This is a genomic window from Williamsia sp. 1138 (assembly GCF_002095435.2).
Lineage (GTDB): Bacteria > Actinomycetota > Actinomycetes > Mycobacteriales > Mycobacteriaceae > Williamsia.
On sequence record NZ_MJEJ02000040.1, the window covers coordinates 1 to 55,806 of the forward strand.

The 55,806-nt window shown below is 65.1% G+C and carries 57 protein-coding genes (1 of these 57 only partly in view); 27 read left to right on the plus strand and 30 right to left on the minus strand.

Annotated features, from left to right (window positions below):
* A partial coding sequence (locus tag BH683_RS28400; protein WP_168187021.1) for an HNH endonuclease signature motif containing protein occupies positions 1-1,362 on the minus strand: 1,362 nt, incomplete at its 3' end.
* A gap of 119 nt (positions 1,363-1,481) precedes the next feature.
* Between BH683_RS28400 and BH683_RS11045 the strand changes: the two genes are divergently transcribed.
* Positions 1,482-2,396, plus strand: coding sequence for a DUF5926 family protein (locus BH683_RS11045; RefSeq protein ID WP_084836321.1), 915 nt, complete (start codon positions 1,482-1,484; stop codon positions 2,394-2,396).
* A gap of 75 nt (positions 2,397-2,471) precedes the next feature.
* Here the strand turns inward: BH683_RS11045 and BH683_RS11050 are convergent, their stop codons facing one another.
* The 3 genes from BH683_RS11050 to BH683_RS11060 form a co-directional block, all read right to left on the minus strand.
* Positions 2,472-3,011 (minus strand): ferritin, encoded by a 540-nt coding sequence (locus tag BH683_RS11050; RefSeq protein WP_084836322.1) that lies wholly within the window; start codon positions 3,009-3,011, stop codon positions 2,472-2,474.
* Between the two features lie 156 nt (positions 3,012-3,167).
* Entirely contained in the window at positions 3,168-4,262 is a 1,095-nt protein-coding gene (locus BH683_RS11055) for a Glu/Leu/Phe/Val dehydrogenase dimerization domain-containing protein (RefSeq protein ID WP_084836323.1), read from the minus strand.
* A 182-nt stretch (positions 4,263-4,444) separates the two neighbouring features.
* Positions 4,445-4,918 carry an Lrp/AsnC family transcriptional regulator gene (locus BH683_RS11060; protein ID WP_084836324.1) on the minus strand — a complete coding sequence of 158 codons (474 nt, stop codon included), beginning with the start codon at positions 4,916-4,918 and terminating at the stop codon, positions 4,445-4,447.
* 160 nt (positions 4,919-5,078) lie between these two features.
* On the opposite strand from BH683_RS11060, the gene pdhA reads away from it, so the two are divergent.
* The 4 genes from pdhA to lpdA are packed head-to-tail and all read left to right on the plus strand — an operon-like array spanning position 5,079 to position 9,861.
* Positions 5,079-6,164: a pyruvate dehydrogenase (acetyl-transferring) E1 component subunit alpha gene (gene pdhA / locus BH683_RS11065; RefSeq protein WP_246833317.1), complete on the plus strand. Its 1,086-nt coding sequence runs from the start codon at positions 5,079-5,081 to the stop codon at positions 6,162-6,164.
* Entirely contained in the window at positions 6,161-7,150 is a 990-nt protein-coding gene (locus tag BH683_RS11070) for an alpha-ketoacid dehydrogenase subunit beta (protein ID WP_084836326.1), read from the plus strand. The genes pdhA and BH683_RS11070 overlap by 4 nt, the downstream gene beginning before the upstream one ends.
* 14 nt (positions 7,151-7,164) lie before the next feature.
* The gene (locus BH683_RS11075; protein ID WP_084836327.1) at positions 7,165-8,454 is read left to right on the plus strand and encodes a dihydrolipoamide acetyltransferase family protein; all 1,290 of its coding nucleotides are present in this window, start codon (positions 7,165-7,167) and stop codon (positions 8,452-8,454) included.
* Between the two features lie 30 nt (positions 8,455-8,484).
* The gene (lpdA, locus tag BH683_RS11080; RefSeq protein ID WP_084836328.1) at positions 8,485-9,861 is read left to right on the plus strand and encodes a dihydrolipoyl dehydrogenase; all 1,377 of its coding nucleotides are present in this window, start codon (positions 8,485-8,487) and stop codon (positions 9,859-9,861) included.
* 77 nt (positions 9,862-9,938) lie between these two features.
* On the opposite strand, the gene BH683_RS11085 is transcribed toward lpdA, so the two are convergent.
* A complete protein-coding gene (locus BH683_RS11085) occupies positions 9,939-11,057 on the minus strand; it encodes an FAD-dependent monooxygenase (RefSeq protein ID WP_084836329.1) in 1,119 nt (372 codons plus the stop codon).
* A gap of 173 nt (positions 11,058-11,230) precedes the next feature.
* On the opposite strand from BH683_RS11085, the gene BH683_RS11090 reads away from it, so the two are divergent.
* On the plus strand, positions 11,231-12,010 hold the full coding sequence (locus BH683_RS11090; RefSeq protein ID WP_084836330.1) for an alpha/beta fold hydrolase: 780 nt from the start codon (positions 11,231-11,233) through the stop codon (positions 12,008-12,010).
* 68 nt (positions 12,011-12,078) lie between these two features.
* Here BH683_RS11090 and BH683_RS11095 read toward each other — a convergent pair whose 3' ends face one another.
* Positions 12,079-13,509, minus strand: a complete 1,431-nt coding sequence (locus tag BH683_RS11095; protein ID WP_084836441.1) for an APC family permease — start codon at positions 13,507-13,509, stop codon at positions 12,079-12,081.
* A 142-nt stretch (positions 13,510-13,651) separates the two neighbouring features.
* A complete protein-coding gene (locus BH683_RS11100; protein ID WP_084836331.1) occupies positions 13,652-14,065 on the minus strand; it encodes a hypothetical protein in 414 nt (137 codons plus the stop codon).
* Between the two features lie 305 nt (positions 14,066-14,370).
* Here BH683_RS11100 and BH683_RS11105 point away from each other — a divergent pair, with 305 nt between their 5' ends.
* On the plus strand, positions 14,371-16,158 hold the full coding sequence (locus BH683_RS11105; RefSeq protein WP_084836332.1) for a gamma-glutamyltransferase: 1,788 nt from the start codon (positions 14,371-14,373) through the stop codon (positions 16,156-16,158).
* A gap of 22 nt (positions 16,159-16,180) precedes the next feature.
* Here BH683_RS11105 and BH683_RS11110 read toward each other — a convergent pair whose 3' ends face one another.
* Entirely contained in the window at positions 16,181-16,924 is a 744-nt protein-coding gene (locus BH683_RS11110) for a GntR family transcriptional regulator (RefSeq protein WP_084836333.1), read from the minus strand.
* A gap of 39 nt (positions 16,925-16,963) precedes the next feature.
* On the opposite strand from BH683_RS11110, the gene BH683_RS11115 reads away from it, so the two are divergent.
* Positions 16,964-17,857 (plus strand): dihydrodipicolinate synthase family protein, encoded by an 894-nt coding sequence (locus BH683_RS11115; RefSeq protein ID WP_084836334.1) that lies wholly within the window; start codon positions 16,964-16,966, stop codon positions 17,855-17,857.
* Positions 17,850-18,560, plus strand: a complete 711-nt coding sequence (locus BH683_RS11120) for a YoaK family protein (RefSeq protein ID WP_084836335.1) — start codon at positions 17,850-17,852, stop codon at positions 18,558-18,560. The genes BH683_RS11115 and BH683_RS11120 overlap by 8 nt, the downstream gene beginning before the upstream one ends.
* 5 nt (positions 18,561-18,565) lie before the next feature.
* Here the strand turns inward: BH683_RS11120 and BH683_RS11125 are convergent, their stop codons facing one another.
* The 3 genes from BH683_RS11125 to BH683_RS11135 all read right to left on the minus strand — a co-directional run bounded on the left by BH683_RS11125 (position 18,566) and on the right by BH683_RS11135 (position 21,616).
* A complete protein-coding gene (locus BH683_RS11125; protein ID WP_246833318.1) occupies positions 18,566-19,756 on the minus strand; it encodes an LCP family protein in 1,191 nt (396 codons plus the stop codon).
* Between the two features lie 252 nt (positions 19,757-20,008).
* Positions 20,009-20,815: a type II CAAX endopeptidase family protein gene (locus BH683_RS11130; protein WP_084836337.1), complete on the minus strand. Its 807-nt coding sequence runs from the start codon at positions 20,813-20,815 to the stop codon at positions 20,009-20,011.
* Between the two features lie 36 nt (positions 20,816-20,851).
* Positions 20,852-21,616 (minus strand): DUF2470 domain-containing protein, encoded by a 765-nt coding sequence (locus BH683_RS11135; RefSeq protein ID WP_084836338.1) that lies wholly within the window; start codon positions 21,614-21,616, stop codon positions 20,852-20,854.
* A 127-nt stretch (positions 21,617-21,743) separates the two neighbouring features.
* On the opposite strand from BH683_RS11135, the gene pheA reads away from it, so the two are divergent.
* Positions 21,744-22,664, plus strand: a complete 921-nt coding sequence (pheA, locus tag BH683_RS11140; RefSeq protein WP_084836339.1) for a prephenate dehydratase — start codon at positions 21,744-21,746, stop codon at positions 22,662-22,664.
* Positions 22,661-23,323: a histidine phosphatase family protein gene (locus BH683_RS11145; RefSeq protein ID WP_084836340.1), complete on the plus strand. Its 663-nt coding sequence runs from the start codon at positions 22,661-22,663 to the stop codon at positions 23,321-23,323. Before pheA ends, BH683_RS11145 begins: the two co-directional genes overlap by 4 nt.
* Positions 23,324-23,411: 88 nt before the next feature.
* Here BH683_RS11145 and BH683_RS11150 read toward each other — a convergent pair whose 3' ends face one another.
* Together BH683_RS11150 and BH683_RS11155 are read right to left on the minus strand one after the other, a co-directional pair.
* Entirely contained in the window at positions 23,412-23,762 is a 351-nt protein-coding gene (locus BH683_RS11150; RefSeq protein WP_084836341.1) for a metallopeptidase family protein, read from the minus strand.
* A gap of 3 nt (positions 23,763-23,765) precedes the next feature.
* The gene (locus BH683_RS11155; RefSeq protein ID WP_084836442.1) at positions 23,766-24,863 is read right to left on the minus strand and encodes a septum formation family protein; all 1,098 of its coding nucleotides are present in this window, start codon (positions 24,861-24,863) and stop codon (positions 23,766-23,768) included.
* An 85-nt stretch (positions 24,864-24,948) separates the two neighbouring features.
* On the opposite strand from BH683_RS11155, the gene BH683_RS11160 reads away from it, so the two are divergent.
* Genes BH683_RS11160 through BH683_RS11175 form a run of 4 tightly spaced genes read left to right on the plus strand, consistent with a single transcriptional unit; the run spans position 24,949 to position 28,078 of the window.
* The gene (locus BH683_RS11160) at positions 24,949-25,365 is read left to right on the plus strand and encodes an ankyrin repeat domain-containing protein (RefSeq protein ID WP_084836342.1); all 417 of its coding nucleotides are present in this window, start codon (positions 24,949-24,951) and stop codon (positions 25,363-25,365) included.
* Positions 25,366-25,375: 10 nt separating this feature from the next.
* Positions 25,376-26,632 carry a serine--tRNA ligase gene (serS, locus tag BH683_RS11165; RefSeq protein ID WP_084836343.1) on the plus strand — a complete coding sequence of 419 codons (1,257 nt, stop codon included), beginning with the start codon at positions 25,376-25,378 and terminating at the stop codon, positions 26,630-26,632.
* 7 nt (positions 26,633-26,639) lie between these two features.
* Positions 26,640-27,575: a hypothetical protein gene (locus tag BH683_RS11170; RefSeq protein ID WP_084836344.1), complete on the plus strand. Its 936-nt coding sequence runs from the start codon at positions 26,640-26,642 to the stop codon at positions 27,573-27,575.
* A gap of 53 nt (positions 27,576-27,628) precedes the next feature.
* Positions 27,629-28,078 carry a hypothetical protein gene (locus BH683_RS11175; protein WP_246833319.1) on the plus strand — a complete coding sequence of 150 codons (450 nt, stop codon included), beginning with the start codon at positions 27,629-27,631 and terminating at the stop codon, positions 28,076-28,078.
* A gap of 217 nt (positions 28,079-28,295) precedes the next feature.
* Here BH683_RS11175 and BH683_RS11180 read toward each other — a convergent pair whose 3' ends face one another.
* Together BH683_RS11180 and BH683_RS11185 are read right to left on the minus strand one after the other, a co-directional pair.
* Positions 28,296-28,670, minus strand: coding sequence for a heme-binding protein (locus BH683_RS11180; protein WP_084836345.1), 375 nt, complete (start codon positions 28,668-28,670; stop codon positions 28,296-28,298).
* Between the two features lie 48 nt (positions 28,671-28,718).
* Complete coding sequence (locus tag BH683_RS11185; protein WP_084836346.1) at positions 28,719-29,495, minus strand: SDR family oxidoreductase; 777 nt, start codon at positions 29,493-29,495, stop codon at positions 28,719-28,721.
* A 106-nt stretch (positions 29,496-29,601) separates the two neighbouring features.
* Between BH683_RS11185 and BH683_RS11190 the strand changes: the two genes are divergently transcribed.
* On the plus strand, positions 29,602-30,180 hold the full coding sequence (locus tag BH683_RS11190; protein WP_084836347.1) for a TetR family transcriptional regulator: 579 nt from the start codon (positions 29,602-29,604) through the stop codon (positions 30,178-30,180).
* 52 nt (positions 30,181-30,232) lie between these two features.
* Here BH683_RS11190 and BH683_RS11195 read toward each other — a convergent pair whose 3' ends face one another.
* A complete protein-coding gene (locus tag BH683_RS11195; protein WP_084836348.1) occupies positions 30,233-30,880 on the minus strand; it encodes an endonuclease in 648 nt (215 codons plus the stop codon).
* A gap of 52 nt (positions 30,881-30,932) precedes the next feature.
* A complete protein-coding gene (locus BH683_RS11200) occupies positions 30,933-31,730 on the minus strand; it encodes an SDR family oxidoreductase (RefSeq protein WP_246833321.1) in 798 nt (265 codons plus the stop codon).
* A 176-nt stretch (positions 31,731-31,906) separates the two neighbouring features.
* On the opposite strand from BH683_RS11200, the gene BH683_RS11205 reads away from it, so the two are divergent.
* The gene (locus BH683_RS11205; protein WP_084836350.1) at positions 31,907-32,326 is read left to right on the plus strand and encodes a ChaB family protein; all 420 of its coding nucleotides are present in this window, start codon (positions 31,907-31,909) and stop codon (positions 32,324-32,326) included.
* A 29-nt stretch (positions 32,327-32,355) separates the two neighbouring features.
* Here BH683_RS11205 and BH683_RS11210 read toward each other — a convergent pair whose 3' ends face one another.
* Positions 32,356-33,534, minus strand: coding sequence for a zinc-dependent alcohol dehydrogenase (locus tag BH683_RS11210; protein ID WP_084836351.1), 1,179 nt, complete (start codon positions 33,532-33,534; stop codon positions 32,356-32,358).
* A 218-nt stretch (positions 33,535-33,752) separates the two neighbouring features.
* Between BH683_RS11210 and BH683_RS11215 the strand changes: the two genes are divergently transcribed.
* Positions 33,753-34,520: a SigB/SigF/SigG family RNA polymerase sigma factor gene (locus BH683_RS11215; protein ID WP_281492299.1), complete on the plus strand. Its 768-nt coding sequence runs from the start codon at positions 33,753-33,755 to the stop codon at positions 34,518-34,520.
* Between the two features lie 177 nt (positions 34,521-34,697).
* Complete coding sequence (locus BH683_RS11220) at positions 34,698-35,087, plus strand: ATP-binding protein (protein ID WP_143696044.1); 390 nt, start codon at positions 34,698-34,700, stop codon at positions 35,085-35,087.
* Between the two features lie 61 nt (positions 35,088-35,148).
* Here the strand turns inward: BH683_RS11220 and BH683_RS11225 are convergent, their stop codons facing one another.
* On the minus strand, positions 35,149-36,642 hold the full coding sequence (locus BH683_RS11225; protein WP_084836353.1) for an FAD-dependent oxidoreductase: 1,494 nt from the start codon (positions 36,640-36,642) through the stop codon (positions 35,149-35,151).
* A 67-nt stretch (positions 36,643-36,709) separates the two neighbouring features.
* Positions 36,710-37,582 carry an SDR family NAD(P)-dependent oxidoreductase gene (locus BH683_RS11230; RefSeq protein WP_084836354.1) on the minus strand — a complete coding sequence of 291 codons (873 nt, stop codon included), beginning with the start codon at positions 37,580-37,582 and terminating at the stop codon, positions 36,710-36,712.
* A 60-nt stretch (positions 37,583-37,642) separates the two neighbouring features.
* On the opposite strand from BH683_RS11230, the gene BH683_RS11235 reads away from it, so the two are divergent.
* Both BH683_RS11235 and BH683_RS11240 read left to right on the plus strand, forming a co-directional pair.
* A complete protein-coding gene (locus BH683_RS11235; protein WP_084836355.1) occupies positions 37,643-39,229 on the plus strand; it encodes an NAD(P)/FAD-dependent oxidoreductase in 1,587 nt (528 codons plus the stop codon).
* 14 nt (positions 39,230-39,243) lie between these two features.
* Positions 39,244-39,678, plus strand: coding sequence for an SRPBCC family protein (locus tag BH683_RS11240; protein ID WP_084836356.1), 435 nt, complete (start codon positions 39,244-39,246; stop codon positions 39,676-39,678).
* A gap of 96 nt (positions 39,679-39,774) precedes the next feature.
* Here the strand turns inward: BH683_RS11240 and BH683_RS11245 are convergent, their stop codons facing one another.
* The gene (locus BH683_RS11245) at positions 39,775-40,677 is read right to left on the minus strand and encodes an amidohydrolase family protein (protein WP_084836357.1); all 903 of its coding nucleotides are present in this window, start codon (positions 40,675-40,677) and stop codon (positions 39,775-39,777) included.
* A 101-nt stretch (positions 40,678-40,778) separates the two neighbouring features.
* On the minus strand, positions 40,779-42,341 hold the full coding sequence (locus BH683_RS11250) for a Rieske 2Fe-2S domain-containing protein (RefSeq protein ID WP_084836358.1): 1,563 nt from the start codon (positions 42,339-42,341) through the stop codon (positions 40,779-40,781).
* A 92-nt stretch (positions 42,342-42,433) separates the two neighbouring features.
* Between BH683_RS11250 and BH683_RS11255 the strand changes: the two genes are divergently transcribed.
* Complete coding sequence (locus BH683_RS11255; RefSeq protein WP_084836359.1) at positions 42,434-43,204, plus strand: lysophospholipid acyltransferase family protein; 771 nt, start codon at positions 42,434-42,436, stop codon at positions 43,202-43,204.
* A gap of 19 nt (positions 43,205-43,223) precedes the next feature.
* On the opposite strand, the gene BH683_RS11260 is transcribed toward BH683_RS11255, so the two are convergent.
* Entirely contained in the window at positions 43,224-43,658 is a 435-nt protein-coding gene (locus BH683_RS11260) for an ATP-binding protein (RefSeq protein WP_084836360.1), read from the minus strand.
* Positions 43,659-43,705: 47 nt separating this feature from the next.
* Positions 43,706-44,128, minus strand: a complete 423-nt coding sequence (locus BH683_RS11265) for an STAS domain-containing protein (RefSeq protein ID WP_084836361.1) — start codon at positions 44,126-44,128, stop codon at positions 43,706-43,708.
* A gap of 348 nt (positions 44,129-44,476) precedes the next feature.
* On the opposite strand from BH683_RS11265, the gene BH683_RS11270 reads away from it, so the two are divergent.
* The 3 genes from BH683_RS11270 (at position 44,477) to BH683_RS11280 (ending at position 46,710) form a co-directional block, all read left to right on the plus strand.
* On the plus strand, positions 44,477-44,929 hold the full coding sequence (locus tag BH683_RS11270; RefSeq protein WP_084836362.1) for an Hsp20/alpha crystallin family protein: 453 nt from the start codon (positions 44,477-44,479) through the stop codon (positions 44,927-44,929).
* Positions 44,930-45,120: 191 nt separating this feature from the next.
* Positions 45,121-45,879, plus strand: coding sequence for a lysophospholipid acyltransferase family protein (locus BH683_RS11275; RefSeq protein WP_084836363.1), 759 nt, complete (start codon positions 45,121-45,123; stop codon positions 45,877-45,879).
* Entirely contained in the window at positions 45,880-46,710 is an 831-nt protein-coding gene (locus tag BH683_RS11280; protein ID WP_084836364.1) for a Cof-type HAD-IIB family hydrolase, read from the plus strand. It begins immediately after the preceding gene.
* Between the two features lie 70 nt (positions 46,711-46,780).
* Here the strand turns inward: BH683_RS11280 and BH683_RS11285 are convergent, their stop codons facing one another.
* The gene (locus tag BH683_RS11285) at positions 46,781-48,925 is read right to left on the minus strand and encodes an N-acetylmuramoyl-L-alanine amidase (RefSeq protein ID WP_246833322.1); all 2,145 of its coding nucleotides are present in this window, start codon (positions 48,923-48,925) and stop codon (positions 46,781-46,783) included.
* Between the two features lie 309 nt (positions 48,926-49,234).
* On the opposite strand from BH683_RS11285, the gene BH683_RS11290 reads away from it, so the two are divergent.
* The gene (locus tag BH683_RS11290) at positions 49,235-50,917 is read left to right on the plus strand and encodes a SpoIID/LytB domain-containing protein (RefSeq protein ID WP_084836365.1); all 1,683 of its coding nucleotides are present in this window, start codon (positions 49,235-49,237) and stop codon (positions 50,915-50,917) included.
* An 80-nt stretch (positions 50,918-50,997) separates the two neighbouring features.
* Here BH683_RS11290 and BH683_RS11295 read toward each other — a convergent pair whose 3' ends face one another.
* The 5 genes from BH683_RS11295 to BH683_RS28665 form a co-directional block, all read right to left on the minus strand.
* Entirely contained in the window at positions 50,998-51,993 is a 996-nt protein-coding gene (locus tag BH683_RS11295; protein ID WP_084836366.1) for an FUSC family protein, read from the minus strand.
* Entirely contained in the window at positions 51,960-53,999 is a 2,040-nt protein-coding gene (locus BH683_RS11300) for an Hsp70 family protein (RefSeq protein WP_084836367.1), read from the minus strand. Before BH683_RS11300 ends, BH683_RS11295 begins: the two co-directional genes overlap by 34 nt.
* Positions 54,000-54,095: 96 nt before the next feature.
* Positions 54,096-54,476 carry a hypothetical protein gene (locus BH683_RS11305; protein ID WP_084836368.1) on the minus strand — a complete coding sequence of 127 codons (381 nt, stop codon included), beginning with the start codon at positions 54,474-54,476 and terminating at the stop codon, positions 54,096-54,098.
* A 105-nt stretch (positions 54,477-54,581) separates the two neighbouring features.
* Positions 54,582-54,974: a hypothetical protein gene (locus tag BH683_RS28660; RefSeq protein WP_084836369.1), complete on the minus strand. Its 393-nt coding sequence runs from the start codon at positions 54,972-54,974 to the stop codon at positions 54,582-54,584.
* Positions 54,975-55,170: 196 nt separating this feature from the next.
* Positions 55,171-55,572: a hypothetical protein gene (locus BH683_RS28665; RefSeq protein WP_084836370.1), complete on the minus strand. Its 402-nt coding sequence runs from the start codon at positions 55,570-55,572 to the stop codon at positions 55,171-55,173.
* Between the two features lie 161 nt (positions 55,573-55,733).
* Here BH683_RS28665 and BH683_RS11320 point away from each other — a divergent pair, with 161 nt between their 5' ends.
* Positions 55,734-55,806 carry the 5' portion of an AMP-binding protein gene (locus BH683_RS11320; RefSeq protein WP_246833323.1) on the plus strand. It continues 1,493 nt past the right edge of the window, so the window shows 73 of its 1,566 coding nt (coding positions 1-73); it begins with the start codon at positions 55,734-55,736; its stop codon lies beyond the right edge, outside the window.

Here is a 55,806-nt window from a genome sequence, read left to right on the forward strand (position 1 = left end):
GGTGTCGATCCAGTACTCCCGGTTGCCGCGCATCTCCACCCGGATGATGCCGCGGGTCTTGAGGTCGTGATGCTCCTTGCACAAGCACGCCAGATTCGATTCGATCGTCCAGCCACCGGCCATGGGGTTGGCATGGTTGAACGGCACGATGTGGTCGATCTCGCAGTCCTTCGCGGGTTTCTTGCAGCCGGTGAAGCGGCAGGTTCCATCCAGCATTCGGATGATCCGGGCAAGCTTGCGCCCGGGTTTGTACTTCAATGCACCCCGCGGCGGATGCTTCCACCCGCCATGACCATCCTTGGAAGGTGGCGCTTTCACCGGCGGAGCCGGACCGACATCCTTCTCCCCTAGAACCAGCCGGTTGCCGTTGTCGACGGCTTTCATCAATGCGGCGGCGACGTCCTCGGCCGTGACCGGTCGACCATCGGCCGAGTTGATCAACTCCACCAACGCAGCGATCGCGTCCTGCCCGATCGTCACCAACGCCTTCCACCGGGAACGGCCTGCCAGCGACCGCGACTGATCACCATCGAGCGACCCATACCCCAGCAAGTACCCGGGATCCTTCGACAACCCGAGCAGGGTCGGCAGATCAAGCACCAACTCTGTCCACGCACGCCGGGCAGCGCGCGAAGGCGCAGCAGCAGACGGGCGAGCCGCAGGCTCGGGCTCTACTTCTGGCTCGGGTTCGGGTTCGGCATCTTCAGTAGCCGCAGCGTTGGCGTTCGCGATCGCCTCGAGCACCGCATCGACCTCACCCGCCGGGTCATCGAGCGCCATCTCCTCCAGCTGAGCTTTCGCCCTGATCGCCTCCTCCGCCGTGCACCCCGTGGTCAGACTCGCCATCCCACCCGCCCGACGACGTACGGTCACCCGACGCAACGGATCCGCCGCACCATCATCATCAGGGCGGTCCGGTTCGAACGGCATCAAATGACGATCCAGCTCCTCCGCGAAGATGTTGTCACCCAACAACATCGCATCCTCCGCCAGAACGCCATCGAGATCCATCAACGCATCCCGATACCCACGACTGGCACGATGATAGAGCGCTTTGAGTTTCTCGATAGACAGGTCACCCGCTGAGAAAGCCTCCGCCAGCTCCGGCAGATGATCCAACAACCGCCGACACCGCAACAGATGATCAGCCTGACCAGTCGTGCACCGCCACGCCACCGCGATCTCACACGCCGCGGCCCGCGTCCCATGCTCATCCTCGATCGAGGAGACATACCGGTAATACGCCAGACCATCATCAAGACGCGCCGCCCACGCCTGATTCACCTCACGAGTCCCAGACTGCACGCGCGACAACAACTCCGACGCCTCAGCGTCTAACGTTGCGGTCCCCACCCAAGCCATGGATAGAACATACATTCGAGGTCTGACACTGGACGCCCGCTGCGAATCGTTCAGCCGCGGGGCAGTGATCTCTTCACCCCGGGAGTCCGAGACTTCTGAACGCTGCGTAACGTCATACCGTGGCCAAAAAGAGCAAACGCGGCAGTGGTCCGCGCCCCGGAAGTAACCGCGCCGAGCGGGTCGCCGCACGTAAAGAGCGGCAAGCGCAAGAGATCGCGCCCGTCGAGCGCCCGTTCGCCGGTGTCGCCGCGGAATGCGATCTGGTGGCGCTGCGGTCGTTCGTCGCCTCGGCGACAGCAGATCTGACGCTGGTCGGCTCATCTGCGAACACCGTTCGACTGGTCACAGTGCTCCCCGGCGCCGGCCCCGCCCTCGTCCGTGAAGAAAACGGCACGTCGGTGGCACTGGTCGCGCTGCAGACCGAACCCGAGCCCGCGGACCCCGGTGATGCGTTGTCCGTCGCGATCGAGTGGGCCGCAGGGGCCGAGGCGGGCGAGACGCTCACCGAGGTCGATGCGTCCGAGGCGAAGGCGCTCTCCGACATCCTCGACCCGAAGGCAGCACTGGACGTCACCGTGCAGAAGGACTTCAACTGGTGGATCGAAGGCCAGGCGGATCCGGCCCCGCAGATCGTCCAGATGATCGAGCAGGCCAACGCCGCCATCCGTCCGACGGCGCGACTCGTGGGAGATTTCGTCGGTGCACCCTGGTGGGTTGATGCCGGCGAGCGTGCGCATCTGCGCTGGGTCCGTCCCGAAGACGAAGACGACGTGATGGCAGCACTCGCGCGGGTCCACGCCGCCGGCGGCCTGACCCTGGGCGAGGGGTCGCGGTTCGCGGGATCATTCCGCACCCATGGCCTGCTGGTGCCCGTATTCGACCTGGACGTCGAAATGCACCATCAAGAGTGGACAGAGGGCGCAGAAAAGTTCAACGCCGCGCTCAACGAAGCACTGGCCTCGGACGCCGAACTGACGAGCGCCGAGCGCAGGTCTCGCGACGGTATCCGTGGCCGCCAGGTCACCTTGCGTTAGCAGCGAACACCGGACACAACACAACGGGCGCCCCCGAGAAGGGGGCGCCCGTCGTGGGCTGCAGAGATGGTCTCTTTAGATGGAGCCACCGGCGGCGGCCGGTGCGGTCGCGTCGCTCGTCGCGGCGACACCGATCTCACGCGAGATGAAGTTCTCCAGATCGAACAGGTTGCCGTCGCAGCGGTCTGCGACCGTCTGAAGGGTACGCATCACTGCGACCTCCTCGACCTGCTCCTTGAGGAACCACTGCATGAACTGCTCACCGAGGTAGTCACCCTCGTCGCGGGCGACCTTGGCCAGCTGGACGATCTGGTCGGTGACGCGCTGCTCCTGCTCGAGCGCAAGCTTGATCGGCGCCCGGTAGTCCGCAAACGAGTTCTCGGGTTGGTCGATACCGGGCAGCTGCACAGTGATGTCGCGATCGAGGAAGTACTGCACGATCATCATCGCGTGGTTGCGTTCTTCGACCGACTGGCCGTAGAAGTGCTTGGCCAACTGCGGTAGGTCCTCGTTGTCGTAGAAAGCGGCCACGGCGATGTACTGCTGTGAGGACGCGAACTCGTGGCGGATTTGCTCCTGCAGCAGCGAGTGGAATTTGGTCATCTTGTTGCTCATGGAAACCAACGTAGTAGCAGGTCAAACCCCTTGTCACCCAAGTTCATCCTTACTTAGGTTGGCTTATCCAAAGGGTCCTGAGGCAAGGTTAACCTTGGAATACAAGGGATTTGGCCGACCGCCGTGGCCATCGGACACAGCTCTAGTGCCCGACGTTCATGCGGGAGCGTCCAATCGGCGGCGCGCGATACGGTCCGCCGCGATGCCTGGCAGTATTGATTCCCGGTCGGCGGTGTCGAGGATGAAAGACATTGTGTCGAAGACCTTTTCGACCCGTGAACGAACCTCGCCGGCGCCGCGTCCACGTAGCTCACCCTCCACCTGGATCAGGCCTCCGGAGTTGGCCACATAGTCCGGTATCCACACGATTCCGCGATCGCCGAGGGCGCTCTCGAGGTCTGGGGTCAGCAGCTGGTTGTTGGCTGCGCCACAGATGATCGATGTGTCGAGTGTCTCAATGGACGTGGCGTTCACTGTCGCGCCGAGAGCGCAGGGGGCGTAGACGTCGAGCCGTTCAGCCCGCACATCCGCAGCGACTCGTACGCGCGGGAATGCGGCCAGCACTCGATCCAGCGACGGCCGATACGGGTCCGCCACGACGATGTCGGCTCCTGCTCCCGAGAGCAGGGAGATCAGCTCGAAGCCCACTTTGCCCGCGCCCTCGACGCCGACAGTCCGTCCTTGGAGCTCGCGATCACCCCAGGCGCGCACCGCTGCTGCCCGCATGGCCTGGAAGACGCCGAGCGCGGTGTTGGGGCCGCTGTCCCCGGAGCCGCCGGCGGCGGTGTTGCGCCCGACCACGTGTGCGGTGGTCTCGCCCATGATGTCGAGGTCGTTGCTGTTGGTGCCGACGTCGCCCGCGGTGACGTATCGTCCGCCCAGACGCTCGACGAAAGAACCATAGGCGCGTAGGAGTTCCGGCGTCTTGACGGCGTGGGGGTCGCCGATGATCACGGCTTTTCCGCCGCCCAGATCGAGGCCTGCGGCTGCGGCCTTGTAGGTCATTCCGCGGGCGAGTCGCAAAACGTCTGTCAGAGCTGCACCTTCGTCGCGATATGCACGAAAGCGGGTGCCGCCGAGTGCCGGTCCGAGCGTGGTCGAGTGCAGCGCGATGATGGCACGGAGCCCGGTGGCACTGTCCTGGCAGAACACCACCTGCTCGTGGGCAGGCTCCTCGACGGGAAAGTCCGTCCGGTCGAACACGTGGCTCGTGGCTGTGTCGACGTTTGACGGGGTGATGGTGACTGACATGGAAACCTCCGGGTGGGTGGTCGACGCCATTCGGCGAGGATGTGCAAACAGCTGAGGGAATGCTGTAACGATGCGCCGATATGTGCAACAGCGGGATCAGAAGTTGCGCATAGCGCCCAAATTAGAACGCTCCGGGAGTGCATCATTGGTCACAATGTGTCGACTGACCCGAACGCGGGAGTTCAGCGACCTCGTGCGAGCCGCTCCAGCAGTGGACGGGTCCGATAGGGGATCGCGTCACGCATCGCCACCGACATCGTCGTCCGCTCGATGCCTGGTACGGCCAAGACGAGCCCGGCGACTCGGTAGAGATCGTCCGCGTCGACGGCCGCGACGGCGACGAGAAGGTCGGCGTCTCCGGAGATTCCGATGACCTCGATCACCTCGGGGATGTCGCCGAGGAGCGCGATGATCGGTTCGAGCCGGTGTTGGTCGACGACGGCGCTGATGTATGCACGCAACGTGTATCCGAGGTCGCGAGTCGAGATCAGCCGATCCATGGGGGACAGGACCCGCCGTTCCTCCCATCGGGCGAGACGGGACTGAACGGTGTTGCGGGCCATCTGCAACGCGGCGGCCAACTGGACGCCGGTTGCGCGTGGGGTGTCGCACAGAGCGAGGAGTAGGCGGGCGTCGGATCGATCGAACTGCGTCATATCGCCAAGTGTCGCACGTCTCACGGCCGTAAATCTGCGCAGTGTGCTCAAATTCCCGAACTTCTCTTGTGCAATGTGGAGTCCACTGATTGCCTGGCGATCGCAATTGCTTCCGTTAGCGGCACGCGCCCGCCGACAGCCTACTGAGTGGAGATCTCCGGTGACCGATGACGATGGCCTGGTCCAATTGATCACTCCGACCGGCGAGCGGGTCGAGCATCCCGACTACTCCGGGCTGGTGAGCGACATCGACGTCGCAGAGTTGGGTCGCTTGTACGAGGACCTCGTGGTGGTGCGTCGGATAGATGCCGAGGCCACTGCGCTGCAGCGTCAGGGAGAACTGGGTCTGTGGGCGCCACTGCTGGGACAGGAAGCCGCGCAGGTCGGTTCGGCGCGAGCCCTCGACCCGCAGGACTTCGTCTTCGCGAGCTACCGAGAGCATGCGGTGGCATACTGCCGAGGCGTCGATCCCACGCAGATGCTCCGGTTCTGGCGCGGGTCGACCCATTCGGGCTGGAATCCATACGAGTATCGGATGACTACGCCTGCGATCATCGTCGGCGCGCAAGCGCTGCACGCCACCGGCTACGCCCTCGGTATGCAGTTCGACGGCGTCGACGGCGCCGCCATCACCTATTTCGGTGACGGCGCGACCAGTCAGGGCGACATCTCAGAGGCCTTCGGCTTCGCTGCGAGCTTCCATGCGCCGGTGGTGTTCTTCTGCCAGAACAATCAGTGGGCGATCTCCGAACCGGTGTCGTTGCAGACCCGGGTGAACATCGCCGAGCGGGGTCGTGGGTTCGGGGTGCCGAGCGTTCGGGTCGACGGCAACGATGTGCTCGCGGTCATCGCGGTGACGAGAGCAGCACTGGCCCGGGCCCGTGAGGGCAGCGGCCCGACGCTCATCGAGGCGGTCACCTACCGGATGGGACCTCACACGACGTCGGATGACCCCTCGCGCTACCGCCCGGCCGCATTGGACGACGAGTGGCGCGCCAAGGATCCACTCGACCGCATCCGGTTGCTGCTCGAGAAAGAGGGTGCCCTCGGCGACGATGTGCGCGCAGCCATCGGTGCGCAGGCCGATACCACCGCGGCTGCGCTACGTCGCGGTTGCCTGGAGACCGTAGAACCCGCGCCGCTCTCGATGTTCGACGAGGTCTACGCCGAACCCCATCCCCTGATCGACGAGGAGCGCCGCGAGTTCGCCTCGTACCTGCAAGGATTCGAAGGAGACGTCCGATGAGCACGGCAATCACCCCCGAGGTTCTCCCGATCGGCAAGGCGATCAACTCCGGTCTGCGAGCAGCCATGGAGAATGACCCGAAGGTCGTACTCCTGGGTGAGGACATCGGAAAGCTCGGTGGTGTCTTCCGCGTCACCGACGGCCTGCAGAAGGATTTCGGGCCGCAGCGCGTGATCGACACCCCGCTCGCGGAGTCCGGGATCATCGGTACCGCAGTCGGTCTGGCGATGCGCGGCTACCGACCGGTCTGCGAGATCCAGTTCGACGGGTTCATCTATCCGGCCTTTGATCAGATCGTCTCCCAGGTCGCCAAGCTCCACTATCGCACTGGCGGAAACGTCAAGATGCCCATCACGATCCGGGTGCCCTACGGTGGCGGTATCGGAGCCATCGAGCATCATTCAGAGTCTCCTGAAGGGTACTTCGCGGCCACCGCCGGATTGCGGGTCGTCACGTGCGGGACATCCGCCGACGCTCACCAGATGATCCAGCAGGCCATCGCCTCAGATGATCCGGTGATGTTCTTCGAACCCAAGCGCCGCTACTGGGAGAAGGGCCCGCTGGCCGCCGGCGACCCGTACCCGCTACACAAGGCCAGGGTCGTCTCGGCCGGCTCCGACGTCACGCTGGTCGCCTACGGACCGTTGGTCACGACGGCGGTTCAGGCAGCGAAAGTAGCAGCAGACGAGGGCCGCTCCATCGAGGTCATCGACTTGCGGTCCATCTCACCGCTCGATGTCGACACCGTAGCCGAGTCGGTGCGTCGCACAAGACGATTGGTGATCACCCATGAGGCGCCGGTCTTTCTGGGGATCGGTGCCGAGCTCGCCGCACGGATCGGGGAACGCTGCTTCTTCCATCTCGAGGCGCCGGTGGGCCGCGTCGGCGGCTTCACGTTGCCGTATCCGCCGTCCAAGCTCGAAGAGCATTTTCTTCCCGACGTCGACCGGATCCTCGACGCCGTCGACCGCACGTTCGCACTGTAGGAGCTGACCGAACCATGCCGACCATCCAGACGTTCCTCCTGCCCGATCTCGGTGAAGGTCTCACCGACGCCGAACTGCTGACCTGGCTGGTGAAGGTCGGGGACACAGTCGAACTCAACCAGAACATCGCCGATGTGGAGACCGCCAAGGCATCGGTCGAGCTGCCCTCTCCCTACGCCGGGACAGTGGTGGCCCTTCATGCCGAGGAAGGTGCGACCGTCGAGGTCGGGAGTCCCTTCATCGACATCGAGGTGGCCGGTGCGCCCGCATCTGACGCCCCCGAACCCACCACCGCGGAACCCGCGCCCGAACGCACACCGGTCCTGGTCGGGTACGGCGTGGCTGCCGAGAGCACCGGCCGCAGGCGCCGTCGCCCGGCACCGGTTGTCGCGGTGGCCCCTGTCCCACAACAGGAACGACCGCTGGCCGCACCACCGGTCCGGTACGCCGCCCGACGTGGCGGCGTCGACCTGAAGGATGTGCAGCCCTCCGGCAGCCGCGGCGAAGTGACCCGCGACGATCTCGAGCGACATCTCTCACAAGCGCCTGTCGCCGACCCGGCCGAACCCGAGCCCCGGACGGCTCGGCCGCCGGTGACCGGTCTGGACGAAGAACGCACCTCGATCAAAGGGGTGCGTAAGCACACCGCGGCGGCGATGGTCCAGAGTGCCTTCACCGCACCACATGTCACCGAGTTCATCACCGTCGACGTGACGCCCATGATGGATCTCCTCAGCAAGCTGAAGCAGTCCAAACACTTCGAGACCGTGCGGATCACGCCGCTGGCCCTGGTTGCGAAAGCACTACTCGTCGCGCTGCGCACGAACCCGTCACTGAACTCGTCGTGGGACGAGGCCAATCAAGAGATCGTCACCAAGCGGTACGTGAACCTCGGTATCGCCGCCGCAACCCCGCGAGGCCTGATGGTCCCCAACATCAAGAATGCCCACACACTTGGTCTGCGTGACCTGGCCCAGTCTCTGGTGATGCTGACGACCACCGCGAAGGAAGGACGGACCGGGCCCGAAGATCTCGCTGCCGGAACCATCACCATCACCAATGTCGGTGTGTTCGGCGTTGATTCGGGAACTCCGATCCTCAACCCCGGTGAGGCGGCCATCCTGTGTTTCGGGGCGATCCGCCGGCAGCCCTGGGAGTACGAAGGCGAGATCGCCTTACGTTCGATCACCACCCTGAGCTTGTCCTTCGACCACCGACTCGTCGACGGCGAACAGGGCTCGAGGTTCCTCGCGACGATCGCCGACATCCTGTCAGACCCGATCAGCTTGATCGCGCTGAGCTAGTCCTACACCGAACACCCACGAGGAGAACAGATGTCTGATCATCCCGATGTGCTGATCCTGGGCGGTGGTTCGGGTGGTTACGCCGCCGCGTTCCGCGCAGCTCAACTCGGCAAGAGCGTCACCCTCATCGAAGAGGACAAGGTCGGCGGAACGTGCCTGCACCGCGGGTGCATCCCCACCAAAGCGCTGCTGCACGCCGCCGAGGTGGCCGACACAGTGAGGGCAGCAGCACAGGTCGGCATCGGAGCGGATCTGACCAAGATCGACGTCGCCGGGATCCACGCCTACAAGGACTCCGTGGTCGACCGGCTGTACCGCGGTCTGCAAGGACTGGTGAAAGCGCACAAGGTCGAGGTGGTCCGCGGAACCGGCAGATATGCCGGCGATCGCTCCGTGACCGTGGGTGACCGGACCCTGACCGGCCGGTCGCTGGTTCTCGCCACGGGATCGTATGCCCGCACCCTTCCGGGCATCGAGCGTGGTGGTCGCATCCTGACCAGTGATGACGCTCTGGAACTGCCGAGCGTGCCCGGACGGGTGGTCGTTCTCGGCGGCGGCGTGATCGGCGTCGAGTTCGCCAGTGTCTGGGCCTCGCTGGGCGCTGACGTCACCATCGTCGAAGCGCTGCCGCGGCTGGTCGCAGCCGAAGACGAGTGGTCGTCGAAGCAGTTGACCAAGGCATTCAAGAAGCGCGGGATCACCGTCAGGACGGGTGTTCGTTGCCGCAGTGTCGATGAAACCCCCGATGGTGTGACGACAACACTCGAAGACGGCGAGGCGTTGGACGCAGACGTCGTCTTGGTCGCCGTGGGCCGCGGCCCACGCACCGGGGATCTCGGACTGCTCGAGGGTGGAATCGATCTCGACGAGAAAGGCTTCATCGCCGTCGATGCCACATTGCAGACGTCGCAACCGGGTGTGTACGCCGTCGGCGACGTCGTTGCGGGGCCGCAACTGGCTCACCGCGGATTCGCGCAGGGGATTCGGGTGGCCGAGATCATCGCCGGGCAGGCTCCGGTCCCCGTCGCTGACCATCAGATCCCGCGGGTCGCGTACTGCAGCCCCGAGGTGGCGTCGGTCGGACTCACCGAAGCCGCCGCGCGCGAACAGTTCGGCGACGTCTCGGTGATCGTCTACGACCTCGCCGGCAACGGTAAGAGTCAGATCCTGGGCACCGGTGGTGGTGTGAAACTGATTCGAGCGGGCAAGGACTCAGGACCCGTCGTCGGCATCCACATGGTCGGAGAACGGGTCGGGGAACTGATCGGAGAAGCTCAGCTGACCGTCGGCTGGGGCGCCTACCCCCAAGACGTGGCCGACATGATCCATGCCCATCCCACCCAGTCCGAAGCGCTGGGCGAAGCCCACCTGGCAATGGCCGGAATCCCGCTGCACGCCCACGGCTGATTCAACAGCACGCGCAAGCGCCCGACCTCCATCGATTCCTCGATGAGGTCGGGCGCTTTTGTTGTCTGCGTCGCGGTTCAGTGTGCCGTGTGGACAGCGAACCTCTGGTTGCGCGCGTGCAAATCCGACTCGGTGGCGGGTACCAAGAAGTCCCGCGCTTCTGAGACTCCTTCCTGCGCAGTGGCGACCCGTGGACGCATCTGCTGCTCGTATCGGCCGAACGCCTCGGTGTGCTCGGACGGCGTCGCGGCCAACTCAGTCGCCAGATGATGGGCACCGATCATGGCCAGTGACGTGCCGCGGCCCGAGAAGAGTGACGCGGCGTGCGCGGCGTCGCCGATGAGCGCGACGCGACCGCGTGACCACCCCGGCATGTGCACCTGGCTCACCGAGTCGAAGTAGAGGCGATCGGTCTCGGCGATCGAGTCCAGCAAGAACTCGGATCGCCAACCGACATCACCCGCCAGCAATCCCACCAACACCCGTTTCTGGTCGGCCAGGTCCCGGTTGTCGTACTCGACCTCCGGTGTTCTCGCAGCCATGAAACCTATCGTGCGATGCCCGTAATCGTTGATACAGAACATCTTCCCGGGTGCACTGAAGGTGACACTCTCGCCGGGCGTGCCCGAACCGAGGGGGAGGTCCACGAGCGCGGTGTAGGTGTCCAGGTGTTTGCGGTAGTGGTGCTCGGGTCCGAAGATCGCCTCCCGTACCGTCGAATGGATACCGTCTGCGCCGACGACATGGTCGTACCGGGCTGATCGCCCAGAGGCCAGAGTCACTTCGACGACTCTGCCGGTGTCGACCACTGTTTCGATGGAGTCGTCGTAGACGAACTCGACGCCGGAGCCGATCGCGTCGTGCAAGATGGCAATCAGGTTGTCCCGGGCGATTTCGATGTCGTCCGGTGAGTCGGTTGCGTATTCGTTGGGCAGCACGGCGATCGGCCGGCCCAGGGAGTCGACCCAGGTGGTGAAGGCGTCCCGTCCCGACGTGGCCACCCGCTGGTCATGAATCGCATCTGCGATGCCCATCTCGGCCGCAACCCCCAGTGCGTCGCCGCGGATGTCGATCGGCGACCCGGAGACGCGAAGGGCCGGCGCGCGTTCGACGACGGTGACCTCGAATCCGAAGCGGTCGAGCCAGTACGCGAGCGACAAGCCGGCGATGCTCGCTCCTGAAACCAGCACTGCCATGGTTGCCTCCTGTTGAGAGTTCGTTGAGTCGGCATTCAATCGTATTCAATCCGACTAGGATAGGATCCAATCTAGCAGCCCGTGGTGTTCGGCGCACGGTTTGTGTGAGATAAGTACGGCGACGTTCCCTCTGGACGGCGCCTGCCCGACCGGTTCGAGAAAGTAGCTGCGATATGCAGGACGAAACAATCACACTCAGCGACGGACGCACGGTGAAGTACTCATCAGTGGGCTCCGGCGAATCTCTGCTGCTGATCCACGGGATCGGCAGCGACCGTGGCCAATTCACGGATCTCGCAGGTAGGTTTGCGGCGGGGATCGAGGCTGTCGCCTACGATCAGCGCGACACCGGCGACCAGATCAGTGACCGCCCGGCGTATTCGATGGGTGACCTCGCCGACGACGCGGCGGATCTCATGACCGCCCTGGGGTGGTCGTCAGCGCATGTACTGGGCACCTCGTTCGGAGGAGCGATCGCGCAGCATCTCGCCATTCGGCATCCGGAACGGGTGCGCACGCTTGCGTTGGTCTCGACGACGGCAACCCACGCCTCGACGCGGACGTTCGCCGAGAGTTCGACCGCGATGACCGCGGAGGAGCGCGCGTTGGCGATGCTGGACGCAGCACTGAGTCCCGCTGTCAGAGAGCATGATCCCTCGATCGTCGAGACGGTACGGGCGGCGCTGGTCCGTCGGCCCGACGAACTGCATGCTCGCAGGATCGGTGCGCTCGCAGGCCACGACACCACCGAACTCCTGGCATCCATCCGTATACCCACGTTGGTGGTGCACGGAACCGACGACACGGTGATCCCTTACGAGGCCGGACGCCTGCTGGCCGAACGTATTCCGGGCGCAGCATTCTGGAGCATCGAGGGTGCCCGGCATGCCACCGCGTTCGAATGTGCCGAGGAACTGGCGGGGCGGGTATCGCTGCTGATCGCCGAGTACTGAGCATTCACACGACAACGATGGGGGCGCCCAGTCCAGGCGCCCCCATCGTCTTTTCGTGTGTGTCGTCCTCAGTCGGCGAGATGCTTCTCCAGATCATGACCCCGCCCGCGGCGATAGATGACCGCGCCGTAGATCGCACCGAGAACAGGTAGTGCGGGCATCGCGGCGACGATCCACGACGAACTCCCGGTGACATCCTGGTAATTGATCACCACGATGACGCCGATGGCGGCGAGGAGTACGCCGGACAATGCCGGGGCGATTCGCGACGACCAGGCCGATTCGCCCTCGAGGAGCCCCCGGTATGAGGCGACCACAACGCTGAGGCTGCACCCGATCATGAGGCCGAGGATCGAGAGGGAGGTGATGCCCGAGACTGCGGGGAACAGGTTGATGATCGGGTCCGACTCGGCGATCACGAAGGGGACCAACACGATGAGCGAGATGGCGATCTGGATCGCCCCGGAGACCTGGGGTGTTCCGAAACGTGGATTGACGTGCGCGAGGCGCTGGGGAAGCAACCGGGAGCGGCCGAGCGCGAACATGTATCGGGCCGCCATGTTGTGGAACGCGACGGCCGCGGCGAGAAAGCTGAATGCCACCAGCAGGCTCAACATCTGTTCGGACCAACCGCCGAGATAGAGGTCGGCGGTTGCGAAGATCAACCCACCTGGGTCTTGTGCGGCGACTGCTTGCACATCGGAGAATGCGGCGACGATCGACCAGGTCGAGCCCATGAAGATCAGGACCAGAAGGGCCAGTGCGCAATACGTCGCGACCTTGATGCTGCGCCGCGCAGCCCGTGCCTCTTCGCCGTAGATGGCGGTGGCCTCGAAGCCCGCGAACGACAGCACACAGAAGACCAGGGAGAGTGCGAGGTTGCCCTCGAACATTCGATCCGGCGCGAACACGTCCATGGAGAACCCTTCGGGCCGCTGCACGACGATGGCGATACCCAGCCAGATGATGATGACGAACTGGGCGATCGACACGATGGAGGTGACTCTCTTCGTGATCCCGACCCCGATGAAGCCGAGGGCTGCTGTCACGACCAGCGCCAAAGCTCCGTACACGTACCAGGGAAGGTCTATGTCGAACATCGAACTGACGGCGATGTCGGTGAAATAACCTGTCGCGGCGATCATTCCAGCGGCGGCGAGGTTGTAGGCGATGGTGGCGACGAATGCCGAGGCAGATCCTGATGCCTTGCCGAGGCCGTACCCGATGAAGGCGTAGTAGGCGCCGGCGTTGATGACACGACGACTCAGGACCACATAGCCGGCGGTGAACACCGCAAGGAGGATGCCCACCAGGAGCAGCAACCCGACCAGCCCTTCGCCGACCCCGAAGGCGAGTCCGATCGACAGGTTCGAGGCCATGGCGGTCAGGGGTGCGGTCGCTGCGACGACCATGAACACCATGCCGGCCACGCCGATGGTGTTTCGTTTGAGGTGATCTGTCTCGGTGGTGGTGATGAGCTCGTCGTTCGGGACGGCCATGGCGATCTCCTGGGATGTGTGATGGATCTTGTCGAGGGCGTGGGGTGACCACGCAGGTCGCGTCGCCGCGATGGTGCCGAAGTCTTCGGTGAGGTGGGGGAGCCGGGTGGCGGCTCGGTGTGCGGGGTGTGGCGCAGCGGTGTCAGCGACCGTCGGGGGTCGTGAACGAACCGCGATCGTTGTGCTGCCAGGGAAGCTCGACTGCACTGGGCGAGGTCTCGAGGAGTTCGATGATGAAGTGGGTGACCTTTTCATCGCCGAGGTTGCGAATGCGGTGTGGGTGCAGCGGTTTCGAGGATCCAACGGTCTTGTACAACACGAAGCCCGGATCGGCGTGCTGGGCGATACCCCACTCCGCGTCACCGAGTTCTTGACCCTGTACGTCGCCGGCGTCCGGCCAGATCACCACGTGATCGTGATGGTGCTGGTGGAAATCGAACATGCCGCCGGGCTCCAGAGTCATCGACCAGACACGTACACGATCGTTCTCGAAGACCAGGGTGTCTCCGGGCGTGGGAGGGCTGACCTCGCCGGAATGTGCGGGGGTGTCTGTCATGGGTCGCTCCTTGGGTGTGGGTACTGACTTTAGTGTCGTCGATAGCGGGCGGTTTCGTAGTTGGATCCCAAAAATTAGTTCAGGATGCAGAGCAGACGATGCCACCGACTTTCGTAGACGTCAACCCCTTCGTACACTAAAAACGCAGCTAGAGGATGTTTCAGCGGCGTTACGCGGCTGGTGGTCGCCCCAATTTTGTGAAGCGTGGGTGCGATCTAAACACCGATCTTCTATCGATATGACCCGCTAGGTGCGGTACGGTTGCGCAAATAGGATCCAATTGTTCCGTCGACTCTAGGAGAACCATGTCGTTCGCCGCCCCCGCCGAGTTCCAGACCAGGCCCGACCTCACCGGCACGTTCGGAATGTCTGCGTCGACCCACTGGCTGGCGTCCGGGACAGCGCAGTCGGTTCTCGAACGGGGCGGCAATGCATTCGACGCGGCGACGGCGGCCGCTTTCGTCCTGCACGTGGTGGAACCGCATCTGAACGGCCCCGGAGGCGACCTGGTGGCCATTGCCTCGCCGGTGGGAAAACCCCCGGTTGTGCTGATGGGCCAAGGTCCGGCGCCGGCTGCGGCCTCGATCACCCATATGCGGAGGCTGGGGCTGCATCTCGTCCCGGCGGCGGGCGCGCTGGCGGCGGCAGTGCCGGGAGCTGTGGATGCCTGGCTGTTGATGCTGCGCGATCACGGCACCTGGGAGCCGGCAGACGTGCTCGAGTACGCGATCGGCTATGCCGCCAATGGCCACGTTCTCTCGGATCGGGCGGCAGCAGTGATCGGCACCGTCGCAGACTTGTTCTTCGAGCACTGGCCCACCTCGGCGGCGTTGTGGATGCCCGACGGCCGTATTCCCCTGCCCGGCAGTCTTTTCCGCAATCCCTCCTATGCCGCCACACTGCGACGACTGGTGAGCGCCGGACGCGGTCACCGGTCGCGTTACGAACGCATCGATGCAGCTCGTACGGAATGGTGCTCGGGTTCTGTCGCAGGTGAGATCGACGAGTTCGTGCGCAGGCCACACCGACATTCGGACGGACGGGACCACCGCGGCGTGCTCCGCAGGTCAGACATGGCCGCGTTCAGCGCATCCTGGGAAGAGCCTGTCGAGTTCGACTTCCGGGGTGTCACCGTCCTCAAATCCGGCCCCTGGGGCCAAGGCCCGGTGCTGCTGCAGGCCCTCGCCATCCTCGACGAATTCGGTGACACCGAGATCGACCCGTCGACGGCGGTCGGCGCCCATAACGTCCTGGAGGCACTCAAACTCGCGCTGGCCGACCGAGACGCCTACTACGGCGACGGGCTGGATCGGGAGCATCTGGAGATGCTGTTGTCGCGGGAGTATGCGTCGATCCGCCGGAAGGAGATCGGAGAACGTGCATCCGCCGAGTTCCGGCCGGGGGTGTGCGACATCGAGCCCTTCCTTCCTCCCCTCGTCGAGACCGCATCGGGTGCAGCGTCGGGCGCCACCGGCGAACCGACCGTCACGGTGACCGGTGAGACGCGGGGTGACACCTGCCATATCGACGTCATCGACCGATGGGGAAACGCGGTGTCGGCCACACCTTCTGGTGGTTGGTTGCAGTCGTCGCCGACGATTCCCGGACTCGGGTTCGCGCTCGGGACCAGGTTGCAGATGACCTGGCTCGACGCGGCGAGCCCGTCTGCGCTGTGCCCCGGCATGAGGCCGCGGACCACATTGACACCGACCATGCTCATGCGCGATGGCTGGGCAATCGCGGCGCTGGGTACTCCGGGTGGCGATCAACAGGACCAGTGGCAGCTCAGCTATCTGCTGCGAACCCTCGTCGGCGGTTACACGCCTCAGCAGGCCATCGACGCACCGACACTGCACACGACGTCGATGCCGGGATCGTTCTGGCCGCGCACCTGGGAACCGGCGGGGGCCGTGGTCGAGGACCGTTTGGGAGACAGGGTGATCGACGAACTCATCGCTCGCGGCCACAAGGTGACCAGGGCGGGTGACTGGGCGCTCGGGCGGCTGAGTGCGGTCACGCGCGATCCGGTGACCGGTGTTCTGGGCGGGGCGGCCAATCCCCGCGGGGCGCAAGGTTATGCGGTGGGTCGGTGACCTGGTGGCGACGGCGTGGCCGTCACGGCGCGAACGAGTCCTGGGATCGGCTCGTGATCAGCTCCCGGGCCCGGCGAGAATGCTCGATCATCTGCGCCCGAGCGGCTTCTCCATCTCGACGGTCGATGGCCGCGACGATCGCGGCGTGTGCGTCCGCGTTCTCGGCGAGCAGCCGTGGATCGGCGTCCAGCGCCGTCCACGTGAGGTTCCGCGGGATGCGATGGTGGAGCGAAGAGACAGTGGCCCGCAGCTGAGTGTTGCCACCGGCCTCGAGGATGGTGTCGTGGAACGCGGAATTGGCTTGTACCCAGCGGCGACGCAGTTCAGCGGTATCGAGGTCACCGCTGAGCGCATCAGCGACGATTCCCCGGAAATCCTCGACCGTTGCATAGAGGACCTGCAGTTGGGCGTGGGTGATCAGGCGGGCGGCCTCGTGCGCGGCATGACCTTCGAGGAGAGCGCGAACTTCGAAGACCTCGGTCAGTTCTCGCAGCGACGGCTGCCGCGGACGGGCGCCACGATTCGGTACCATCTCGACGATTCCGAGCGCCTGAAGCTGCCCGAGCGCTTCGCGAATCGGCATCCTGCTGACCCCGAGTTCCTTGGCGAGCGACTCCTGTCGGATCCAGGTACCGAAGTTGTATTCACCGCGGCTGATCCGCTCCGCGATGGTGTCGGCGAGCTGCTGCACCAGCGGAGACGTGGTTCCCGCTGCCTGTGCGCCACCCGAACCCCCAGGTCGGTGCCCGTCCGGGCCGTCTGTCATCGAGTTCCTCCCGCGATACCTACAAAAGATTGGATCCAGATGAATGCTACTGAGTTCACCACAGCTGTGTGGGGGATGGTGCCAACACCGTTCACTCCTGACGGGAGCGGAGTGTGTCACCGATCGCTGCGGTCCCTCACCCGCGAGATGCTGAGCAGAGGATGCGCGGGCTCGATCGCGCTGGGTGTGATCGGGGAACCGGCGGCGTTGTCCGGTGCAGAGAAGATGGCGGTCGTCGAGGCGGTGCTCGAGGAGTCCGGCGATTCCCCTGTCGTCGCCTCGGTGATGTCACTCGATGAGCAGGGCGCACTCGAGGAGATCAAGGCGCTCACGGATGCGTTCGGGAGTGTCATCACCGCGGTCTTGATCCCTGTGTCGTCGCCCGATCCTCAGACGCTCCGCCGATCGATTGAGCGGGCACATGACCGCAGCGGGCTGCCTGTGCTGATCCAGGATCTGCCATCGGCCACCGGAGTTCACATCGACATCGATGATCTGGTGACAGCTCTCGAAGGTGTCGAGGACATGCTTTGGGCCGTCAAATGTGAGGCAGCGCCCACTTTTTCGCGAGTTCGACGACTTCGCAGCGAGACGCCGACGACGATCATGGCCGGTAACGGCGGCATCGGGTTGGTCGACGACCATCTGGCGGGTGCCCGGTGGGCCGCCGCCGGCATCTCCCGGCCGGAGGTGATCGTCGAGGCCATGGGGTGGTTGAGGTCCGGGAATCCCTCTCGCGCGCAGGAGGTCATCTCCGCGGCGTCGGCGCTGATCTCATTCGAGACCCAGGCCGGGACCAGTATCGGAATCCGCAAGGAGCACTGGCGCAGGCAGGGAGTGATCACCAGTGCCGCGGTCAGGCCGCCGGCCACGCCCTATGAAGCTCACCTCACGCACACAGTGCGCGCCTCGGATTCGAGGCGGCATGATTGAGCCGACCGGCAGAACTGCTCTGCGCCAGAAGGTGCAGACGCGCGGATTGGTCTTGATGCTCGCGTTGACCTTCGTCACAGGAGTGGTCGACGCAGTCGGCTTTCTCGGGCTCGACCGGGTGTTCGTGGGCAACATGACCGGCAACATCGTGATCCTCGGGATGGGTGTCGCGGGTGCTGATGAACTGCCGGTCCTCGGGCCGGCTGTGGCGTTGGGGACGTTCGTCGTCGGGGCGTTCATCGCAGGAATGGTGTTGCGCAGCAGGCCGAAAGGTTGGACGACCGCAGTGACGGGGTGTCTCGCGGTGGGGTCGGTTATTTTGTTCGGCGCAGCATTCGCCGCTGCGGTGACAGATGTCGCAGGCGATCTGGGCGCCCAGATCGCGGTTGCTGCCGCCACTGCCGCCGCGATGGGCGTGCAGGCGTGCGTCGCACGCAAGGTGGCGATCGCCGACATGACGACGGTGGTGGTCACCTCGACACTGACCTCGCTGGCCGCCGAGACCTGGACCCGTGGTGGACGAGAAGCGTTGTGGAACCGGCGACTGGGGGCGATCGTGCTGATCTTTCTCGGTGCAGTGATCGGTGCGCTGATCCTGGCGGTCACCGGAGTCGCGGTGGCGCTGACCCTCGCGGCGGTGCTGTCACTGGTTGTGACTTCTGCCGGTCACCGGTACGTCCGGACCGCAGCCGGCGACGAGTGAGGTTGTCAGCCGCCGGTTTGGATCAGCTCCGGCGGTACCTCTTTGCCGTCGGCTATCGCAGCGAAGAACGCGGTGGTGTTGTCTCCCCAGGCAAGTGAGTCACCATCGTCGGTGAAGACCGGACCTCCGTTGGGAGTGGTGACCGTGACCGGATCGCTCCGCAGGGCCCAGGCGAGCCGCGCGAGGTGCCAGATGTGGTCGCCGTTGTCGACGGTGAGCGATCCCACAGTGCCACTGACCAACGGCCAGAAGCGAAAAGGGTTCAGGATCGTCGAGAAGCTGGTGGCCTTCTGCATGAGCGCTGCCATGAACTTGCGCTGATTCACCACGCGGTCGAGGTCGGCGTTCGCGAACGCCCGGGTCCGGACGAAGCCCAGGGCCTCCTTGCCGTTCAGGGTCTGGCATCCGGCTTGCAGGTCGATGCCGGCGAGAGGGTCGTTGATGGGTGCGTCGAGGCACATCTCGATGCCGCCGACGGCGTCGACGAGCTTGTCGAAGCCGCCGAAGCCGATCTCGGCGTAATGATCGATGTGCACGCCGGTGTTCGTCTCGATCGTCTGCACCAACAGCTCCGGACCGCCGATGCTGAAGGCGGCGTTGATCTTGTGGGCGCCGTTGCCGGGGATGTCGACGAAGAGATCACGGGGGATGGAGATGATCATCGGCTTACCGCCCGACCCGAAATGAACCAGCATGATCGTGTCGGTCCGGGACCCCTCGCTGTCGCCGGTCGCCAGCGCAGCGCGCTCTTCCTCACTCAGGTCGGCCCGCGAATCGGAACCGACGAGGAGCCAGTTCGTTCCGGGCGTTCCTGCGACCCGGCCCTCGTAGTTGGACAGCGCGTCGACCCGGTTCAGTTTGGTGTCGAAGTACACGAACAGGCCGACGGTGCCGAGCACCATCACCAGCAGCAGGATCAGGACAGTGCGCAGGATCGGGATGCGACGCTTGCGTCGTGTTCGCGACGGCGGGGGCGGCGCGAAACGATCTGCCGGTCGTGGCGGCCGATCCCGGGGTGGTTCCGGCGGTCGGGGCCGGTTGTAGGCGACGATCGGTGGCGGCGGACTCTGCCGCGGCGGCTGGGGTGCAGGCTGGTGCGCGGGCCGCCCGGTTCGGGTCTCCGGTGCCTCTGACTGAGACCAGGCCCGCGGTGACTGGTAGCCGGGCTGGGCAGGAGGTGGGCCCTTGCGGGTCATGGGCGGGGGAATGGGCGGACCGCTCTGGTGGCGCGGATCGGGCCGCGGGCGCTGAGGCGGGTTCGGCGGCTGGGGCGGACGACCGTGTCGCGGCGGTCCCTGCTGAGGCGGACCCTGTTGGTGAGGCTGACCGGGCCCCATACGCCTGGTCGGATCAGGTTGATCGGCCGGCGGCGGGCCCTGGCGGGGACGGCGGATGAACGGCTCTTCCCGGTCGCTCATCGCATCTGGCCAGCTGTCATTGCACAGACTTTAGCGAAGCCAGCTGAGATGGTCCCTCAGGAGCGCGAAGCCGACGAAGGCGACGGTGTCGATCAACGCGTGCCCGACGACCAGCGGCCAGATCCGATCGGTGCGTTGGAACACCCTGCCGTAGACCAGGCCCATGACGACATTGCCCAGCGCCGCGCCGAAACCCTGATACAGGTGGTAGCTGCCGCGCAGCACCGCCGAGAACAGCACACTGCGATTCTCGCTCCACCCGAGTTGCCGTAGCCGGGTGATGAGGTAGGCGACCACCACGAACTCTTCGGCCGCAGAGTTGGCGATCGCAGAGAACACGAGCATGGGCAGGCGCCAGAACGTCTCGTCAAGGTTCGATGGCAACACCTGGACGTTGAGGTCGAGTGCCCGGGCCACGAGATAGAAGCCCAGTCCGGGGATGCCGATCAGCGCGGCGAGACCGGCGCCCAGACCGAGGTCGAACTTGGCCCTGAGCTTCGGAAAACCGATGCGGGCCAGGGGAACCCCGGCGCGCCAGATCAGGTAGATCCCCAACGCCGCGATGGCGAAGAGTTTCGTGGCGGAGAGCAGTTGCCGGAAGAAGTCGATGAGCCCGAGGTCGGACGAGCTGGAGTTCAATGCGACGCTGGCGCCGCCGAGGCCTTCGGTGGACAGCAGATCCTCGATGATCGAGAGCAGCGAGGACGCGGCCGACAATCCGAACGTCAACGTCAGGACGATCGCGATCTCGATGCCGATCGCGCGGCGCTGTACCGGGTCGGTGACGACCTCGATCTGCGCCGGGCGGGTCGGCTGTAGCCACGGGCGCAGGTTCACCCGGTAGAGATTACTGACGGAGTATGTGAGGCGTTCTCAGCTGTGACCGGGGAGGCTGTTGAGGAACGGGCAGCCGGCCAGCGTGCGCAGCGCCTTGGACAGCTCCATGACGTCGCCGACCGGGCGCGGGAACGGCAGCCGTACGTCGGAATCGCTGTCCGGACCTTCGATGCGGAACCGGATACCGAAGCGATCGATGCCCAGCGGCCGCACCCGGCCGTCCCGGAGTTCGGTGGGGAGCCGGTTGCTGAGCGCGGTGATCAGGTCGGCGTGATCGGAATCCATGTGTGCGACCCAGTCGGCCTCGAACTCCCAGAAAGGGTCGGGCACGGCCTGGGCGAGTTCGTCCGAACTGACCGATGCTGCGCCGCCACTGTTCGCGAGCACCGCCGACGTCAGGCCCAGTCTGAGCAGCGAGTAACCGTGGCCGATGTCGAGCAGGCCGGGGCAGGGATGGTCGGTGGCGATTTCGCAGGCGAGGTCGCGCTCGAGGTCCGACGGGACCGAGTGCAGGGTGCCGTTGAGCCAGATCAGGGAGCGGACCTGCTCGCGCAGGTCGATGGGCGCCACGTCGGTGACCTCGACCATCGCGGGCAAGCCGTTCGATCCGGCCTGCCACGCCAATGCGCTGGCCGCGCTGTCGGTGGGTACGAGAACAAACGCCTGCGAGTCATAAAGGTGCACCATCGTCACCGGCGAGGGTTCGCTGCCTTCGATGGCGAGCATCGCATCGGTCACCCGCATGCAGGCGGTACGAACCGACTCGGCGTCGGACGGTCGATCGATCGCGGTTTTCTGCATCTCGGTCCTCGCGGTGTGTCGGTGAGCCTGTGTAGGTAACCCTAACCTAAACCCGCTGACGGTGAGTTGGCAACCCTCGAACCGACTCTGATTTTCGAGCCGACGCCGGTCTCTGCCGTAATCTCGGATGGTGCCTGCCATCGCCTACTTCGGACCATCCGGGACGTTCACCGAGATGGCGCTCGACCAGTTGCTCGCGCAGAACGCATGGCTGACCGACCAGGGCCCCGCCGAGCGGATCAGCGCGAGCAGTCCCGCCCGAACCGTGGCCCTCGTCCGCGAGGGGCGCGCCGATTACGGCTGCGTACCGATAGAAAGCTCCATCGAGGGGTCGGTACCAGCGACGCTGGATGCCTTGATCAAGGGGTCTCGAGTACAGATCTTCGCCGAGACCGTGCTGGACATCGCGTTCACCCTCGCCGCCCGCGAACACATCGACGCAGCAGACATCCGGACCATCGCGGCCTATCCGGTGGCGTCGGCGCAGGTCCGCGAAACGCTCGAACAACGCTTTCCGGCCGCGCAGGTGATCACCAGCGCCTCCAATGCTGCAGCCGCTCAGGATGTCGCGGCCGGCCGGGCAGACGCCGCGCTCACCACGGCGCTGGCCGCGCGCCTGTACGAGCTGCACGACATCGCGAACGGACTCGCCGATGTGTCCGACGCCAACACCAGGTTCGTCCTCGTCGGCCCTCCCGGTCCCGTGCCGGCGCGAACCGGACAGGATCGGACGTCGGTCACCCTCGACCTCCCCAACATCCCGGGGTCGCTGATGGCGGCAATGTACGAATTCGCCACGCGGAGTATCGATTTGACCCGTATCGAGTCCAGGCCCCGGCGCAACGGCGGGTTCTTCTTCAACCTCGACGTCGTGGGGCACCTGGACGATCCACCCATCGCGGAGGCGCTCGGCGCGCTGCACCGCCGCGCCACTGCGATGCATTTCCTGGGATCGTGGCCGTCGGCGCGGCCGAACGGGACCCCACCTCCTCGCCACGACGACAGTGATCGCTGGCTCGAGTCGATCCGGTTGGGACGCGAGCGATGACCACCCTCCACCTGGTACGGCATGGTGAGACCACCTCGAATGTGTTGCAGCGCCTGGACACCGCATTGCCCGGAGCCGGCCTGACCGACTTCGGGGCCCGCCAGGCCGTCCGCTACGCCCTCGAGCGTCCCGACGCCGAAACGCCCATCCTGATCTCGTCCGCGGCCCGGCGCGCCCAGCAGACCGCCGAATTGATCGGATCGGTGTGGGGCGTCCCGAACGACGTCCGCGACGGACTGTTCGAGGTGCAGGTGGGCGACCTGGAGGACCAGACCTCCGAGGATGCGCACAAGGTGTTCGGGGCCACGGTCCGCAGCTGGTTCTCGGGCGACACCGCGGCGCGGATCCCGGGCGGTGAGTCGCTCGACGACGTCTACGCCCGCTATCTACCGGTGATCGACGCGATCGCGGAGGAGTATCTGTCCGGGCCGAACGCCCGCGAGGTGCATCTGGTGAGCCATGGCGCCGCGATCAGGCTGGTCGCCGCGCATCTGGTCGGCATGCCTGCCGAGTTCGCGCTGGCGCATCACCTGAAGAACACCGGTTCCATCGAACTCACCCGCACACCCGACGGCTGGACCTGCGAGCGCTGGGGCCAGGAACTGCCCCCGTTCCACACCGACGACGAACCGGAGTTCGCCCGCGACCCGATGGGTTAGCCCCGCTCCTCCCCACAAATGCTCCACAAATACAAAGACGCGCCACAAATATGTGGAGCGCCTTTGTATTTGTGGAGCGTTTGCGAGCTCAGCCCCAGCCGTTGGCGTGGAGCCAGTCGTCGGAGATGCCGAAGTGGTGCGCTATCTCGTGGACCACGGTGATCGCGACCTCTGAGACCACCTGTTCGTCGTCATCACACATCTCGAGAATCGGTTCCCGATAGATCGTGATGGTGTCGGGCAACGTGCCGCCGTAGTGGCTGTCGCGTTCGGTGAGAGCGATGCCGAAGTAGAGCCCGAGCAGATCGGGCTCCTCTTCGTTGTGCGGCTCCACCAGGATCACGACGTTGTTCATCGCCGCGGCGAGTTCTTCGGGGATGGTGTCGAGCGCGTCAGAGACCAGCTCGTCGAACGCCTTGTCCGACATGACAACCGGCATCGATCAGCCTCCGCCACCACCGGCGGGCGCCGGTGTCTCCAGAGGGTTGGCCTCGACGCCGGGAGGCAGCGGAACCGGGGTCGGATTGAGTCGGCCCGGCGGCTCGGCCGGTGGTGGGGTGGGGACTACTCCGTTGATCAGCAGGCTGCCCTTGGCATCTCCGACGAGCGTCGCGAATCCGCCCTGGTCGGGTAGACCGATGTAGCACACGACCTTTCGGCTACCGGCCAGCCAGCTGGGCTCGGTCAGGGTGGACCACTGCAGGTTGAGCGTGGTCTGGTCCAGTTTGTCGTTACCGCCGAGGAACTGATCGGTGACCCCGGGGCAGGTCGACTGCAGATAGGTGTTCTGCTCGTCGACGTTCGGCCACGGTGAACCGGCGGGCCCGAACTTCAGGCCGAGGTCGATCACCGCGGTCACCTGGAATGAATGGGGTTCGGTGCAATCGACGGGATCGGTCGGCTTGCGGGTCTCCATGTCGATCCCGATACAGGTCCCCGACGGCCACTGCTGGGACTGATCCTGATCGCGGACGTGACCGAGGAACGGCTTGAGCGTGCCGGTGGTGCCCGACAGCTGCAAGCCGCATCTCAGGGTGCGTTCGCCGTCCGCCCATTGTTCGGCGGACGGGTACATCAATCCGATCGAGAACCGCCCTGCCGGGTCGAGCTTGCCGCCGAGATAGGTGTTGACCACCGCGGGACAGTGTTCGTCGCGGATGATGGTGAACTGCTCCGGGCCCGGCCACGGGGCATCCTCGCCGAACTGGATCCCCGGATAGGCGGCGGTGTCGACGGCGCCCGCGACCTCGAACATGTGCTCCTGGGTGCAATCGACCAGCGACTGACTCGTGGGGAGTTCTTCGGGCCAGGTCAGGCAGTCGCCTGCCGTCGACTCGGTGAAAGGCGTGGATTTCTTCGACGCCTTGGCGTCGCCGATCTCGTCGCCCTTGACCTTGCCGGCGTCGTTGAACCCCCCGATCACTGCGACCACGCCAGCGCAGATCACCGCGCCTACCAGCACCGCGGCGAGCAACACGCGCACCGGATGCCGCGCTGCCGCCAGGGCCAGGCGTTGTCGCTGTCCTCCACTGTCAACCATCGGCATCCATAATGCCCTGGTGGCGCTCCCTGGCGGCGAAATGGGCCCTGGTGTCGGGCTGCCGGTCGGCGTTATCGTCTGACGCATGGCAGTCGACGGCACAGGCGAGATACCAGAGAACGGGTCCCCCGGCGACGACGTGGCAGAACTCGCGGGGCGGATGTTCGAGATGGCCCGCACGGGGGACACGGCGCTCATCGACTACGTGAAGGCCGGTGTGCCGGTGAACCTGACCAATCAGGCGGGCGACACGGTCTTGATGCTCTCGGCCTATCACGGTCACGCGCCGGTGGTGTCGGCGCTGATCGAGCTCGGTGCGGACGTCAACCGGCCCAACGACAAAGGACAGACCCCACTCGCCGGCGCGGTGTTCAAGTCACACGACGAGGTGGTGGCAGCTCTTGTCGCAGGGGGCGCGGATCCCGACGCCGGTCACCCGACGGCGCGTGATGCGGCGTCGATGTTCGGGCGCGAGGACTACCTGGGTTTGCTAGACAAGTAGGGTTTCTTCCGTGATCGACCTGAAGATTTTGCGTGATAACCCTGATCTGGTCCGCGCGTCCCAGCGGACCCGCGGCGAGGACCCCGCGTTGGTGGATGTGCTGCTCGAAGCAGACACCGCGAGGCGTGCCGCGATCGTCGAGGCAGATCAGTTGAGGTCTGCGCAGAAGGATCTCGGCAAGCTGATCGGCAAGGCGTCGGCAGACGAGAAGCAGGCGCTGCTGGCGAAGGGCAAGGAGTTCTCCGAGCAGGTCAAGGCCGCGAACGCACGCGAGTCGGCTGCCGATGAGCGGATGAACGCCGCGCACCGGGCCATCAACAACATCGTGGCGCCGCAGGCGCCTGCCGGCGGCGAGGAGGACTTCAACCTTCTCGAGACCATCGGCGAACCGACCGTCATAGAGAATCCGAAGGATCATCTCGAGCTCGGCGAGAGCCTGGGATTGCTCGACATGGAGCGCGGCGCAAAGGTGTCGGGGTCGAGGTTCTACTTCCTCACCGGAGCCGGGGCCATGCTGCAGCTGGGGCTGCTGCAGCTCGCTGCGCAGAAAGCCACCGCCAATGGATTCACGGTAATGATCCCGCCGGTGCTCGTGCGGCGAGAGGTGATGGAGGGCACCGGATTTCTGGGCGCGCATGCGGCAGAGGTGTACCACCTGCCCGACGATGACCTGTTCCTGGTGGGGACCTCGGAGGTGCCGATGGCCGGCTACCACATGAACGAGATCCTGGATTTGTCCGATGGCCCCAAGCGTTATGCGGGCTGGTCGAGCTGCTTCCGTCGAGAAGCGGGTAGCTACGGCAAGGACACCCGGGGGATCATCCGGGTCCACCAGTTCGACAAGGTCGAGGGGTTCATCTACTGCCGTCCAGAAGACGCCGAGGCGGAGCACGACAAGCTGCTCGGCTGGCAGAAAGAGATGCTGGCCGCGATTGACGTCCCCTACCGGGTGATCGATGTCGCCGGAGGCGATCTCGGCTCGTCGGCCGCCCGCAAGTTCGACTGCGAGGCCTGGGTTCCCACCCAGAACACCTACCGGGAGCTGACGTCCACCTCGAACTGCACCACGTACCAGGCTCGCCGGTTGCAGGTCCGGTACCGAGGTGAGAACGGAAAGCCACAGGTCGCGGCCACCCTCAACGGCACGCTTGCGACGACGCGGTGGATTGTCGCCATCCTGGAGAACCATCAGCAGCCCGACGGCAGCGTCCGGGTTCCGGCGGCGTTGGTGCCGTTCGTCGGCACAGATGTTCTGACACCGACATAATCCCCTCATGATCATCGGTATCCTCGCCGCGCTCTTCGCATGTGTGGCGTACGGCGTCTCGTCAGTGATGCAGGCCTACGGCGCGCGGAAGTCCCGGCAGGCCGCGGCCGACCGGGGCGAGGCCGGTTTCGAGACGGAGACCGGCGCGCCGACGATGAAGTCCACGATCGCGGCGGCGCTGACGGCCGCGTTCATCATCGGCACGATCCTCGACGTGGTGGGATTCGCCGGGAGTGCGGTCTCGGCCCGACTCATCCCGCTCTTCCTGTCCCAGACGATCGTCAGTGCGAACCTCATCATCACAGCGATCCTGGGGATTTTCGTCCTGGGCATCAACCTGCACCGCCGCGACTGGGTCGCAATCGCGGTGGTCGTGATCGCGTTGTTCGCGCTGGGGATCTCGGCAGATTCGGAAGGCACCGGTCACGACGCCGAATGGTTCCACTGGGCACTGCTACTGGTCACCCTGGCCCTGCTGGCCCTGTCGGTCGGGCTCATCCAATGGCTGGGGTCCCGGGCCGCCATCGCGGCCGGTCTGTGCGCCGGCGCCATGTTCGGCGCGGTCGCGATCTCCGTCCGGGTCATGCACGGGATCACCGATTTCGACATCGCCGACATCCTCGCCGACCCGGCCGCGTACGCGCTCGTCGTCTCCGGGATCGGCGGGTTCTACCTCCATACCGTTGCGCTGCAACTGGGTTCGGTGAACGGTGCGACCGCCGCCCTGGTGGTCGGGGAGACGGTGGTGCCCGGCTTGGTGGGCATCATCTGGCTCGGTGACAACGCGTTGCCGGGTCGCACGTGGCTGGCCGTACTCGGCTTCGTCTTCGCGGTCGCAGGTGCGATCGCGGTGGCGTGGTCCGGCGCGGTCGAGGCCAGCGCGCAGGCAGAAGCAGGCGGCTCCGACGGAGCCGCCGCAGGCGGGGAGAAACAAACAGCATGAACACGCCGATGTACGACCGCTCGACCAGGATGGTCAGATTCAAGGATCTGTCCATGCCTATGACACAGGCGCTGGCCGAGCACGCCGAGAGCAGGCAGTTGGTGCTCTCCGACGAGATGCCGGCCTGGCTGACGCACAGCGTGAACCTGCCGTCACAGTCGCTGCTGGGAAAGTTGCTCGGGCACAAGGCCAATCGCACCGACCGCGACAAGGAGCACGATGTGCTCGTGGTGCTGCACACCACGCACGTGATCATCGTGACCTCGGGAGCCAAACGCGGTACGTCGGCTCTGTCCCTGCCGATCGAACACGCGACGATCCGGGTGGGAAGCGCACTCGAGACGACCTTCTCGTCGGTCGAGGACGCCGGGTTCACGCTGGGTGGTTTTCCCGGTGATCACGGAAAGTCCGGCACGTTCTACATCGGGCTGGGCACCGAGCCTGCGGGTGCCGAGTGTGCGGAAGCGATCAGAGCTGCGATCACCGACGCGAAGAACCCCTGATCTACTGGTGCAGGCGGATCGGTCGATCCACGACAGGGATCTGATCCGCAAGCCCACTCTTTGTCCTGAGTGTTGTGGAGGGAACGGGCATTCTCGATTGAAACCGTCGGCGCCCATGCGCGCTTGTCCTGGGCAGGAACGGGATTGACACATCCCTCGGAGATCCGATGACGGAACTCCGAGGGGAGTGGTGTTCGCTGGCAACTGGCGGCCGAGGTCAGTCGGCGGCGGCACGGGCCATTTCGGTGTCTTGCTCTGGTGTGCCTCCTGATGCTCCGATCGCGCCGATCAGGCCTCCGGCGTTATCGAAAATCGGGACGCCGCCGCCCATGAGGAGCAGACCACCGTTGGTGTGGTCGAAATGGGACACTGGTTGGTCGAGCGTAAGTGGCATGTTCAGTGCCTCGCTGGGCGCTTCGAACATGACCGATGTTCGTGCTTTGGTGATGGCGAGATCATTGGATGCCAGCCAGGCGCCGTCCATGCGGTCGAAGGCGACGAGGTTCGCGCCGGCGTCGAGAACGGCGAAGACAGCCCGCAGCCCGAGTTCATCGGCTTTGGTCTGTCCTTGTGCAATGGCCTGCCGCGCCATGTCCAGGGTGATAGTGGGCTGTGACAAAGTCTTGTATTCCGTTCCGGTCTAGGCTTTTTGGGTCCACTCGGTGTTCTGCCAGTCCTTTGCGGCCTCGACGGTCGCGAGTGGCCGCATCGTCCGATAGAGGTGATCGTCGGCGGGAATGATCTCCACCATGGCGTCGATCATTTCCGCAGGGTCGTACTGGTCGACCAGCGATGGACCGAAGTCTGGCATGGGGACCTGGGCGGTCTCGGGGTCATACCACTGCACATAGCTTTCGGCGCCGGTGTCGTTGAACCCGGTCCCGAAGACGCCGGGGTTGACCGTGGCGACCTTGATGCCGAACTGTTCGAGTTCGGCTTTCATGGATCCGGCGATGGCTTCGATGGCGTGCTTGGTGGCGCAGTATGCCCCCAGGAAGGGAACGACGAGGATGCCGCCCATCGACGACGTCCACACGATCTTTCCGCGCTTGCGGGCAATCATCTTCGGCACGATGGCTTGGACAAGCTGCAGATGCCCGAAGACGTTGATGTCGAAAGATTCACGGACACGCTGGAGCGGGATGTCGACGACAGCGCCGCCTTCCATCACCCCCGCATTGAGTACCAGCACGTCGACATCGAACGATCCCGCGTGCTCGATGTCAATGCTGTCGAGCAGATTGAGTTTGATGACCTCGAGCGTGACGCCGGCGTTGCGAGCGTCCGCGCGCAGGCTCCGCACCTGAGGCCACGTCTCGCCGGTGGCGACGACGTGATGGCCTTGGCGAGCCAATTCGAGGGCGGTTCCGCGGCCGAAACCGCTGCTGGCGCCGGTGATCAAGATCGTTTGGGGCATGAGAATCCTCGTCTGTAGGTAACTATCTAGATGCTTACCTACGGGAGTGTGTCATCCGCACATCGTGCTGTCAATAACCGGATAGTTACGTTGTATTCTGGGAGGTATGCCGCCTGATGCCACCGATACCAAGCGAAGGATCATGCTCGCTGCCGGCGACGAGTTCTCGGAGTTCGGGTTGGCCGGTGCGCGTATCGATCGGATCGCCGACCGCGCGAAGGTGAACAAGCGCTCGATTTACGTCCATTTCGGGCCCAAGGAAGCACTGTTCGATCTAGTGGTGTCACGAACCCTGTCTGCGATGTCGGACGACGTCCCGTTCACCGCGGACGACCTACCTGGTTATGCCGGTGCACTGTTCGACTACCTGATGGCCGCGCCGGCCGTTCTGCGCTTGATCACCTGGGCGGGCCTCGAGCGTCCCGACGCCACCGATGCGGAGTTCGCAACTTACGAGCCGAAAGTCATGGAACTGAACGACAGATATGACCTCAATGGGGCCGACGTCTTATCTCTATTGTTAGGACTGGTCACCGCGTGGCCGGCGGCTTCGCCCGCCCTGCGTTCGCACGCGTCCCGATCGCCGTGGTCCAAGGCCCGGCTGCGAACGCATCGCACGTTGATGATGGCTGCCGTCGAAGCGCTCGTCGGGGTCTCACGACAGACTGCACCGAACCGCCGATGAAACGGCGTATCCGCCGCCAACCATCGTCGCAAGTGGTGCCGTTGCGCAGTATCTACTCGGATACGCGCACGGCGCGACTCAACTCCTCGTCCAGCGAGGCACGTAGGAGGGCGGCGGCGAACTTCGCGTTGGACGAGGGCGTGAGGTCGGCGAGTTTCTCCGGGTCCGCAGGTAGATTCAGGTCCTGCGCCGCACCCAGGGACTTGGGGTCGTAGAACGGCGCGACCCACGGCCACACGTCCTGCACCTCACGCAAGAAGATGTCGGCCCCCACCGGGCCGATGCCCTCGAACTCCTGTAGGAGTTCGCGCGCCTTCCCCACGTCGCCGTCGCATGCCGACGCGAGCTTGCGGAGATCACCGTCGTAGGTATCGATGAGCAGATGTGAGCCCTCCGTGAGCCGGGTGGCAGTGCTCTCGTCGTAACGGGCATAGTGCCCGCGTCCCAGCGCCGCGATGATCGTCGAGCGGTCAGCGTCGATGACCGCCTTCGGGTTGCGCAGACCTGCGTCGAAGAGTTCACGCGCAGCGCCGACCGCGATCTCCGCAGAGATCCGCGCACTCAGCAACATCGTCAACACAAGAAGTTCGAAGAGCGGTATCGGTGTGTCCTGCAACCGAATACCGGCTTCGTCGGCGTAAGTCCGACCTGCGCGCCTGTCGAGTTCGGCGGCAACCTCTCTCTGTTCCTTGGTGCTCACGGGACTTTCCTTTCGCCGGCGATCTCACCGTGTGGATGGGTGCCCGGGGTGCTCAACCGGGCAGGGTCTCACCGCCGATGGGGGCGAGAACTTCTCCGCTGTAGTACGACGACATCACGTCGGAGGCGAAGAACACGTAGGACGGGGCGATCTCGTCTGGTTGCGCCGCGCGACCGTAGGGCACCTGCTCGCCGAAGTCCTCGACCTTGTCCGCCGGCATGGTGGCAGGGATCAGCGGCGTCCACACCGGTCCCGGCGCGACGCAGTTGACCCGGATCCCACGATCGAGGAGATTCTGGGCCAGCGAGTAGGTCAGCGCGGTGACCGCGCCTTTGGTGGCCGAGTAGTCGATCAGGGACTTGTTTCCGCGTAGTCCGTTGATGGAGCCGGTGTTGACGATCGCCGCACCTCGTTCGAGGTACTCGAGCGCCGCATGGGTGACGTAATAGAAGCTGTCGATGTTCACGCTGAACGTGCGCCGCCACTGCGCAGGCGTGAGTTCGGCGAAGTCATCGACCGGTTGCTGGTACGCGACGTTGTTGACCAGCAACTCCAGACCGCCCAGATCAGCTGCCGCCCGGTCGACGACATCCTGACAGTGTGTCGGGTCCGCGAGATCCCCGGCGTAGGTGAAGCACTTGCGCCCCTGCTCTTCCACCAGCTTCTTGGTGTGCTCGGCGTCGTCGGATTCCGACAGGTAGGCGATTGCCACATCCGCCCCCTCTTTGGCGAACGCAACCGCCACCGCGCGGCCGATGCCCGAGTCGCCGCCGGTGATCAGGGCCCGCTTGCCGAGAAGTAGCTCACGCCCCTTGTACGTCCGCATCTCGTCGTTCGGCTTCTCGGCCATATCGCCTGTGCTGCCTGGATACTCGATGTTTGCGCGCGGTGTTCGCCCATGTGGATACCTCCGTTTCGTTGACAGGCGGGTACCCGCTGTGAGCTGCCCACGAAACATCCGATTGGCACCAGCAGATTCGGGGTAATCCGATTCGGTTGAGACGTCGCCGAGCCGGAGGGAACACCATGCCGAAGACCACGAAGTCAGGTGCACCGAAGAAGAGCGAGCTGCCGAGCACCCTGCTGAAGTCTAAGAAGAAGGCTCAACGCACCTTCACGAAAACCTATGACTCGGCGATGGAGGAGTACGACGACACCAAGCGCGCCCATCGGGTCGCCTTCGCCGCCCTGAAACACAGCTTCGAAAAGGTCGGCGACCATTGGGAGCCGAAGGGTAAGCGCGGCCCGTCCGACGATCGAGCGAAGAGCGGTGGGCCCAACCCCAAGGGCAAGAGCGCCGAGGGTGTGGACGCCAACGCGAGCAAGAAGCACCTCCTCGAGGTTGCCCGCCGCCTCGATGTCAAGGGTCGGTCGGACATGAAGAAGAAGGAACTGGTGTCCGCGATCAAGAAGGCGAACCGAAAGAAGACCGCCCGCAACCGGTGAGGTGCGGGCGGCCTGACGGGCCCCGATCCTCAGGGGTTCAGAAGGATTTTCACCGCGCCGTCCTGCTTCTTCTGGAAGATCTCGTAGGCGTGCGGGGCTTCTTCCAACGACAGTTCGTGGGTCGCGAAGCTGTCGACGCCGAGCGGATCGTCGTCGGTCAGCAGGGGCATGATGTCGTCGGCCCAGCGTTTGACGTTCGCCTGGCCCATCTTGAGGGTGACCTGCCTGTCGAACATCGAACCGAGTGGCAGCGCGTCCATGTCGCCGGCATACACCCCGATCAACGAGACGGTGCCGCCGCGACGGACCGTGTCCAGGGCCGTGTAGACGGCGCTCAGGCGGTCTACGCCCGCTGACTTGAAGACCGGTTGGGCCACGGCGTCGGGTAGCAGCCCGGCCATCGTCTGGACGATCTTCGCACCGGTGGATCCGTGCGCCTCGGTACCTACTGCGTCGATGACCGAATCCGGTCCACGGCCGTCGGTGCGATCGCGCATGATCGCACCGATGTCGTCGTTCTCTGACAAGTCGATGGTGTCGATCCCGCGGGCCCGCGCGCGTTCGAGTCGCTCCGGGACCAGGTCGACTGCCGTGACGTGGTAGCCCTTGTGTGCCGCGATCCGTGCCGCCATGTCGCCGATCGGCCCGAGACCGAGGACCGTCACCGACCCACCGTCCGGGATGTTGGCGTACTCCACGGACTGCCACGCGGTGGGAAGTACATCCGACAGGTAGACGAAGCGTGAATCCGGCGGTCCCTCCGGCACTTTGATGTGGGTGAAGTCGGCGTGCGGCACGCGCAAGAACTGGGCCTGGCCGCCCGGTACCGAACCGTAGAGCTGCGAGAAGCCGAACAGGGCGGCACCGCGTCCCTCTGAGGTGACCTGGGTGGTCTCGCACTGGGTGGGTAGCGCGTGATCGCACATATAACAACTGCCACAGGCGATCTGGAACGGGATGACGACACGGTCGCCGACTTCGAGGTTCTTGATCGCCGATCCGACCTCGACGACTCTGCCCATGGGTTCGTGGCCGAGGATGTCCCCAGGACTCATGAAGGGTCCGAAGACTTCGTACAGGTGAAGGTCCGAGCCACAGATGTTGGTGGTCGTGATCTCGATGATGGCATCGGTCGGCTCTTCGATCTTCGGGTCGGGTACGGTCTCGACCCGCACATCGCGCTTTCCCTGCCAGGTCACTGCTCGCATGTTGCGCCCCTTTCACGTGGGTGATTGCTCAGGTGTCGACGTACCCACGGGCACGGGGCGACAACCATGTGCGCATGCGTGAATGAGAACGTGACAAGGTTGTGTTTGAGGTACGCATCGGTTGGGGTACTCCGGGCAGGCCAGATTCACTACGCGCAGATAGGACCGTGTTGGAGCGAGCCAAACCCAGGTCACGGGTCTCCGACGACTATTCAGATGTGGTCGCGACGATCGGACGCCTGCGGGAGTTGCCGGACGACAGCACGCAGAGTGAGCGCTTGCGCGAAGAGGTCATCACCCGGTGTCTGCCTCTGGCGGAGAACATCGCGCGGCGTTTCAGCGGCCGCGGAGAGAATCACGATGACCTCGTCCAGGTGGCCCGACTGGGTCTCGTCAACGCCGTCGACCGATTCGACCCGGCGCACGGCTCCGAGTTCGTCTCGTTCGCGGTGCCGACCATCATGGGTGAGGTCCGGCGCCACTTCAGGGATGCAGCCTGGGCGACGCGCGTTCCGCGGCGCTTGAAAGAACTCCACAAGTCGATCAGCGACGCGTCCGAGAATCTGTCGCAGAGGCTGGGCCGCTCACCATCGGCGAGCGAGATCGCCGCGGAGCTGGATCTCGATGTCGCCGAGGTGACAGAAGGATTGCTCGCCCGCGGTGCGTACCAGGCCCTCTCGACCGACTCCGGCGCCGCCGACGACGAGATAGGCGCCCCGCTACTGGAGACGCTCGGCGCGGAGGATCCCGAGTACGACCATGTGGAGAGTTACGTGGCGATCAGGCCTGCATTGGCGAAGCTCGGTGAGCGCGAGCGCCGAATCCTGGTGCTGCGCTTCTTCGGTTCGCAGACGCAGACCGAGATCGCGAAGCAGATGGGGATCTCTCAGATGCACGTCTCCCGAATACTTTCGAGCACCCTTGCGAAGCTCCGGGATGAGTTGGGAAGCGATGCGGCGGGTGATGCCAATGTATTTCTGCAATGAGGCGACCGCGTCTCGAGCCACTCCGCGGGCGGTGCTTAGAGCCCGGGGCAGTGGGGTACACGTCCGAAGACCGCACTACGAGAGGGTCGAGTGTATGTCGATCATGACCGATGAGCGGCGGATGCGGCAAGGTATTCTGCCCGCTGAAGGGGGACCGAAGTGGTGATGGGTGGTGTGATGCATATCGACGAGGCCGCAGAGGCACCGGTGAACATTCGTGTCCCGGCCGACAGGTCCCAGGTGCCGATGATCAGGGCCATCGCCGAGACCCTTGCGGTCCTGGCGGACTTCTCGCTCGACGAGGTCGCCGACATCAAGTTGGCGGTCGACGAGGCCGCGATGACGATCATCGCAGGAGCTTCGGCGGATGCTGAGCTGACGGTTGCCCTGACCGCTGCGGATCAGAAATTCCACGCGATCATCCGGTCCTGGTTTCCGGCTGACAACGCGTTGGTGCAGCAGGGTTTTGGTTGGCACGTCCTGCAGACGCTGACCTCTCTGGTCGCGGTGCACGAGGGCGAGACACAGCGAGATGGGCGTTTGGTCGCCATCGAACTGTCGAAGTAGGTGTCGGGCACGCAACTTTCTTGAAGAGTTGCGTCTCCTTTTGTTCGACCGGTGATCCGGCTCAGTCGGGTCGGTGAAGCGACCGCGTGGTCGGTCCTTCGAGAAGTGCCCCGTCGTAGCTGAATCGGGAGCCGTGCAACGGGCAGTCCCAACTCCTCTCGGCGTCATTCCATTCCAAAATCCCGAAGAGGTGGGGGCAGACCGCCGAAACACTGTGCTGGGCACCGTCGACCGTGCAGACACCCACCGGTCGAGCGCCATGCCGACGAACCACACCCTGTCCCTCTGGTGGTGTTTCTCCGCCCGGCAACAGTGACCTGAGCGCAGTTCCCGCCCAGCCCTTGGCCATTTCGAATCCGACCTCACTGTTGATGACCGCTGCAGTCGGTAGCCCGAACAGCTGTTTCGGTCGCGAGGGGTCGAAGACCGGGGCCCACTGTGGCGCGTTGCCCAGGATGCGCCCCGACATCGACAGGGCAGCGGCCACTCCGTTGGTCATGCCCCACTTCGCAAAGCCGGTCGCCACCTGGATGTCTCCGTAGCCGGGCGCGAGCTGACCCACGAACGGAAGCTCGTCGATGGGCGTGTAATCCTGGGCGGACCAGCGAGCCCGCAATCGTGCCGTAGGGAAATGCTTTGTGGTCCAGTCGATGAGGTCGTCGACCAGCGCACGTTCGGAACGCGCCCGGCCTACGGTGTGGCCGGCTCCACCGGTGAGGAGCAGGGGACCGCTCTCGCCGGGAGTCGTCCGTAGCGATCGTGACGGCTTGTCCACCGCCAGATACATGCCCTCCGCGAGGGGTTCGGAGACGTCGAAGGCCGCTGCATAGGATCGCTGCGGATGGAGTCTGGCGAAGAATGCGCCGCGATCGAGAATCGGTGTCCCGGTGGCCAGGACAACAGATTGTGCGCGCACCTCACCCTGCGCGGTGTGCAAGACCTGATCGCCGTGCCTGCGTCGCACGGTGACCACGCGGGTGTTCTCGTAGATGTCGGCGCCGTGGGCGACGGCGTCAGCGATCAACGCGGCGAGCACGTCCATGGGATCGAACTGGGCTTGGTCGTCGAGCGCCACCGCCGAGCGCGCGGGGAACGGGACGTCGAGTCGGGCGATGTGGCGTACGGGCAGGTCCACGCGGCGAGCCGCCCGCAGTTCCTCCTCGACGGTCTTGTCGCCGTCGGCGGACTGGGCGTAGGTGTAAGCCGTCTGGACCTGGTGCGCGACACCCTTGTCGCGGAGGAAGGCGAGTAGCCAGCGCTGCCCTTCGAGGTTCGCGTCGACGTAGGCCCGGACGGTGTCGGCCGACTGTTTCCGGGAGATCATCGACAGTCGGGTCCCCTGCAGCACACTGAGCTTCGCGGTCGTGTTGCCGGTGGCGGCTGCGCCGATGTGGCGTGCTTCGAGCAGCGCGACCCGAAGTCCGGCCCGGGCCAGCAATACCGCCGTTGTCGCGCCGGTGATCCCGCCGCCGACCACGACGCACTCGTAGCGCGAATCCTCCGCCGGTCGTGACGGCGCTTCAACAGGGACCCGGGCAGACCAGAGTGCAGACACGAACGGGCAATACCCTCGCGGGTCGGCACTCAAACGCCCAGCTCACCGAGGGCCGGGGTCCTGCGATTCACTGCCCGCGGCCGATGATCCGGGACAAGAGTGGCTTCAGAACAAGTCCGCCGAGGCGTTCGTAGGCACCGCCGGTCAGCCGCCAGGTGAGGTCGATGAGCCGGCCGTCGAGACCGACCACGATCCGGCGCCGATCCTGGGCAACCCCGGAGAGAATGGCTCGCGCTGCTCCCTCGGGACTCGACGCCGGCAGGATGTCATCGAATGCCTTTATCACCCAACGTTGTACCTGTGTGTCAGGAAAGACTGCGTCCCGGGCGACGGCGGTGTTGACTGCACCCGGGTACACCAGGTGCGCATGGACCCCCGAACCGGAGATCGCGAGTTCGTGCTGCAGAGCCTCCGTGAACCCGCGTACCGCGAACTTCGACGCAGAGTAGGAACTCTGCATCGGTGACGCGACGAGTCCGAAGGCGCTCGAGGTGTTGACGATGTGGCCGCGGTCGCTGCGACGCAGATGAGGCAGGAACGCCTTGGTGCCGTTGAGTACCCCGCCGAAGTTCACATCGAAGACGCGTCGGCCGACGTCGTGGGATTCGGACGCGACATCGATCACCGCCGTCTGTCCGGCATTGTTGAAGACGGCAAGAGGAACCCCCATCGTGGCCACCACGTCGTCGGCGAAGGACGAAACCGCATGCCGATCGGCGACGTCGACAATCGTCGTGGCGACCCGACGAGCCCTGGAACGGCAGAGGGCGGCGGTTTCCTCGAGGCCGCCGGGGTCGATGTCGCAGAGAGCAAGCGCGGCACCCGACGAGGCCAACTGCTGCGCGAGGGATCGGCCCATCCCGGAGCCCGCCCCGGTGACCACGACAGTCTGGTCGTAGAACAAGGTGCGGGCGGCGTCGGGAGTGCGGTGACGGGGCATCTGGTGGGTATACCCAGTGTTCGGTGTTTAATCGCGGCGCACTCGGCTACCCAGGCAGGTATGACAACCTCTGACGCCGTGGTGATCGGTGCCGGGCACAACGGCCTGGTCGCCGCAGCCAACCTGGCCGACGCGGGATGGGACGTCACCGTCCTCGAAGCGCAGCCGCACGTCGGAGGTGCCGTGCGCAGCGCTGAGCTCTTTCCCGGCTACACCAGCGATCTGTTCAGCGCCTTCCACCCCCTCGCCGTGTCTTCGCCGGCGTTCCGGGAACTCGACCTCGAGTCGTATGGGCTGCGGTGGAGTCACGCACCCATTCCGTTCGGTCATCCGGCCGGACCGGGCGACAGGGACGCGGTGGTGGTCCACCACGATGTCGCCGACACGGCAGCGCACTTCGCGCAGTACGACAAGCGGGACGGCGAGACCTGGTTGCAGCTGGTCGAGCAGTGGCAGTCGGTCCGATCGGCCGTGATCGACACGCTGTTCGGCCCGTTCCCGCCGGTGCGCGGGCCGGCGGCCCTGCTGCGTGCCCTCGGTGTCGGAGGTTCTCTGCGCTTTGCGCGCTTTCTGCTGTTGCCCGCGAACCGGATGGTCACCGAACTGTTCCACAGCGAACAGGCGCGCCTGGCGATCCTCGGCAACGCGATGCACGCGGACATCCCACTCGATGCGCCCGGCAGCGGCGTGATGGGCTACTTGCTCACGATGCTGGCTCAGGACACCGGCTTCCCCGTGCCGGTGGGAGGAGCCGGAGCCCTGACCGACGCGCTGGTCCGCAGATGTGAAGCCGGTGGCGTCCGGATCGTCACCGACTGCCGGGCGACCGGAATCGACGTCGGGTCCGGGAAGGCCACCGGCGTCCGGACGGCAGATGGGGAACGATGGGGTGCGCGGCACGCCGTGATCGCCGACGTGGCGGCGCCCACGCTGTACCGGGACCTGCTACCCGCAGACGCGGTACCCGCCCGGGTGCTGGCCGATCTCGAGAACTTCGAGTGGGATGCCCCGGTCGTGAAGGTCAATTACGCCCTGGGCGACAAGATTCCCTGGAACTGCGCCGATCTCGGACGAACAGGTACGGTTCACCTCGGTGCAGACCGGCGCGGCATGATCCAGTGGATGGCAGACCTCAACACCGGCGTCGTCCCGCAGACGCCGTTCCTGCTCTTCGGTCAGATGACCACTTCTGATCCGAGCCGCTCTCCGGCCGGAACCGAAAGCGCCTGGGCGTACACGCATCTGCCCCGCGACGTCGCCGATAGAGAGTCCGCGGAAGTGCTCTCAGGTCGTGTCGACGACGTACTGGAAGCCCATGCGCCCGGTTTCGGTGAACTGATCGTCGGGCGTCATCTGCAAACCCCGGCGGACCTGAGCGCTGCGGACGAAAATCTCTTTGCCGGTGCGGTCAACGGCGGAACCTCGCAGCTCTACCAGCAGCTCATCTTTCGCCCATCCCCGGGGCTCGGGCGTGCGGAAACCCCGGTGGCCCAACTCTTCCTGGGTGGGGCGTCTGCGCATCCGGGTGGGGGAGTGCACGGGACCTGCGGCCGTAACGCGGCGCGGGCGGCGCTCGCCTCCCGAGGTGTGCGCGGACTACCGCGCCGCTTCATCACCGGCAAGACGATCGATCTGCTCAACAACTGACGAAAGGACACCTCATGATCGGCGTGACTCACGAGACCTCTGCGACCCCTGCCCAGGTGTGGTCGATCCTGTCCAACGGATGGCTGTACTCGTCCTGGGTGGTCGGTGCCTCCCGCATCCGCGACGTCGACAGCAACTGGCCCCAGGAGGGCTCGAAGATCCATCACTCGGTGGGGGTCTGGCCCGTCCTGCTCAACGACGAGACGGTCTCGCTCCAGTCTTCGGCCGGACACCTCGAACTGTCTGCCCACGGCTGGCCCGCCGGCACCGCGCGAGTGAAGGTGCACGTGGAGAAGTCGGCCAACGGGTCACTGCTGACGATGGACGAGTTCGCGGAAACCGCGCCCGTGAAATGGATCCCGACCAACGCGCAACGCCTGGCCACGTCCCCGCGGCTCAAGGAGTGTCTCCACCGACTGGCCCTGCTCGCAGAGAACGGCGCCGCCTGAAAACTGCTGCGCCACAAAAGCACACAGTTCAGTCATATGCACACGTTGAAAAACGTGTGCATATGACTCGTTGGGGTGTATTTGTAGGAGATGCGATCAGAACCAGAGCGCGGTGGCGTTATCGGCACCCACCTGCCGGGCCACCGAATCGGGAAGTCCGTCGAGTACCTGCGCAGCCTGCACACTGCGGTCGCGCACGATCGCGGGGTCCGCGACGGTGTCCGAACCCAGGACGAACCGTTCCGGATGACGGCAGATGAGGTCGCGCCAGTCGTCCCGCAGGGTGCCATTCGGAACGATCGAGTCGAGCAATACCCAGGACAGTTCGACGGTGAGATTCGGATTGTCATCGACCAGTTTCTCCACGAGATCCAACTGGTCATCGGGACGGACGCGGCGGGAGACCCCGGCATGGCACCACACGATCGCGGTCTGTCGATGTCTGGAGATCGCGTTCTCGAATGGTTGGACATACTCGTGCGCTGACGGACGACCGGCTGAACTGGAGTCGTGATGGATGGAGATCGGGACGTCGTGCTGCGCGCAGAAATCGAAGATCCCGTCCATCGCGGCGTGGTCGGCAACCGGTGTCTCGCCCAAGGTGAGGTTCGTCAGATCGTCGTGGCGCAGCAACACTTCACCGACACCCGCCCAGCGGTCTGATCGGGACCACACCGCGTCGAGGTGATCGACCGCGAGCCGGTCCGTCGGATCGAAGCCGCAGATCAGTGGTGCGACCGGCATGCCTGCGTCGTCGAAGCCGGCCGAGGCATCGAGCACGAGAACGTCTGTCAGAGAATGGTAGTGGCAGGGTGCGTTGTCATCGAGGTAGTAATCGGGCTTCATCGGCTCGGCGGTGGACCACTTCTTCTTCAGCGGCAACCCGAAAACAACGGCCCGATCGGCGCCGCCCTGCCTCAACGCGTCGATCAGATCGTCGATGGGAGCCGGTCGCTGTAGGAAGTCCACGAGATGGACGTGGGTGTCGGTCCAGGTCATCCGCACGCTCCTGACGATTGTTCTGTAAACCCATGCGCTCCAGGCAAACCCAGGTTCTGCAATACCTGGTTTTGCCTGAAGCCGCTGGGTTTGTGTGCGAGCTAGTCGATCTTGGCGCTACGGAGTTCGTGACCCTTCGACGTCAGGCACCGACCACTGGTCAGGTCCCACGACCAGCCATGCAGATTGCAGGTGAGCTTCTCTCCCTCGATGACCCCGAACTTGCTCAGATCGGCTTTGAGGTGTGGGCACCGGCGCTGAATTTTCCAGCCGTCCTTCTCAATCGACGATGAATCATCGTGCGCTTCGCTGAACCAGCCGTCCGCGTACGCAATTCGTTCGTCGGTCAGGCACTTGAAGAAGGTATAGAGGAACTCGTTGTACCCGCCGATACGCCAGGTGGTGAAACGGGTCGAGAGAAAGATCGTGTTGACCCAGTCGGGTTCGTTGTCGCGCAACACGGTCCGGACCAGTTCGGGTGCGATCCGGAAACCGTAGCGGTACTTGCCCTCTTTCTCCTTGGGCTCGCGCACGGTGCGGTTGGGGAAGTCGAGGACCACGGTCTCGTCGCCCATCACCAGACCGACCGGGTAGCCGATGCCGTCGCAGATCAGATCGCTCTGGGCCATGATCGGCTCGAACAGCTCCTTGAGCGGGGCCAGCAGCGGATCACCCTGTGCAGGTGCCCACGTTGCCTTCTGGGCGGCGATCACCGGCGCGAACTTCTGGGCCATCTTCTCCAGGTACGCGGCCTTGTTCTCCCCGAACACCTGCTCCGGCGGGTATGGGTGTGAGATCTCGTTCAGCTGAGATCCGGTGAGGTCGACCGTCGACCCGGAGACCATCATCAGTCCGCGATGCTTCACGCCGTCGTCGGTGCCGTGTTCCTTCATCTGATCGAGGAAGGTCTCCTGGTCAGGGAAGATGCAGGTGGGATCGTTCTCGATGTCGTTGAGGTAGCGCAGTTCGTCGTCCAGGAACATCGGCGGGCCTGCCGAGGGCACGACCCAGGTGGCGCCGACCTGCTCGATGTACGACCGCGCACGGTCCATGCCGCGCTGCCGCTTCTGCGCGGCGAAGTTGGCTTTCGATCGCTTCGGGATGTCGTAGACCATCGGGTACCAGATGGCACCCGAGTACTGCAGCAGGTGGATGTCGATGTGGCCGAACTGGTCGGCGATGACGTCGAGGTCGACCGGCCGGGCGTCGTTCATGTTGAAGACGGTGGTCTCGCCGTCGCTGACCACCAGGCCGCTGTCGCCGATGGGTCCGTCTGCCGGCGCCCGCAGCGCGACGATCATGATCTCGAGGCTGCCCTTGTCACCTGTGACCGTCGTCTTCACCGAATCCTCGGTCTCGACGAACTTGTGGAACCCGAGCTTCTCGAGCTCGCGCTTGAGGTCGGGGACCGGGTAATCGGGCAGCAGCACGGTGGTGTCCTTGTTCACGTGATCGCGCAGGTTCTGCTCGTCGAAGTGATCGCGGTGCAGGTGACTGACGTACAGGTAGTCGCAGTTGCCCAGCGAGGTCCAGTCGAGTTCGGTGTTGTCGGGGAAAGGCACCCATGAGGCGAAGTACGCAGGGTTCACCCACGGGTCGCACAGAATTGATCCTGCTGCTGTCTGGATATGGAATCCCGCGTGCCCAACGCTCGTGACCTGCACGTGTTGCCTCCAAAATTGTGGTGCCTAGAACGTCCACCAGAGTATCGACCAGTTGATGGGAGTCGGGTGTCAGCCAACGCTAAGCTCGCAGCATGGAACCGGTCTACGACACTGTCATCGCCGTCGCACGTTCGCTGTGGGCGGCTGAAGGACTGAAATTCACGGTGTCAGGGGTCGAGAACGTACCGAAGACCGGAGGCGCGGTGATCGCGGTGAATCACACCGGATACCTCGACTTCACCTATGCCGGATTACCCGCGTTTCTCCAGGGCAAACGCAAAGTCCGGTTCATGGCGAAGAAGGAGGTCTTCGACAACAAGATCAGCGGTCCGATCATGCGCAGCCTCAAACACATCCCCGTCGACCGCGCGGCCGGGGCCGACAGCTATCGCGCCGCGGTCGAATACCTGCAGCGTGGCGAGCTGGTCGGTGTTTATCCCGAGGCCACCATCAGTCGGAGCTTCGAGATCAAGGCCTTCAAGTCCGGTGCCGCCCGGATGGCGCAGGAAGCGGGGGTCCCGATCATCCCGACCGTGATCTGGGGCGCGCAGCGAGTGTGGACGAAGGGCCACCCCAAGCGGCTGGGAAGGACCAACACCCCGATCTCGATCGGCGTCGCAGAGCCGGTCGAGTCGAGCGGCGATCCGGCCGAGGTGACTTTGCGCCTACATCAGGTCATGAGTGAGCAATTACGCACTCTGCAGGAGACGTACGGCCCGTATCCGCCCGGAGCGTATTGGGTTCCTGCGCGCTTGGGAGGCGGTGCACCGACTCTCGAAGAGGCCGACCAGATGGATGCCGACGAGCAGGCGGAGAAGGCAGCGAGGCGAGCTGCGGCAGCGAAGGACGGACAGGCCGGCTGACCCCTCGAGCCGACCGGGCTCAGTCTTCGACAGGCTGGGCGAGGTTCCATTCGAGGTTGACGATGGTGCCGTCGGGACCCGGCTTGATCCGGGGGTGGTCGGACAGCGCCTGCATCAGCGGGATCCCGCGTCCGCGCAGCCGGCTGGTGGTCGGGGCCGGCTCCTGCCAATGACCCTGGTCTTGCACAGTGACATGAAGTTGCTGGTCAGCGGGATGATAGGTGGCGCGCAGTGTCATCGTGCCCGGATCGTCACGATCGGCATACGCGTGCTCCACTGCGTTCGCCAAGGCCTCGTAGGCCGCGAGTGTGATGGCGTCCGCGCGGTCGCCGGCGCTGGGAACGTGCTGCGCCAGCCACTCCGCGAGGAGCTGGCGCAATTGTGTGGCCGACATCGGATCCGCACTCACGTCGGAATACGTGAGATGCAGGCCCTCGGTCGGCGAGTTGGTCATGATTAAATCGGCACCCACGCACCACTGGTACCCATGAGCAGCTCCTTTTATGCGGAGTACGGATCGTCACGTTCTTCGGCGAACTCAACAGCAGCTTCGTCCACGGTCGAATATATGGTGATCGTTTCATCCAAACCGACCAGCCGCATAGGCCGCGCGGTGGCCGGACCGTCTGCGACGACACCGAATCGGCTCGTCGGCGCGATGTTCTCATGTGCCGTGACCAGAGCAGCCATACCGGCCGACGACAGGAAGTCGACCGCGGTGATGTCGATGATCAACGCCGCCGGAACCCCGCTCATCGCCTCTCGAACCGCGTCCGCCAATTGCGGCACCGTGAGTATGTCGATGCTGCCCCGGACGGTCAGCACGACCAGACCGCCGGTGCGGTCGGCGGCGATCGTCAACCCGCTGCCCGGGACGTCTTTGCTGTCACGGACGGTCGGTGAGAGCCCGTCGATCGAATCCATCGATACCCCCCTGCTCGGCTGGCATGTGCACAACACGTCCGCCGACGAGGTCGCGCCGAACGCACGCGGCTGCTAGTTGAACCGGCGAACTCCATATTTGCACATTCTGTGTGCCCGTCGACCAGATGGTGATCTTTGCCGTGCGCGCGGACGGTGGGCTGCGGTCGCCGAGGAACCCCACGAAGGTGACGTTGCGTCGAACCCGCTGTGCGAGTGCAGAACTCGATGAAAAAAAGTTGCGCGCAGGTATTGGCAGTCCAAGGCGTCGAGTGCTAAAAAAGTAATCGCACAGTGATTGGTCGCCCGCCACGGTGGCGGGCCCGAGTGAGGAGATGGAGGTGGGTTGCTGTGCTGCGTTTCGACCCGTTCAGTGATGTGGATTCCCTCGCCCGAGGTCTGCTGGCCGGTCAGCAGATCGGTTCGACGAGGACGCCCCGTTTCATGCCAATGGACCTGTACAAGGTCGATGACCACTACGTTCTGACCGCTGACCTGCCAGGAGTCGACCCGGGTTCGGTCGACGTGAGCGTCGACAACGGGACCCTGACGTTGACCGCCCACCGGTCGTCGAGGTCGGAGGAATCGGTCGAGTGGCTCTCCAGCGAGCGCTTCTACGGCTCCTATCGGCGCCAGCTCACCCTCGGCGACAACATCGACACCGCAGGCATCAGCGCCGACTATGCGAACGGCGTGCTGACAGTGACCATTCCGGTCGCGGAGCGGGCCAAGCCGCGACGAATCGAGATCGCACACGCCGACACGATGCGGTCCATCGATCCGGTCTCGACGTCTCCGGACTGACCTGTGCCCGAAAGCTGTTGATGTTCGGCTGTTTCGGTACAAGGTAGGAGGTGAACGATTGGAAGAGAACTCTGCTGTGGTCTGGCCTGATCCGAGTCCCCTGCAGGACTGGTGGTCCGAGGTCATGTCTGCACGCTCGAAGTGAGAACGCGCGGAGACGGGTTCTTTGCCGCTGAACTAGGCTCGTCGGCATGGAACCCGTCTTCCGGGCACTGGAGATCACCGCCCACGCGCTGACCAAGGCGCAGGGGCTGAAGATCACCTTCATCGACGTAGAGAAATTGCCGGCGACCGGAGGCGTCGTGCTGGCGATCAACCACACCGGTTATCTGGACTTCCTGCCCGCAGCGCTCGGCGTGCAACGTCGGGGACGGCGCGTGCGGTTCATGATCAAGGCCGAGATGCAGAAGATCGCGATCATGCGGTTCCTGATCAAACACACCCGTACGGTGCCTGTCGATCGCGCCGCCGGAGCGCAGGCCTATCTGCTCGCCGTCGAGACCCTCCGCGATGGCGAGGTGGTCGGCGTCTATCCCGAGGCCACCATCAGTCGCAGTTTCGAGATCAAGGACTTCAAGACGGGTGCCGCGCGGATGGCGCTCGATGCCGAGGTGCCCATCGTCCCGGTCATCGTCTGGGGTGCTCAACGCATAGCCACCAAGGGCCAACCCCGCCACCTGGGCCGTACCAAGACCCCGATCATCGTCCAGTTCGGCGAACCCATCCGCCCGCATGCCGGGGCCGGCGACGATGCGGTCGAACTGACAAAACGGCTGCGCACAACGATGAAGCAGCTGCTGCTCGCGGTGCAGCAGCAGTATGGCGAGCACCCGGCGGGCGCCTTCTGGGTGCCGTCCCGTCTCGGTGGTGGCGCTCCGACACTGGCCGAGGCCGACGCCCTCGACGTGGCCGATGCGGCTGCCCGGCGGGACAAACGGCAAGATGGGTGAATGCCGCAACCAGAGTTCGTCGGGCCGCCGACGCTGATCGCCAGTGATGTGGACGGCACACTGATCGATGACAACAACGTCGTTCCGGAGCTCGTCCGCACCATGATCAGCAAGGCGACCGCCGCCGGGGCCACGTTCGTGATCGCAACCGGCCGCCCACCGCGGTGGATTGCCGAGATCACCGACCAGATCGACGTGCAGCCGCTGGCGGTGTGTGCCAACGGGGCCATCGTCTACGACACCGCAAACGACACCATCCTGCACTCGGCGACCCTCGGTCCACAGGTACTGACCAAGCTCGCCGAGCTCGCGTACGAACAGATCCCCGGTTGTGGGCTGGCCGTCGAGCGGGTCGGCCGCAGTGCCCACGACGCCGCGACCCCTCCGTTCGTCGCGACAGCGGGCTACCAGCATGCCTGGCTCAATCCCGACCACATCGAGATGAACGAAGCAGATGTGTTGTCGGAGAACGCCGTCAAGATGCTGGTGCGCCGACCCGACATGAGCAGTGACGAGATGGCGAGGCGACTGACCGCAGTGGTCGGCGACATCGCCGACGTCACCTTCTCGACCGACAACGGGCTGATCGAGCTCTCGGCCCCCGGGGTCAGCAAGGCCCATGGCCTGACCACTCTGGCCGAGCTACGAGGCCTGCCCGTCGACGCGTCCGTAGCCTTCGGTGACATGCCGAACGACGTCGAGATGTTGCGTTGGGCCACCAGAGGTTTCGCGATGGCACACGGTCACCCCGCGGCGCTGGCCGCGGCCGATGAGGTCGCGCCCGGCAACAACGAGGGCGGCGTCGGACAGGTCCTCGCCCGCTGGTTCTGACCCCCCGGAAGTGGTGGGTTCTGGCGAGCAAACCCGCAGGTCGCGCTCGCCAGAAGCCACCAAGATCGGGTCAGCCGGCGGGCGCTGTGGTGGGTGCCGGTGCCGGTGCAGGGGTACCGCGCTGTTCGTTGTAGCTGTTGGTGAACTCGTCGACGTAGGTCCGCAGCACTTGGACGATCCCGGTGATGAGGTTGAAGAACAGTGTTCCGCCCTGGAACGTCTGACTCACGCCGTCAGGACCCGTGGTCTCAGGCGAGGTCGGCAACCCGAGTGAGGAGTTCTCGAATCCCAGTGCGCCCCAGGCTTTGGCGATGGCGCCCTGGATGACCTGCGCGCCGGTCGCCTCGGACCAGTAGATCTTGCCGTTCTCGAAGTCGGCGTACTTCGCGGTGCCGTCGGGTGTGGTCTGCTCGACGGTCGTCGCGTTGCCCAGGGTGCCGGTGGGTCCGCCGGTCGCGACCCACTGTTGTGCGATGGCGCCCTGATCGGTGGTCGAGAGGACCTCCGGGGCCGGTGCCGGCGCGACGGGCAAGGCGCCCGCACCTGCTGCGATCGCGCGGATCTGGGGCAGCGCCTCGTATCCGTACTGCCCCGGGCAGGCGGTGCTGTAGAAGTCCCGGTGGCCGCTGATGATCGGCAGGGTCGCGGTTTCACCTGCGGCATACAGGCCGCCGTCGAAACCGCGAGAGACCACCGAGCCCGTCCCGTTCGGGTCTTTACCGGCCAGGCGCAGCCGCCAGCCGAGGTAGGTACCGGCCGAGTTGATCATCTCCGGCGTCGGGGCGATCTCGTCGAGGTTACCCATGAGCGACAGGCCCATCGTCTCGTCGTTGAAGCCTCCGGTGTGGGTGCCCTGGACGTTCTTGTCCAGTCCGCCGAAGGTGCCCTCGAAGATCTGGCCGTACTTGTCGACGAGCACGTTGTAGCCGATGTCGCACCAGCCCAACGTTTGTGCGTGATACGCGTAGATTCCGCGCACGATCTCTGCGGACTGCTCGCGGGTGTAGTCGTTGGTGCCTGCGGTGTGGTGCACCACGGTCTCCTTGAGCTCCGGATCGTACGTCGGCTCGGAGCAGCGCATCGATTCGTCGGCACCCCACTGGGCGCGGGTGATGACCTGGGGTTCACCCGTCGGTGCCGGGATTCCCGGGAGTACCGGGGCCGCAGGTGCTTCGGGCGCAAGCGGTGCTGCCGGGTCCACCGGCGCAGCCGGGTCGGCCGGGGCCTGCGCGCCCTCGGCCGAACCTGTGCCGGGTGAGATCAGGGCTGCGCTGAGCGTCGACACCGCCTGCTGCAGCGGGTCGGCGCCAGGGGCTCCGGTCGTGGTCAGCATCGGTTCCTGCTTGGGTGTGAATGCCTGCGGCACAACCTCGCCGGAGGTGACGGTCGAGGTGGGTACCGAGGTGTCGGTGCGTTTGGGTACCGGTGGTGTCGTGAAGGTTGTCGATGTGGTGGGGCCGGTCGGTGATGCCGAGCCGGTCGACTCTGCCGGGCTCGGGGACTGCGCGGGGGCGGTGTTCGTCGCGCCCGGTGCTGCGACGCCGTTGTCGGTGACTGCGATCTGGACGAGGTTCGTGCGGCCGACCCAGACGGGCTCGGTGCCCTGCTTGTTGGGATCCTTTTCGCTGACACCGTCGGCCTTGTCGGCGGAGATCCACGGCCCCCAGGTGCCGTCGGGCTTCTTCGCCCGGACATAGGCGGTGGTGTTCGCCACGCCTTCCCACGTCAGGCCCACCATCGAGAACGGGTTGTCCTGACTCACCTCTTTGACGATCGCGCCCTCAGGGGTACCTGCAGGCGCATCGGTGCTCGGTGACGTTTCCGGTGCGGTGGTCCCCGGCGGTGTGGTCGTTCCGCCGGGCGCGCCCGGTGCGGTGGTCGACGGGAGCGCCGGCAGGAGCTCGGTCGGGATCAGGCCCGGCGGGATCTGCAGCGGGATGTCAGGGAGATCGATGCCGGAGACATCGATCGGCGGAAGGGTGACCCCGGCGTCGGCGAGACCGGACTTGACCAGGTTGAGGACGATCGTCGGTACGTCGTCCAGGCTTACCTGACTGATCGTGGTCGGCGTCAACGCCGACGCGGCGGGTGGCTCACTCGGGTCGACGGCGATCGTCGGCGCGCTGCCGCCGATCAGGACCGCGAGCGGACTCGCGACCACAACGGCGGCAACCGTGCCAAGGATGATCGATGGCTTCGGTCGGCGGTAGCGCACGTGGTTCTCCTTGATATGTCGCACCTGGTGGTTCGTGGTCTTCACCGCCATCGGCCGGGCACGCCGAAGGAGGCGTCCAGGCAGATGTCGACTTCCCCATCGACTTGTCAGACTTCGAAAGCGTGTCCGTTGTGCGGCTCGAAGTCCACGACCCCGCTCGGCGTGGCGTGAAACTTGTGATGCGGTTGTTATCGGGTGGGGCTTATGTGACTCAAATTGAGCCACTACTGTCACTTGAGTCCCACTAGTCACATATCGCGGCTGTCGCGTGCGTGCGTCGACCGTGGGCGAACTCGAGAAGGGACACCCATGCCGCGTATTCCAGGGCTGTACACAACTCGACCCATCGGGGGCCGGGCTGCGTATGGTGCCCGGCTGCGCAGACCGGCTGCTGCCGGGGTGGCCCTGATCCTCGCCGCGGGAGCTGCTGTCTGGGCCGTACCCCAGGCAGTCGATTCGGATGTGTCTCTCACCGTCGGCGGTGAGGTCACGCTGATAGGGCATGGCAACGGGCATGGTCGCGGGATGGGCCAGTGGGGTGCGTTCGGCTACGCAAAACAAGGCTGGACCTCGACTCAGATACTGAGTCATTACTACGGCGGCACCACCGCGGGGAAGGTGGACAACGTCGACGTCTCGGTCATTCTCACAGGTGAGACGTCGGTCAATGTCTTCGCGGACGCCGGTTTGAAAGTTGGTGATGTGGTGGTGGCGCCCGGACAGGCCGTGAGTCTGTCGGGTTCCACCGCCACCATCACCGCCGGATGCGGCGGGGGCGCCGTGCAGTCGGTGGAACTACCGAGGCCATTGGTCTCACCGATCACCCCGGGGCCCTCACGCCCCGGCCCCGAACTCCTCAAGATGTGTGGTTCCAACACGACGTTCCGGGGCTCACTCGGCCTCGACGGAGGGCGCGTGATCAATGTGTTGCCCCTCGACGACTACGTCAAAGGCGTGCTGCCCAGAGAGATCTACCTGAATTGGGCAGAAGAAGGGGGTGCCGAGGCGCTCAAGGCACAAGCCGTTGCTGCCCGCACCTATGCACTCGCCTCGATCGACATCAGCAAACCGATCGACGACACCCAGAACTCCCAGGTCTACGGCGGCTTCGGCGGTGAGGACCCACGCTCGAATGCAGCAGTCGACGCGACTGCGGGCATCGTCCTCAACAAAGCGGATGGCAAACCGGCCTTCACCGAGTTCTCGTCATCCACCGGCGGTGCCACCGACGGCCGTGATTTTCCTGCGGTCATCGATGACGGTGATGCGATCTCGCCGTTCCACGACTGGACGGCAGCGGTCTCCTCCGACAGCATCGCGTCCGCCTTCGGCGTCGGTTCCCTCACGGGTTTCGAGGTCATCGAGGCCTATGGGATGGGCGCCGAGAACGGCCGTGCGGCCAAGGTCCGCATCAGCGGCACCGGCGGCACCGTCGAGGTTCCCGCGCAGGAGGTGCGCACCAAACTCCAACTGCGGTCGTCGTTCTTCTCCGTGCAGGGCCAGGAAACCAAGCCGGCCATCGTGGCGCCGCCGTCCGGCGTCGGGGCCAACGCCCCCGCCGTGCCGGTTCCGGGTGCCGTGCCGGGAATCCCTCCGGTGACCCCGTCCGTTCCGGGCGCCACCGGCGACACCCTGAGCCAGTTGCTCGCACTCGCGGAGGCGGCGATCGGTGGCAAGTTCTCCGAACTCGGTGGTAGCTCCGGCCTGCTCGGGGCGGTCCTGGGACCGGTCGAGGCAACGCCGTCGGGAACGGGTGCGGTACAGCAGTTCCAGAACGGCTCGGTCTTCTTCAGCCCGGAGAGTGGGGCGCATGCACTCGGTGGACTGTCGTTGCTCAACTTCGCGTTGCAGGGCGGGGAAAGCGTGCTCGGCCTTCCGCTCGAGGACTCCCTGAGCACTCTGGCCGGGCCGCTCACGCAGATCTTCCAGAGTCGGTTCGCGAACGGCATCCTCGAGGTCGATCCGACCACCGGACTCGCTACTCGCAGATAGTCCGCACCACATTCAGCCTCATATGACGGCTTCGAGGGCAATGCTCCCTCGACGGTGCCGTGAGGGGATGAATGTGGTGGTCAGTCCCGAGCGGGTCGCGGTCTGAGCAACAGCGGCAGCAGTATTCCGAAGAAAAGGGCAATACCGACCCCGAGCAGCGTCTCGTTGATCCGCTCGAACAATCGGGACGGCGCGTCGTCCGGATTGGAAAACCCGAGCAGCATGATCACGAAGAACGTGGTGAACGCCGGCGTGACATAGAACCTCGATCCGTGCGTCGCCGATGCGAGCGACAACGCGAGAAGGAACACTGCCGCGAAAACAGCTGCGGGCGGTCCACTTTCGATGAGCAGGAGCGCCACCGCACCGCCGGAGACCACCGAAACGACGCGACCTGTCATACGTGCGAGCTGTACGTCGCGGACCGGTCTCATCACCATCAGTGCTGCGGCGCACGCCCAGCCGACGTGGTCGAAGTCGAAGACGAACCCGATGGTGGCGGCGAGCGCGCCCGCCGCTCCGAAACGCAGCCCGTAACCGAGGCCGGGCGACCCCGGGGGCTGATCGCCGGCGGCCGGTTCGCGTTCGGGTACGGCCATGGCGCACAACCAGACCAGTACCGAGCCGCCGACAAAGAGTGCTGTCAGCTCGGCGGACTCGCCGACCGTGTCGTAGCTGAGCCCGACACCGACCATGGGTACGGCGAGCGTCATCAGGAGTCCGCCCAGCCGGGCGAACCGGGCGGTACCCGCCAGCAGCACCGCTCCGACGGCCAGCCCGAAGATCACCGGCACGGCCACCACGGGTAGTGGTGCCACCAGTGAGCCGAGCATCATCGGTAGCCCGATGAGCAGTCCGGCGAGCAGCAGGACGATTCGTTGCCTGCGCAGCGGCGCGATCCCGACGATGGCGGCGGGCAGTACCCCGACCCCCAGCGCCGCGGCCGCGGCGATGTCCGAGAACGCCACCACCACAGCGGGGATCGCTGCCACCGCGCCGACGATCGCCGCGGCCGGGTTCCAGGCGAACCACCGCTCACCCATCAGCAGAGGCAGAGCCCGGCGGACTTGAGCCATTCGGCAAACGCTGCCTGATCAGTGCTGTCGGTCATCCACCAGGTGACGGTGCCGTTGCCCGGCGAGTACACAATGTACGCGACCGTGCCGTCGTCGAAGGTGTCGAAGTACGCATACGTCGTATCGCCGTCGACCACCCGCGAATACAGCTCAGAGGTGTTGCTCGCGGCATGCTCCTCTTCTGCGAGGGCCTTGATGTCGGTGTCGGCGACGACCTCGATGAGTCCGATCGCGCTGGCGGGAGCGCCGACCGTGCCCTGGCCGGCAACGGCCGGCGTCGGTTCGCAGAAGATGCTCGCGAGTGCGTAATCGATGCTGTCGATGGATACGCAGGTATCGGTCTCGACGAGGTCGACGTTGGCGTCCGCCAGCGCTTGTTCGTCGGAGTTCAACGATGCATTGGCAGTCGAGGTGTCGGTGGTCGGCTCGACCCGTTCGGTGGTCGTTGCGGACGACGACGTGGACGGCTCGGACGACGCGGTGGGGCCGGGTCCCGGGTCGTCGTCGCCGGAACTCGCGAGAGCCACTCCCAGGATGCCGGCCACGATCAACACCACGACCGCCCCGATAGCGATGATCGCGATGTTGCGATTGCGGTTCGGGTTGGGTGGTGTCGGGTTGTGCGGGTTCGGGGCCCCGCCGGCGGCGTACTGGGATGCCGCGGCGTACTGGGGCGAAGGCCCCGAGGCGTACGACGGCTGCCGGCCGTACGGACCGGGTGGAGGCATCGGGGGCGGCGTGTTCGGCCCGCCTCCCCAGGCCGGTGTACTCGACGCGGGCGTCGGTGGCGGCGTCGGCGCTCCCCAGGGGGCCGGCGGCGGCGTGGCGGGCTTCGACAGCGGCACCGGGGCGACGGGTGGTACCGAGGGTGTCGGTGCGCCCACGGCACCACCTTCGTTGACGATCGCCTCGAGCGCACCCAGTGCAACAACGGTTTTCGGATTGTCGAGGGTGGCGACGGTACCGAGTTCTCCGAGTCTGCGGTGCACCAGCGGCACCCGGGAAGAACCGCCGGTCAGGTAGAGCTGCACGTCTGTGCCCGCACCCGCCCGCGCCAGGGTGCGGGTGGTCAGATCGACCACGGAGTCGACGTTGTGGGCGATCAGTTCTTCGAACTCGCCGCGGGTGAGCTCGAGGATCGCCTCGTGGCCACCGGCGCTGATGTTGATCACGGCGCGCGGCGACTCCGACAGCAGCTCCTTGGCCCGCCGGATGTTGTCGTCGACGGCGCGCTTGGTGGTCAGGTTGGCGCCGGTGCGCAGGTATTCCAGCAGGTCCGGTGCCCGCGAGGTGAGCTGCTTGTCGACCCACCGCCGGATCATGGCATCGAGATTCTTGCCGCCGAGTCCGTTGTTGCCGTCGTGCGCGATCAGATCGATGGGACCGCCGTCGCCGGAAGCGGGGTTGCCGGAGGCGATCTTGACGACTGCGACATCGCACGTGCCGCCGCCGTAATCCACCACCGCGACCGTCTGCCCGGGCTTTGACACGATGGTCGAGCCCGGGTCCGCGGTCGCCCGCGTGTAGTGGGCGATGGCGGCACGAGGTTCGGAGATCAGTGTGACCGCACCACGATCGAACCCGATCAGTTCGGCGGCGCGGGTCAGGACATCGATCTCCTCCGGGGACCAGGCGACCGGATGGGTCAGGATGAGCCGCGCCGGCCGGGTGCCGCCGCGCCGTTCCGAGGCGCGGTTCAGGGCCGAATTCAACACGGCTGCAATGAGATTCTCGAGCGGGAGGTCGAGGTTTCCGACGGGTACCGTGCCGGCGGCGATGTGGCGTTTCGGGTGGGTGATGAAGGCGGCAGGGTTGTTGGTCGCCTGGTTCACCGCCGCCTCTCCGACCACGATGTTGCGGTAGGAATCGGCATACACCGAGGAGGACATGATGTCGCTGGTGTGCGACAGCGGCACCACCTGCGGGGCACCCGAGCCCGGCTCATAGGAGGCGGCAGCCGTATTGGAGGTGCCGAAGTCGATCGCCAGCCACCAGTGCATCGACATCGGTGCAGGTCCTTTCGTCTTGTGTGGAGAGTGGTTCGAACCGAGGTGATCCGGGAGATGGGACCCCGCTGCCGCCAACGTAGTTCATGCTCGTTGTCAGAGGATCTGGAACCCGTCGGGGATGCCGTTCTGGTCGACGTCGGAGATCGCGAAGTCGTGGGACCCGTCCTGGTCGATGTCGGCGAAGACCGTGTCTGCGGTGCCGTCCTGGTCGAGGTCGGACATGCTCGTCTCGCTGAATCCGTCACCATCGGCGTCGTAGGCGATGGTCTCGACCTCACCGTCCTCGGTGAAGTCCTGGACGATGGTGTCGCCGAGGCCGTCTCCGTCGGTGTCGAGCAGGACGGACTCGTCGTAGCCGTTGCCGTCGTAGTCTGCGTACTCGATGACCGTCGGGCCTGTCGTCTCGGTCGGTCCCGCCGTCTCGGTGGTGGAGGGATCGGTGGTCGAGGGATCGGACTTGATGGAATCGGACATGGTCGGTGCTCCTCGGTTGCTCTCTGCTGCGATGGACTCGCGGTGTCGTCAGTAGGAGAGCCGCCGGGCCCGAAATGTTCCCGGGTTGCGCGTGATGTCTACCGGTCAGACGACGCCGGTGTCGCCGGAGCCCGGATCCACCTCGGTCCACTCGCCTGTGCCCGGATCGTTGACGTAGGCATTGTCGATGTCGCCGTCCTGGTCGACGTCCACGAATGCGACATCGGCGCTGCCGTCGGCGTCCTCGTCGACCACTACGGTGTCGGCGTTGCCGTCGCCGTCGGTGTCCACCGCCGCCGTCTCGAAGTAGTTGTCACCGTCGGTGTCGTAGGAGAGGGTGTCGATGGCGCCGTCCTGGTCGGCATCGGAGGCCACGACATCACCGACGCCATCACCGTCGACATCGACCAGGGCCGAGTCCACGACCCCGTCACCGTCGTTGTCGAAAACCTCGAGTATCGCGGCGTCGGTGGGCTCGGGGGTGTTGGGATCGGTCATGTCCAGGCTCCTTGAACTCGGGTGTCACCATCGTCGTGGCACGCAGCTTGCTGACAAGCACACTCCGGTTCCGCGGCCTGTGCGCGGGAATCGGTGAAAAGTTTCGCAGGAGTTTTCCCGGCTGCCGACGACAACCAGACCGCGCCGGCACCCGGGGGGAGGTGCCGACACGGTCTGGGGGCTTACAGCGGGCGTCTTACAGGGCGCTGGTGTCAGGGGTCTCGACGCTGGCGGGGTCGATCTCGGTCCACTCGCCGGTGCCGTCGTTGACGTAGGCGCTGTCGATCTCGCCGTCCTCGTTGTCATCGACGAAAGCGATGTCGTGGGTGCCGTCTGCGTTCTCATCGAAGTAGACGGTGTCCGCCTCTCCGTTCTGGTCGGTGTCGGAGATGGCGGTCTCGTAATGGTTGTCGCCGTCGGTGTCGAAGGCGATCGATTCGGCTTCTCCGTCCTGGTCGTAGTCCTGGACCATGACGTCGCCCGTGCCGTCGGCGTCGATGTCGACGAGTGCGGATTCTTCGGTGCCGTCGCCGTCCACGTCGAGTATGTCGAGGACGGTGGCGTCTTCAGAGATCTCGGGCATCGTGTTGTCGGACATGGTTTCTCCTTGTTTGTTGTGGATTGGCCGCAAGCTGTTGTGGCCGGGTTGTTGTTGATAGGAGGGGCGCAGTCCCCACAAAGTTCCCGGGGCCCGAGAATTCCTCGAAAAAGTTTCGGCGAATAGCATGAGCGCCGGGGCAAAGCAGGAAGCGGACAGATATGACATCGAACGACATGGTCGACCCGGAGCCCGGCGAGTTCACGTTTGCTCCGCTGTCGCCTGCGGGTTTCC

Excerpts from the sequence above, each read along its gene's own strand:
- BH683_RS11050 (WP_084836322.1), bottom strand. The coding sequence starts at position 3,011 with ATGAGCAACAAGATGACCAAATTCCACTCGCTGCTGCAGGAGCAAATC.
- BH683_RS11055 (WP_084836323.1), bottom strand. The coding sequence starts at position 4,262 with ATGTCAGTCACCATCACCCCGTCAAACGTCGACACAGCCACGAGCCAC.
- BH683_RS11060 (WP_084836324.1), bottom strand. The coding sequence starts at position 4,918 with ATGACGCAGTTCGATCGATCCGACGCCCGCCTACTCCTCGCTCTGTGC.
- BH683_RS11070 (WP_084836326.1), top strand. The coding sequence starts at position 6,161 with ATGAGCACGGCAATCACCCCCGAGGTTCTCCCGATCGGCAAGGCGATC.
- BH683_RS11075 (WP_084836327.1), top strand. The coding sequence starts at position 7,165 with ATGCCGACCATCCAGACGTTCCTCCTGCCCGATCTCGGTGAAGGTCTC.
- lpdA (WP_084836328.1), top strand. The coding sequence starts at position 8,485 with ATGTCTGATCATCCCGATGTGCTGATCCTGGGCGGTGGTTCGGGTGGT.
- BH683_RS11085 (WP_084836329.1), bottom strand. The coding sequence starts at position 11,057 with ATGGCAGTGCTGGTTTCAGGAGCGAGCATCGCCGGCTTGTCGCTCGCG.
- BH683_RS11090 (WP_084836330.1), top strand. The coding sequence starts at position 11,231 with ATGCAGGACGAAACAATCACACTCAGCGACGGACGCACGGTGAAGTAC.
- BH683_RS11095 (WP_084836441.1), bottom strand. The coding sequence starts at position 13,509 with ATGGCCGTCCCGAACGACGAGCTCATCACCACCACCGAGACAGATCAC.
- BH683_RS11100 (WP_084836331.1), bottom strand. The coding sequence starts at position 14,065 with ATGACAGACACCCCCGCACATTCCGGCGAGGTCAGCCCTCCCACGCCC.
- BH683_RS11105 (WP_084836332.1), top strand. The coding sequence starts at position 14,371 with ATGTCGTTCGCCGCCCCCGCCGAGTTCCAGACCAGGCCCGACCTCACC.
- BH683_RS11110 (WP_084836333.1), bottom strand. The coding sequence starts at position 16,924 with ATGACAGACGGCCCGGACGGGCACCGACCTGGGGGTTCGGGTGGCGCA.
- BH683_RS11115 (WP_084836334.1), top strand. The coding sequence starts at position 16,964 with ATGAATGCTACTGAGTTCACCACAGCTGTGTGGGGGATGGTGCCAACA.
- BH683_RS11120 (WP_084836335.1), top strand. The coding sequence starts at position 17,850 with ATGATTGAGCCGACCGGCAGAACTGCTCTGCGCCAGAAGGTGCAGACG.
- BH683_RS11125 (WP_246833318.1), bottom strand. The coding sequence starts at position 19,756 with ATGACCCGCAAGGGCCCACCTCCTGCCCAGCCCGGCTACCAGTCACCG.
- BH683_RS11135 (WP_084836338.1), bottom strand. The coding sequence starts at position 21,616 with ATGCAGAAAACCGCGATCGATCGACCGTCCGACGCCGAGTCGGTTCGT.
- pheA (WP_084836339.1), top strand. The coding sequence starts at position 21,744 with ATGGTGCCTGCCATCGCCTACTTCGGACCATCCGGGACGTTCACCGAG.
- BH683_RS11145 (WP_084836340.1), top strand. The coding sequence starts at position 22,661 with ATGACCACCCTCCACCTGGTACGGCATGGTGAGACCACCTCGAATGTG.
- BH683_RS11150 (WP_084836341.1), bottom strand. The coding sequence starts at position 23,762 with ATGCCGGTTGTCATGTCGGACAAGGCGTTCGACGAGCTGGTCTCTGAC.
- BH683_RS11155 (WP_084836442.1), bottom strand. The coding sequence starts at position 24,863 with ATGGTTGACAGTGGAGGACAGCGACAACGCCTGGCCCTGGCGGCAGCG.
- BH683_RS11160 (WP_084836342.1), top strand. The coding sequence starts at position 24,949 with ATGGCAGTCGACGGCACAGGCGAGATACCAGAGAACGGGTCCCCCGGC.
- BH683_RS11170 (WP_084836344.1), top strand. The coding sequence starts at position 26,640 with ATGATCATCGGTATCCTCGCCGCGCTCTTCGCATGTGTGGCGTACGGC.
- BH683_RS11175 (WP_246833319.1), top strand. The coding sequence starts at position 27,629 with ATGCCTATGACACAGGCGCTGGCCGAGCACGCCGAGAGCAGGCAGTTG.
- BH683_RS11180 (WP_084836345.1), bottom strand. The coding sequence starts at position 28,670 with ATGGCGCGGCAGGCCATTGCACAAGGACAGACCAAAGCCGATGAACTC.
- BH683_RS11185 (WP_084836346.1), bottom strand. The coding sequence starts at position 29,495 with ATGCCCCAAACGATCTTGATCACCGGCGCCAGCAGCGGTTTCGGCCGC.
- BH683_RS11190 (WP_084836347.1), top strand. The coding sequence starts at position 29,602 with ATGCCGCCTGATGCCACCGATACCAAGCGAAGGATCATGCTCGCTGCC.
- BH683_RS11200 (WP_246833321.1), bottom strand. The coding sequence starts at position 31,730 with ATGGCCGAGAAGCCGAACGACGAGATGCGGACGTACAAGGGGCGTGAG.
- BH683_RS11205 (WP_084836350.1), top strand. The coding sequence starts at position 31,907 with ATGCCGAAGACCACGAAGTCAGGTGCACCGAAGAAGAGCGAGCTGCCG.
- BH683_RS11210 (WP_084836351.1), bottom strand. The coding sequence starts at position 33,534 with ATGCGAGCAGTGACCTGGCAGGGAAAGCGCGATGTGCGGGTCGAGACC.
- BH683_RS11220 (WP_143696044.1), top strand. The coding sequence starts at position 34,698 with ATGCATATCGACGAGGCCGCAGAGGCACCGGTGAACATTCGTGTCCCG.
- BH683_RS11230 (WP_084836354.1), bottom strand. The coding sequence starts at position 37,582 with ATGCCCCGTCACCGCACTCCCGACGCCGCCCGCACCTTGTTCTACGAC.
- BH683_RS11235 (WP_084836355.1), top strand. The coding sequence starts at position 37,643 with ATGACAACCTCTGACGCCGTGGTGATCGGTGCCGGGCACAACGGCCTG.
- BH683_RS11240 (WP_084836356.1), top strand. The coding sequence starts at position 39,244 with ATGATCGGCGTGACTCACGAGACCTCTGCGACCCCTGCCCAGGTGTGG.
- BH683_RS11245 (WP_084836357.1), bottom strand. The coding sequence starts at position 40,677 with ATGACCTGGACCGACACCCACGTCCATCTCGTGGACTTCCTACAGCGA.
- BH683_RS11255 (WP_084836359.1), top strand. The coding sequence starts at position 42,434 with ATGGAACCGGTCTACGACACTGTCATCGCCGTCGCACGTTCGCTGTGG.
- BH683_RS11260 (WP_084836360.1), bottom strand. The coding sequence starts at position 43,658 with ATGACCAACTCGCCGACCGAGGGCCTGCATCTCACGTATTCCGACGTG.
- BH683_RS11265 (WP_084836361.1), bottom strand. The coding sequence starts at position 44,128 with ATGGATTCGATCGACGGGCTCTCACCGACCGTCCGTGACAGCAAAGAC.
- BH683_RS11275 (WP_084836363.1), top strand. The coding sequence starts at position 45,121 with ATGGAACCCGTCTTCCGGGCACTGGAGATCACCGCCCACGCGCTGACC.
- BH683_RS11280 (WP_084836364.1), top strand. The coding sequence starts at position 45,880 with ATGCCGCAACCAGAGTTCGTCGGGCCGCCGACGCTGATCGCCAGTGAT.
- BH683_RS11290 (WP_084836365.1), top strand. The coding sequence starts at position 49,235 with ATGCCGCGTATTCCAGGGCTGTACACAACTCGACCCATCGGGGGCCGG.
- BH683_RS11295 (WP_084836366.1), bottom strand. The coding sequence starts at position 51,993 with ATGGCTCAAGTCCGCCGGGCTCTGCCTCTGCTGATGGGTGAGCGGTGG.
- BH683_RS11300 (WP_084836367.1), bottom strand. The coding sequence starts at position 53,999 with ATGTCGATGCACTGGTGGCTGGCGATCGACTTCGGCACCTCCAATACG.
- BH683_RS11305 (WP_084836368.1), bottom strand. The coding sequence starts at position 54,476 with ATGTCCGATTCCATCAAGTCCGATCCCTCGACCACCGATCCCTCCACC.
- BH683_RS28660 (WP_084836369.1), bottom strand. The coding sequence starts at position 54,974 with ATGACCGATCCCAACACCCCCGAGCCCACCGACGCCGCGATACTCGAG.
- BH683_RS28665 (WP_084836370.1), bottom strand. The coding sequence starts at position 55,572 with ATGTCCGACAACACGATGCCCGAGATCTCTGAAGACGCCACCGTCCTC.